We start from the raw sequence: 57,671 nt of genomic DNA on the forward strand, positions 1-57,671 counted from the left end.
GAGAACGACCTCGAGCCGGTCGAGGCCGTGCAGGAACGTCGAGGCGCTGCGTACCGGCTCCGCGCGCAGCTCGATCCGGTCCACCTTGGCGAGCAGCACCTGCAACAGCACGCGCACCTCCATTCGGCCGACCGACGCCCCGACGCAGTAGTGCGGTCCCGCGCCGAGGCTGAGGTGCCGGTTCGGCCGCCGGTCGATCCGGAAGGCGTCCGGTGCGGCGAAGACCGACTCGTCGCGGTTGCAGGACGGGATCCACAGCACGACGCGGTCGCCGGCGCCGATGCGGGCACCACCCAGTTCCACCTCGCGCGTCGCCGTGCGCATGAGGTGCATCGGTGGTGACGCCCAGCGGAGCACCTCCTCGACGGCCGACGGGAGGAGCGAGGCGTCCCGCCGCAGCCGCAGCCACTGGTCGGGATGCCGGGCGAAGGCCAGCAGGGTGCCGGAGACGGCGTGTCGGGACGTGCCCAGCCCGCCGTTGACCAGACCGTCGCAGCTGAGCAGGATCTCTTCGTCGGTGAGCCGCCGCTCCGGGTCCGGTTCGTGCGCCAGCGCGCTGACCACGTCCGCGCGCGGATCCGCCCGCCGGCTCTCCAGCAGGTCGGCGAAGTAGCCGAAGACGTGTGCGCTGGCGGCGCGGCGCGAGGTGCGCTCCGCCGGGTCGGTCTCCTCGGCGAAGGCCGTGCGGACGAGGGCGGCGAGCCGGGCGGTGTCCGCGTCGTCGGTGCCGAGCATCCGCCCCACCACCCAGGTGGGCACCGCGCTGGCGAGGCGCTGCACGATTTCCACCGGTTCGCCCGTCACCATCGGTTCCAGCTCGGTCTCGAGCCGCCGGCGCAGCGCGTCCCGCATCGCCGCCACCTCGTTCGACCGGAACCAGGGCGCGTGCGCCGCGCGCAGCCGGGCGTGCTCCGCGCCGTCGGCGACGACGAGCATCCGGCCGGCCGCGGCCCCCACCGCGGCCTCGTCCGCGCCCAGTCGCATCCCGCGCGTCGAGGTGAACCGGACGGGATCCTCCAGCACCTGACAGGCCAGGTCGTGGGTGGTCACCGACCAGAACGGGCCGTACCGGGGCGAGGCGAGTCTGGCGATCGGACGGTGGCGGCGGACCGCCCGCCAAAGCGCCAGGTAGTCGGTCCGGCGGTAGGTCGCCGGGTCGGTGAGATCGGGCTCCGCGAGCTCCCGGTCAGTGGGTTCGGGCGTCACGGCCGCTCAGCCCGCTGCCGTTTGGTCCCGGCCGGTCCGCCGAGGTCGAGGATCATCGCGTCCAGCGCCGCGGTGAAGTCAGCGATCACCCGGTCGACGGTCGTCTCGTCGAAGAGCGTCGTGTCGTACTCCAGGAATCCCGTCATCGCACCGGGCTCGTCCTGCAGGACGAGCGCGAGGTCGAAACGCACGGCGTCGGAGGCGACCGGCACCTCGGTGACGTCGAGGCCGGGCAGCGTCGCCGGCCGGCGCGGCGTGTTGTTCAACACCAGCTTCACCTGGAAGAGGGGGGTGCGCCGGCCGGACCGGCGCGGCCTCAGCGCCTGCACGACCCGTTCGAACGGCACCTGGTGGTGACGCAGTCCGTCCAGCACGGTGGTGCGGGCCCGGTCGAGCAGCTGCCGCCAGGTGGGGTCGCCCCCGGTGTCCATCCGCAGCACGATCTGGTTGACGAAGAAGCCGAGCATGGTCTCGGTCTCCGGCATCGACCGGTTGGCCACGTCCGTGCCGACGGCGACGTCGTCCTGACCGGTGAGGTCGTGCAGGGTCGCCGCCAGCGCGGCCAGCAGCACCATGAAGGGCGTGGCACCGGTCGCCTGACCGAGGCTCCGCACGCCGCGGCTGACCGACGGCGACAGCCGAACCGGCACGCTGCGCCCGGCGGGCCGCGCGTCGGGCGGATCCGGTCGCTCCGCCGGGCGCGGGAACAGCTCGCGGACGCCGGTGAGTCGTCGGGTCCAGAAGTCCAGCTGGGCGGCGAGGTGCCCGTCGCCATACGACCGCCGCTGCCAGACGGCGTAGTCGGCGTACTGCGGGGTCGGCGGCGTCGGATCGGGTGGGCGCCCCGCCACCAGGCCGGCGTAGGTCTCCGCCAGCTCGGCCGTGAGCAGCCCGAAGGACCAGCCGTCGTGGACGATGTGGTGCATCGACAACAGCCACGCGTGGTCCTCGTCGCCAAGCCGGACCACCTGTGCCCGCAGCACCGGGCCGGTCTCGAGGTCGAACGGACGGTGGTACTCCCGGTCGACCAGCCGCCGCAGTTCGGCCTCGCGGTGCCCGGCCGGCAGCGCGGTCAGGTCGACCAGTGGCATCGGCACCGGCGCGGCGGGCAGGATCCGCTGCCGAGGCACGCCGTCGTCGTCGGCCACGATGACGGTACGGAGCACCTCGTGCCGGGCGACCACCGCGTCCACGGTCCCGGCGAGGGCCCGAACGTCCAGCGGGCCCGCGATCCGGTCGAACACCGGGACGTTGTACTGGTGGTCGCCGGGACGCAGCTGCGCCATGAACCACAGGCGCTCCTGGGCGAAGGACGCGGGCAGCGGGTCGCGCCGATCGACCGCGACCAACGCCGGGAGGTCGTCTCCGGCGGCGGACAGGCCATCGAGGTAGCTCGCCAGGTCGGCCAGGGTCCGGTGGTCGAACGGCGCCCGTACCGGCACGTCCACGCCGAGCAGCCCGCGCAGCTTGAACACCACCTGCAGGGTGAGCAGGGAGTGGCCGCCGAGCCCGAAGAAGTCGTCCTCCGGCCCGACGTCGTCGCAGCCCAGCAGCGCGCGCCAGATGTCGGCGACGACCCGCTCGGTTTCGGTCAGCGGTCGTGCGGGGGCCGCCCAGACGTTCTCCAGCACCGCCGGGTTCGCCGCCATCCGGCGCAGCTGGGCGCGGTCGACCTTCCCGTTCGAGTTCAGCGGCAGCTCGGTGACGGGCAGGTAGCGCGCCGGCAGCGCGGGTTCGGGCAGCCGCTCGCGCGCGTACCCGGCGAGTTCCGGTATCGCCGCCGCGCAGGCCCGGCTCCAGAGCGGATCGTTGGCGTACGGCCGGGCATCCCAGGACTCCTCCGGCGGGCGGTGGACGGGCCGGCCGGGCGCCCCGATCGGCCCGCGACGGCGCAGGACGACGTCGTACGCGCCCTCGGCGTGTCCGGCCGCCCAGCTCAACTCGACGTCGACGGATCCGTCGCCGGCCAGCTCCCACCAGTCCTCCGGGGCGGTCCCCTCCGCCGGCAGACCGGTGGCGCAGGCCACGAGTTCACCGGCGGAGGAGGCGGGATCCCGCTGGTCCATTGACCGCTTGAGGCGGCGGGCCCAGGACAGGCGCGCGTTCGGGACGGCGGCCAGGCGCACGGCGTCGAGCCGCTCGGCGTCGAGCAGCCGGAGCAGGTCGGCGGGGGTACGGCGGTCGGGTCCCCAGTCGTGGGTCGGGGGGTCCTCCGCGGCGACGGGCGTACCGACGGTGAGAATGACGTCGTACCGGAAGGTGACCAGTTCGTTGTCCTGACGGCCGCGCTTGGGCAGCACCCGGACCCGCGCGATCCTCGGCCACCGCGCGCCGATCTCCCGGAACAGTGCGGGATCCAGGCACAGCTCCGGCTCGTGGGCGACGGCGCGCCGGACCCGCTGGCGCAGCTCGCCCAGGCGCAGCCCGACCGGGGCCTTGTGCACCTCCACCGACGTGTGGAACAGCTCCGACAACGGCAGGCTGCGCAGGTCACCGAGGAAGACGTGGCCGCCGTCGGGCAGCACGTCGACGGCCTGGCGCAGCACCCGCAGCAGGTACTCGACGGACGGAAAGTACTGCACCACCGAGTTCATGACGACGGTGTCCGGCGGTGCGCTCGCCGCGTCGGCCCGAAGACTCTCGTGGGCCGGCGCGGCCCGGGTCTCGACCCGGTCGGACCACGCGCCGCCCACGTCGCGCAGGGCACGCCGGACGTATTCCACGGCGGCGGGCGAGTTGTCCGTCGCCTGGTAGGACTCGCATGTCGGGGCCACCCGGCCGAGGATCATGCCGGTGCCACAGCCGATCTCGAGCACCCGACTCGGGCGCAGCCCCCGGATGCGCCCGGCGGCGTCGTCCAGCCAGGCCCGCATCTCGGCGGGGTCGAGGGGCCGCCCGGAGTAGCTGCTCAGCCAGCCGGCGAGGTTGAAGAAGGGGTCCTGGTCGCCGTCGAGGTCGCGGTAGGTGTCCTCGTAGAGCTCCCGCCACTCCCGGACGCGGTCACGGTCCCACCCGCCGTCCCGCGTCTGCTGGCCCTCCAGGCAGACGAAGGCCACGATCTGCTCGTCACCGGTGTCGCGGCGGACCAGTTCCGCGGCGCTGGAGCGCACCGCGGGGTGACTGTCCAGGACGGCCTCGATCTCCCCGCACTCGATCCGGTGGCCGCGCACCTTGACCTGCTCGTCGCGGCGGCCCAGATATTCGAGACAGCCGTCGGGCAGGTACCGCGCGACGTCGCCGGTGCGGTAGAGCCGGCCGCCCGGCTCGGGGCCGAACGGGTCCGGTACGAAGGCCGCCGCGGTGAGCGCGCCCCGGTGCCAGTAGCCCAGACCGACCCCGGCACCACCGACGTACAGCTCGCCGGGCACGCCGATCGGGGTAGGGCGCAGGGCGGCGTCCAGAACGTAGACGCGCGCGTTGCTGATCGGCGTGCCGATCGGCACCCGGCCGTACGGCGTGACCTGGTCACCGTCGTACGCGGTGCAGGCCACGGCCGTCTCGGTCGGGCCGTACTCATTGACCAGCCGGACCTCGGGCTGACCACGACGCAGCTCGGCCACCGCCTCCCCGCGCAGCCCCTCGCCGCCGAGGATGACCGTGCGGCACGGCAGGGCCGGTGCGTCGTCCGCCGCGGACTCGACCAGGAGACGTAGATGGGACGGGGTCAGTTTGACGAAGCTCAGATCGTCGGCCTCGTCGAGCAGGGCCCGCAGTTCCGCTCCGGGCACCTCGCGCTCGGCAGCGGCGAGGAGCAGTTGCTGGCCGGCGAGCAGCGGCGCGAACAGGCTGGTCACCGCCAGGTCGAAGGCCAGCGGCGAGTGCACCGCCACCCCGGTCCCCGCTGAGACGGTGTAGTACCGGGCGGCCCACCGCAGGTAGTTCACCACGTTGCGGTGGGTGAGCAGGGCGGCCTTGGGTCGGCCGGTCGAGCCGGAGGTGTACATCAGGTAGAGCAGGTGGTCGGCCGACACCGGTACCGGGAGGGGCTCCGCCGGCCGCGCCGCGATCGACGCGCGTTCGGCGTCCAGTCTCACCACCCGCAGGGCGGAACGGTCCACACCCTCCGGCACGCCGTCGGGCACGACGAGCAGGGCGCTGCCGCTGTCGGCGAGCATCGCGCCGGTCCGCAGTGGCGGCTGCCGCGGATCGAGCGGGAGGTATGCCGCGCCGGTCTTCATGATCGCCAGCAGCACGGCTACCGTGTCCGGCGCGTGCGACAACAGCACCGCCACCGTGCCGCCGGGCCGGGCGCCGGCGTCCCACAGGTGGTGGGCGAGCCGGTTCGCCCACCGCACCAGTTCGCGGTAGGTGAGCACGCTCCCGGCGCAGCACACCGCGGGCGCGTCCGGGCTCCGTTCGGCCTGCCGCTCCACCAGCTCGTGCAGTGGCGCGTCGACGCCCGGCGCGGCGGTGTCGTTCCACTCGGACAGGATCCGGTGCAGCTCCTCCCCCGACATGACCGGCAACCCGGCCAGGCGCCGACCCGGATCGGCGGTGGCCGCCGCCAACAGCTCGCGGAACGAGGTGGCCAGCCGGGCGACGGTGGCTTCGTCAAACAGGTCGGTGGAGTAGTCGATCAGGCATTCCAGCCCCTGGTCGGACTCCCAGACGTTGACGTCCAGGTCGAAGCGGGCCGACTCGGTGCCCGTCTCCAGCAGCGTCACCGTGAGGTCGGAGAGCGACGCGGCCAGCGGCGGCGTGTTGTGCAGCGTGAAGTTGACCTGGTAGAGCGGGTTACGGCCGAGGTCACGCTCGGGGAACAGCCGCTGGGCGATGAGGTCGACGGAGACGTCCTGGTGGGCGTACGCCGCCAGGCACGTGTCGCGTACGTGGCGCAGGAGTTCGTCGAAGGTCTGCCCGCCACGGGGGCGGATCCGGAACAGGACGGAGTTGGCGAAGAAGCCGATCAGGTCGTGCAGTTCCGGGTGCCGGCGGTTCGCCACCGCGCCACCGATGACGATGTCGTCCTGGCCGCTCCACCGGTGCAGGACGGCACCGAGGGCGGCCAGCAGGGTCATGTGGGCGGTGCCACCGCGGCGGCGGCTCAGCTCGGCCACCGCCCGCGTGAGGTCGGCGCCGAGCGCGAACCGGTGGGTCGCGCCGCGATGGCTCTGCACGGCCGGGCGTGGCCGGTCGGTGTACAGCGTCAGGGCCTCGGGCGCGCCGCTGAGCTGAGCCTGCCAGAAGGCGAGCTGTTCCCGCGCCTCCGCGCTGTTCTCCCAGTCCGCCTGCCACCGGCTGTACCCGGCGTACTGCACCGTGAGCGGGCTCAGCGGGCTGGGTCGCCCGGCGGCGAAGGCGCGGTAGAGCTGGTCCAGCTCACGCCCGAGCACGCTGAGCGACCAGCCGTCGACCGCGACGTGGTGGAACGTGACGAGCAGGACCGACTCGTGCTCCGCGAGGAGGACGAGGCTGGTCCGCATCGGGGGATCGACGCTCAGGTCGAACGGACGGCGCCGCTCGATCGACGCGAGCCGGTCGCTCTCCCGCTGCGCGACGTCCGGCTTCAGGCCCCGCAGGTCGATCACGGGCAGCGCCGGTTCGAGGGTCGGCCGGACCCGCTGGTAGGCCACCCCGTCCACGACGGGAAAGGTCGTCCGCAGGATCTCGTGCCGGGACACGATCTCGAGCAGGCAGCGCCGCAGCACACCGACCCGCAGCGGTCCGGCCAGGTGGAACGGGTTGACACTGGTGTAGAACGCGCTGTCCGGCCGCAGCCGGTGCAGGAAGAGGATGCGGCGCTGCGCCGACGACACCGGGGCGTCGCCCTCGGCGGCTCCGCCGTACAGGGCCAGCGGGCCGACCATTCCCCGGTCGCGCAGCCGCTTGGTCAACGCACCACGTTGCTCGGGCGTGAGGCTCTGGATCCGCTGGGTCAGCTCCCGCACGGTCGCTCCCCTCTTCCGGTCCACGCCGTGCCGTCAGCCCGCGTCGGCCCGCAACTCGGCGGGCACCTCGAAGCGGAGCTCGGACTCGCAGAACGTCCGCCACCGCGGGGTGTCCGCGTCCCACAGCACGCTCTCGTCGTCCTGCACCGGGTGCAGCACGACGGACAGGTCCTGGCGTACGTAGACCACCGTCTCGTCGGTCAGGCCAATTCCTTCCGGCTCGACCCAGCCGGGGAAGCGGCGCAGCTCGGCCAGCAGGTGCCCGCAGTAGTACGGGATCATCGCGCGGCCTCCCGCCCGGACCGGCGCCGCAGGCCGGGTGCCGGCGTCCCGCCGGAATCCATGTCCACCATCGTTTCCCCTCTCCCGCACCGGATGATCGGCCCCCTACGAACGCGCGCCCTCCAGGACTCTCTCGGCCGCCGGCGTCGCCCCGGCGCGCCCGATGCTGCTGAACGCCCCGGACAGCGCGATGGCGACCATGGCCGTACCCACCGCGAGGAGCACCGGGGTGACGCCGACCCCGGCGGCGACGGCGGTGATCGCGCCCGCGCCGAGCGGTCCCAGCGCGGAGTGGATCGTCCAGAAGGCGGCGGTCACCCGCCCCAGCAGGTGACCCGGAGTGATCTCCTGGCGCAACGACATCGAGCAGATGCCCGCCACCCCGGTGCCCAGCAGCATGACCGCCATCAGCACCGCGAGCGCGGGCACGCTGCGTGCCAGCCCCATTCCGGCGACGGCGAGGCCGGCCAGGCTGAAGGCGCCGATCCAGCTGGGGCCGAAGCCCAGCCGCCCGCGGACCCGGGCCACCACGAACGACGCCACGAAGGTGCCCACCGTCCCGGCGGTCAGGACGTAGCCGACCACCGTGTCCGGTTGCCCGAGTTCGTCCTTCAACCGGAAGATGACGGCGTCGGTGAGCCCGTAGGTCAGGAACGTCAGCAGCGACAGCAGCAGCGTGAGCTGACGCAACAGCGGATGGTTCCAGAGGAAGCGCGCACCCGCCAGGAACTCGTTGCGGACGTTGCCCGCGCCCGCGACGGCCGGCCGGGCGGCGTCCGGCCGCCCCGCCGCGAGCCTGATGAACAGCACGCCGACGGCGGCGACGGCGAAGGTGACGGCGTCGAGGCCGATGGCGGCAGCGGGACCGAAGGCGGCGGCCACCATGCCGGCGAGCGCCGGGCCGGCGACGCTCGCGACCGCGTACGTGGCGTAGAGGTGGCCGTTGGCCCTGGTGATCTGGTCCGCCGCGACGATGGCGGGCACCACGGCCACGTAGGTGACCTGGAAGATCATCGAGAAGACGCCGGCCAGGGGCACGACGAGGTAGATCAGCCAGGACGGCTCGGCGACGAGGAAGACGACCGCGACGGCTCCGTAGAGCACGCAGCGGGCTCCGTCGCAGATCATCAGGAGGGTCCTGCGGTCGAAGCGGTCGACGACCACCCCGGCGAAGAGCCCCGTGGTGATGGAGGCGACGCCGGTCAGCCCGGTGACGATTCCCATCTGGACCAGCGAGCCGGTGACCTGCAGGACGAGCAGCGGTATGGCCACGTAGGAGAACGAGTCACCGACGGCGGAGAGCGTCTGTATCCCCAGGAAGGTGCGATAGTTCGGATTGCGCCACAGTGAGGTGCCGGGAGCCACGGCACCGGCCGGGCGGCCGTTCGGCGAGGCTGCATCTCCTTCGACTCGGGCAGCCGCATCCGAAGCGGTTACTGGATCATCATTAGACACAAGCGGCCCCCCAAACCGGACTCGAATAGTCCATCATGACATCTCCACGTCGGTCAAGGTCGGCGCCAAATCGGTAGACGCAAGATCATTATGTTGACATCCATGAATGGCTGACATACAGTCGCAAGGCTCGCTCATACGGTAACGCGGGCTTGGCATGGCTCAACGGGGGCATTTATCTCGGCCATGGATATCTGTCGCCGCAGCGGTAATCGCTGAAACCATCATGGAATGTCCATCATCCTGACGGGCGGAAATGCGGGTATCATTCGTTCACACACCAATGTCCACCGTGCCGGTGCCGCAACGGAAGTTGTTCTGGCGGAATTTCGACGTCCAATACCACTCGGTGCACCCGGGCCTACGCCACATGAAACGCAACATGTGGGAACTGCCGCACTGGATGCTCTGGCTCGGCGGAGTGCTGGACGCGCACGGCTACTCCGACATGGGAGTCCTCGACCTCTACACCGATCCGGGCACCTTCATCGAGCCGGGTCGCCTGGCGAAGGACGCCATCGAGGAGGCGGCCCGCAGCAGTCCAGCCGACGTCTACCTCTTCTCCCCGATGACGGTGAACCTCTGCTACGCGTACGAGATCTCCACCGTCATCAAGCAGATCCACCCCAGGTCCATCATCGTCTACGGCGGGGTGGCCGCGACCCCACTGGCCGACGAGGTCGCCGCCCACCCGAGCGTGGACTACGTCGTGGTCGACCGTGGGGAACGCGCCCTGCCCGCACTGCTCGACGCACTGCTCGACGGGCAGGAGCCGACGCCCGTGGGCAACCTGGTCTACCAGCGCGAAGACGGCACCATCCGGCGGACCGCAACCCGCTACCCCGACGTCGCCCCCGCCGACCTGCCATTTCCGAAGATCGACCTGTTCCCCCGCAGGAGCGGCGAGGACATCCGTTACCTGCGCCAGGTCTACGCGCTCGGCTGCCCGTACCAGTGCACATTCTGCACCATCCAGACCATCGGCCGCCGCCCCGGATACTTCCCGATCGAGCGGGTGCTGCGGGAGATCCGGGCGTACCGCGCCCATTACGGCGCCCACCACAGCATCTACTGGGGCGACGAGACGTTCACCCTGCACCCGGAACGGACGCTCGAACTGCTCGACGCGCTCGCCCGGGAGGGCGACATCCAATACGACTGCCAGACGCGGCTCAACTGCCTCACCGACGAGCGCGTCCTGCGCAAACTAAAGAGCAGCGGCTGCCAGTGGATTGAGATCGGGCTCGAGACCGGGTCGCAGGACACGCATCACACGCACAAACACCACATGAACCTGAACGCGACCACCGAGACGTTGAAACGAGTCCGGGACGCGGGGCTGGCAACGTGCGCGTTCACGGTCAACGGCTTTCCCGACCAGACTCCGGACGACATGGCCCGCAGCATCGACTGGATCAGCGGACTGATCCACGAGGATCTGCTGCAGGCGACCTACCTGTTCGGCCTCGTACCCTATCCCGGAAGCACCATGTTCCAACATCCCGAGCGCTTCGGAATGAAAATCCTGCATCGTGACTTCAGCCTTTACCACGAGGACCTACCGCCGGTCTATGCCACCGACAAGGCCACTCCGGACCAGATCTACCAGGTATTCCTGGACGGGCTGGAAACATTCGCCGAGGCCATGGGCAAACGGCCGTACTTCAATGACGCGTCGCCGGTCGGCGACCTGTCGAAGTATGGCGGGTTCTGGGCGGATGCCCATGTGTAGCGTCTCGCGGCCCTACCGGACGGGAGCATGATGACACCTTCCCCCTGGCGCCTGCTGGCCGACGGCAGCGCGGGCGTGATCCTCACCGTCGCGTTCGAGGCGCGACGCGGCGACCCCGGCTTCGCGGAGCTCGCCCCGCACCTGACCGGGTACCGGGTGCTCGAGGCGGTACCGCCGGCGACGACCGTCACCGAGGTGACGGAGCCCGGCGCCTACATCGAGCCGTGGTTGGCCGGCGCCCTCGCGGACGGGCCGCCCGTCGTCGGTGTCCTGGGGCACTGCTCCGCCGCACCGCTCGCCGCCCAACTCGCGGCCGCGATCCGCGGATCCCGTGCGGCCGACCCGAGCCTCGTCACGGTGAACCCGGTCCTCGTGGACAGCCGGATCGCCCGCGGCGAGTACCGGCAGGCGGTCGACTCCCTCGCCACCCACCTCGGGCCGGAGGAGTTGGCGACGGCCCTCGCCCCCGTCGCGGCCCGCGACACGGAGCCCGCGACAACGGGCCACGCGCTGCTGCCGGTCCTGACCGGCCTGGAAGACGCCTACCGTACGACGCTCGCCGCCGCCTGCCGCACGATGCCCGTGCCCGCCGCCATGCAACGGCAACTCGCCGACCGGTTCGCCGCCTACCTCGCGTTCCTCGCCGCGTCGTCGCTGTCGGCCGTCCAGCCGCCGGCCGCGGCGCCGCTCGGGTCCGTGGTGCTCTCCGGTACGCAGGACGCCGAATACCCGACCGATCTCCTGGTCGGCGCGACCACGTTTCCGGTCGACCGCAGCCGCCTGCTGGCGGACGCCGACGTCGCTGCGTTCGTCCTGAAGGTCCTCGGCCGGTGACCGGTGCAGAGGAGCGCATCCGCCGGCAGCGGGCGGAACGCATCGCGCGCGACCTCTCCGAGCACGAGCGGGGATGGCGCTGGTACCCGGGCGACGGCCTGGACCCCGGCACCGTCTCTCCCGCGGCGATGCGGCGCGAGTTGGACCGGGAGCGACAGCTGATCGCCCGACTGGGCACCGCGAGCGGGCCGGAGGCGGAACGGCAGGGGCACCGCCTCAAGCACTTCCCAGTCCTGTTCGTCAGCGCCCCCCACATCGAGGAAAACGCCACCGGCGCCTTTCCCGGAATGCCGACCCCCCTGCTGTACGCCACCTGCCTGCTCGACCGCATGCTGCGCATCGACGAGTTTCCCCGCGACCGGGTGCCGGAGGTCGTCGGTGTGCTCAACCCGCCGGCCTACAGCGACGCGTTCGAGAAGGCGCTCGTCGAGTGCGTGGCCGAGCACCTTCCCGTGGTCGTCGGCATCAGCAACCTGTCGGAGGGCCACCACTTCGCGATCCGCATCGCCGAGTTGGTGAAAACGGTCTCCCCGAACAGCATCGTGCTGCTCGGGGGACAACACGAGGACGCCGTGAACCCGGATGCCTACCGGTCCACCTCCGAGCGGGTCCGGGCGATGAGCGAACGGCAGCGCGGCGTCCACGGGTCGTACTCGTTGACGTCCCCGCAGCTGGCCCGGCTGGCGGCCCTGCAGACCTTCGCCCAGGAGCGGGAACGCGCCATCGTGGACCTGGTCTTCGCCGGGGACGCGGTCTTCGCCCTGCCCGAGGTGCTCATGGTGATCGCCGAGGACCTGCCCACCGATGCCCGTGCGCTGCGCAAGAGACTGCTGGCCAGTCCCGAACGCTTCGCCGCCCTTCCCGGGGTCGGGCAGCTCATCCTCGTCGACGACGACACCGGGCGGATCACGCCGATACCGCTGAGCGGCACGCCGATCGACGGCAACAAGTTGCCGTTCATCGACGTCACCAGGCTCACCCACGAGAACCTCTTCCCCGTCTTCGACAACCGGCGGACCGCTCAGGTCATGGCCGCTCTCGGCTGCAAGTACTCCTGCTCGTTCTGCCACGAGTCGGCGGACGCGTTCCTCTACAACCAGCCGAAGATCCGGCAACGTACGCCCGCGCACGTGCTGCGGGAGATCCGCCTCCGCAGCGACCAGGGATTCGAGGCGGTGTTCTTCGACGACAGCACGTTCACGCAGAACCGCCGTTGGCTGTCGGACCTGCTCGCGATGCTCGAGACGGACCAGGCGGCCGGCCGGCAGGTCGAGTGGGGCTGCCAGACCACCATCAACGACGTGGACGAGAAGCTGTTGCACCGGATGGGCCGGACCGGATGCAGCTACATCTACTTCGGCGTGGAGTCGGCCCAGCCGGACGCCGAACGGGTGCAGAAGGTGCAGCGACTACGGTTGCTCGCGGAGCCGACGGACTGGACGGAGCAGTTCCGGCGGGTGGCCCGCTGGTGTCGTGCCGCCGGTGTCCGGGTCGGCACCTCGCTGCAGTTCGGCCTGGGCGAGACCGACGAGCAGCGGGTACGGACGCTTCAGCTCATCGCCGACCTGCACCGCGAGGGCTGCATCCCGGACGGGTGTGTGGCGCTGAACATCAACAGTCCCTATCCCGGCACCCGCCAGTGGCTGGACCTGATGAGGTCGGACGCGCCGTTGCCCGACTACCGCGACAAGCTGGAGCGGCACCCGGCATTCGAGACCGCGCACCAGTTCTCCGCCATCACCGGGGAGGCCGCTTCCGACCTGTACCGCCTCGCCGCGGACATCCTCGGCTCCGCGCTGCACCAGCAGGTCGTCCCGACCCAGCAGTGAAGCGGCGTCGCCTCGGCGGGTTCACCGGCGGTCTGATCGGCAAGGGCACCAAGGGAAAGCGCGCCCGCGTGGTACCGCTGATCGAAGAGGTGCGACCGATCGTCGCTCGCCGCCTGGACTCGGTCGCCGAGCCGCACTCCCGACTGTTCACCGGGCCGCATGGTGGACGGATCAGCACTGCCGTACTGCGGGGCGCAACGCACTGGGACGAGGTGTGACGAAGCTGGGCCACGAACATCTGCGCCGACACGACCTGCGGCACACCGGGCTGACCTGGATGGCCGATGCGGAGGTTCCGGTGCACGTGCTGCGGAAGATCGCCGGGCATGGGTCGCTCAGCACGACACAGCGGTACCTGCACCCTGACCGGCAGTCGATCACCGATGCGGGAACGGCGCTCAGCACCCACTTGAAGGCTCGCCGGTCCCCAGGTGGTCCCCAGCTACGCGCCGTCTAGATCAGGAAATCCCCACTGCCCCAGTACGAGTTAGAGGCCGTTGGCCAGGGCATATGCCCCGGTCGACGGCCTCTTTTCGTGCTGTCGGGACGGCCGGATTCGAACCGACGACCCCTTGACCCCCAGTTCCACAACGATTCTGTCACGCCATGCTGCAACAGCTCGATATATCCGCGTATCCGGACAGAACGACAGTACGCATCACGCCTCAATGCCATCCCATGCCGGCCATTCCTCCCCTGGCGGGCCGTCGCCGTTACCGGATCCGTTACGGCGGACGGTCAAAGACCCCACCCTGCCGCCCTGTCAGGCTGCACTGTTAAGGAGAAACACTGCTTGCAGCGCGTCCTAGGATAGAGCTGTTCAGGTCAGCCGGGCGCTCTTTGCGATCAGCATGCTCTCAGTAGCTGGGGCCGAGTTGGCCTTGGTGTTGCCGCCCGACGAGCCCTGGCGTGCCAGCCGCGGCGCTGCCGCCAGCTTCCTGGGCGACGCGGGTTCCTCGTCGTCGTCGTCCTGCGCGGGGCGGGCCAGTGCCACGGCCGCCACAGTCCGGTCCGCACGGCAGTTAGGGGCTACGAGCATCAACTGCGCCAGCGACTCCTCGTCGTGACCAACCGATCCGCTGCCACCGCCGCATCCAGCCGAGCTGTCGTATCCCCTCCCCCCGCAGGGCCAGTTTCCGGTACAGCGTCGGTGATGAGCGCGAACAGCGCCGCCTCGGCGACTCAATCCTCGACGCCGAAGTCGAGGTCCACCACCACGAACCTCGCGCCGGGCCGAGGTCGACCCACGGCTCGTCCTTGACGTAGTGCAGGATGCCGAGGCACACCCATGGATTCACCAGCCGATACCAGTACCTCGGCGTCATACGGGCATCCGACTACTGTGGGTCCGCATGACGTCATGGACCCACTAAGCGCTTTTCATTGAGCGCTTTTTATCGTGGGTTTTGGCTGGTCGGGCCGTGATGCAGGGCGAGGATGGCCTTGATGATCGCGGTGGCGCGTCGGGGGCAGCAGCGGAGCTTGGCCAGGATCTTCCAGCCCTTGAGGGTGGCGACGGCGCGCTCGCCGACGGCGCGGGTCTTGGCGTGGTGCCGGTTGGCGGTCTTCTGCCGGCGGGACAGCCGCGGCCGGTGACGGCGGCGCTTGAAGGGCGTGCGGATGCTGCCGCCAGCGCCTTGGTACGCCTTGTCGGCGAAGGTCATCACGTTGTCGCTGCTCAGGGCGTTGATCAGGCCGTGGGTGCGGGCGGCGGTCAGGTCGTGCACGGCGCCGGGCAGGGCGGGCGAGGCCCAGATGAGGCGTCCCTTGCAGTCCGCGATGACCTGCACGTTGACTCCGTGGCGCTTGTGCTTCCCGGAGTAGTACGGCTTCTGGTCCGCGACTCGGTCGATGGGGATCAGGGTGCCGTCGAGGATCGCGTACGCGAGCCGGGCGATGCGCCGTATGGCCGCGTTCAGGTCCTCGGCGTGCGCGGCGAGCAGGTTGGTGGCTTCTCGGACGTACCGCCAGGCTGTGGTGACGCTGACCGCGAAGCCGCAGGCCAGACGGGCGATGGTGTCCCCGTTACGCAGATGGGCCAGGGCGAGCAGGGATTGCCGGCCGGCATCAAGACGTCGCCACCGGCCACGGCGGCTGGTGCGTTCGGCACGGATGAGGTCGGCCAGGTGGTTCAGGGTGCGGCTGGACAGCGCGACCGCGGACGGGTAAGACAGCAGCGAGGCTCCCGGTTGGGGCATCGGGTTTTGGTCGACTGCTGTCTTACCGGGATCCTCCTCCTATGTTGACAGACCCCTCCCCGACCCACAGTGACCAGGCCCATCACGATGGAAAGGGCTCACTGAACCCAAGGCGCAGCGACATACGGCTGCGCGATAACGCGAGTTATCACGCAGCCACAATTGAAGCATTACAGGGGGAAGTCGTTATTCCAAGGCGCGTCCAACATCTCAGGATCAACGCCAGCTTCCCGTACCGCCGCATCGATACCGTCGAGTTCATTTACGATTCTCAGGTAGGGCGTCCTCATATCCTCTTCCGCGAAGCAGATGTCCTCGTCAACCAAATGCTTAGGTACCTCAATCGCGGCCACTCTGAATCGACCATCCGGAAGGGGCAGGACCCAGACCCACGAGTAACTGTCGCCGGAACCGCTCACCCTACGAGCAGACACATGCGCCTTGCTCATCACTAGGCGATTCTTTGCTTGAATCTTCACCTATCCGCCCCAGAATATCCGCACGATGGGACCTTCGAAGGTATGGACTTGAAGATGCGGCAGCGCACCGTCAGCGTTGTTTGCCCCATGGCCCACCACTCTCCCATCAGCCCCGAGCACGTCGTCCCAGTGATAGGTACCCACCTTCGACCCAAAATACTGTTTAGTCCCAACACCGTCGAAGCCAGTAGCGTTTCGATAACCCTGCCCCTGATATATGCGAAGGAACAACTCCTCGGCCTCCGCACGCGATCGAACGTTGATACTTGTGGCGCCGCTGTCGATTGACCTGGCAGCGCTACTGACACTTCCGTTCGACCATGGAATGCAACCGTTCGTATTATGTACCAGTACCGGGGCGTTGCCGGCGAGCACATAGTACGTGTTGATGCGGTCGACCGTCAGGTTGTAAGCCAGGCCCACAAATCCGAATGCTTTCGTGAGCCCTTGGGTCTGAACAGACCCCCCTGACGGAGTTAGGAGTAGTTCGCCTGGCTCGAGTTGGTCGGCACGTTTCCACTGTTGGTCCGTGATGCTCCAGTAAGGGTGATCTTCAGTCGTAGTAATGGACTCTTCACCCACAGACAGCAGGTGAAGAGAATCTTCATGCACCCAGACATTCGAAACGACCTCTCCGCGGACTTCGCCTGTCTCAGGGTCGCCGGCCGCGACCAGATCTCCCACCTTCAGCTCACCAATTGGCTTGGTGCTGCCGTCAGCGAGAAGCACAGGGGTTTCGCCGTCGAAGCTGCAGAGGCGACTTGGGGTCGTTCGGCCACTGCTTCGGAGAGAACTCAACCCCGCCCCGGTTCCGGCAGACGCTGCCAGCGCTGGAGCCGAGATAACTAGAGCCAAGCCGACAACGTTTGCGAAACCTCTAAGGACGCAAAGGACAGAGTTTGAACAGCGGATGTCCTCTTGAACTCTGTCGAGTTGGCTGCATTCTTGATAACTTTTGCATTCTCTCTGAGGTGCCCCCGCATCGCACTCTCCCTGGGTCAGGCAGGGGCCAGCCGGGAGGGAAGGAGGTTTAATCGTGGGAGTGGCTGCCAACGATGGCGAGTTCGGGTATTCACTGCAGCCAAAGTGGCATTTGAGTACCGGCGGATCCCACCCAGGGGAATTGTTTCCCGCTTCCTGCCAGTCATCGTCGCCGCACTTTCCCTGGCAACCGTCGTTGTGTCCCCCGTTGTCGATGTAGTCGCCGTACATGTTTTCGTAGTCAGCGCCGTTCTGACAGTTGTCGTCGGCGCAGGATGCAAGGCCGCTGGGGTCTGAGCGGGTAATCGGGCTGTTTTCGGCGTAAGAGTATCCGTGCCATTGCTGGGGGTTGGTGAGGTCTTGGAGTGGGTCGACGCTGATAAATCTGCCGAGGATGGGGTCGTATTCGCGGGCACCGAGGTGGGTGAGGCCGGTGGGGTCTTTGTCGCCACCGACGAAGCCGAGGGTGTTTGGCCAGGTGGGTGTGGTGCCGCGGGGTTGGCCGTAGGGGTCTTGGCGTCGGGTGGTGACGGCGTGGGTGCTGGCGTTGATGGTGGTGTGTTGGGTGCCTTGGTGGTCGGTGTAGGTCCAGGTGAGGCCGGTGGCGGTGTTGCGGCTGGCGATGAGTTTGTCACCGAAGGTGTAGTAGCGGGTGCCGCTGAGGGCGGTGGTGTCGTCGCGGCGGATTTCCTGGCCGGGGAGGTAGAGGGTGGTGCCGGTGGCGTCGCGGCGTAGGAGGCGGTTGCCGTCGGCGTCGTAGATGTTGCTGCCGGCGGTTGGAGCGTTGCCGGAGATGGTGGTGAGGCGCCCTTCGGGGCCCCAGGCGAGGTGTTGGGCTTGGGCGTCGGGTGGGCAGGTGTTGGCGGCGGTGCCGGCGGGGCGGCAGGTGGTGTTGCCGGCGTTGTCGTAGCTGTAGTTGGTGACGACGGCGGGGTTGGTGCCGATGGTGGTGGTGACCTTGGTGACGGCGTGGGGGCGCACTACGTTGGGCCCGCCGGCGGGGTAGGTGTAGACGCGTTCGGTGTTGCCGGTCACGGAGTGGGAGGTTTCTTTGGTGCGGTTACCGACGGCGTCGAAGGTCCAGTCGAGCCAGTAGGGTGCGGGGCCGCCGAGGTTCGCGGTGGTGGGATCGGTGGCGCAGGGAGTGCTGGTGTTAGGGGTCCAGGCTGAGGTGAGGCGGCGAAGGGCGTCGTAGCGGAAGCACTGGGTTTCGCTGGTGCCGGTTTCGGGGGTATCGGTGATGGTGGTGATGTTGCCGGAGTCGTCGAGGGTGTAGCGGCGGTCGGAGATTGGACCGGCGGCGGTCTGCGGCTGGATGGTGATGCGGTTGGCGCGTCGGGTGACGTCGTCGTAGTAGGTGGCGTCTTCGACGTAGAGGCCGTTCGTGGTTTGGCGCTTGGTGATGTTGGGTTCGCCGTACTCGGTGTAGGTCTGCAGGGAGACGTAGGTGCCGGCGAGGCTAGTAGACGTCAGCGATGCCGGTAGGCCGGTGGTGGCATTGAAGATGGTTTCGACTTGCTCGTTGGGCAGGCCACTGCTGACACTGCTACCAGTAGCCCCGCTCGGGTAGGAGATGCTGGTGGGGGTGCCGTCGTAGGGCGAGTAGCCGTAGCCGTAGCTCCACGTGCCGGCCAGGCCGGTGCCTTCGCTGGCGGGTACGACGTAGTTGGTGGTGCTGGGTTGGCCTCGCGGGTTGAAGTTGCCGACCTGCCACTTGTAGATGTTTGTGGATCCTGGCGGGTCGTAACGAAACGTCTCGGTGAGTTGTCCCTTGGCCCTAGCTGTCAATCCGCTGTAGAGCTGGTCGTACTTCCACTTCGCGCGCAGGGCTCCGGTCGCGGAGTCGTCGCGGAGTTCGGTCTTACGGCCGAGTGCGTCGTAGACGTACCAGAGGGCTTCGCCTCGACCATCGGTTGTCTTGACAAGCTCGTCGTACCCGTTGTACTCGTTGGTAGTCTCGCCCTTGTCCGGATCCGTCGTGACGGTTTGCCGGCCCTTGATGTCGAACGTGTAGGTCCACTTGTTGCCGACATGATCGGCGATCTCGATGAGCTGGTCCTTGCTGTTGTAGGTGTACCACGTCGACTGGTAAGGGCCGGTCACACCCAGATCGGTGGTGTGTTCCCTGAGCTCGACGGTGCGACCGTTGGCGTCAGTCAGGGTGGTGGTGGGTGTGCCGCCCTCGGGTGGGGTGACGGTGCTTAGGTCGCCTTCATAGGTGGTGGTGATGCGCCAATCCTCGACGAGGCTGTCGATGCCGTCGCCATTGAGGAGAATTTCTCCGGTGGGCCGATCGGCGTTGTCGTAGGTGGTACGGATGAGTGAGGGAACGGACCAGTCAGGCTTCCACCAGAAAGTCCCAGAAGGATTGCCTGCCTCGTGATGGGTGTTGTACTGGGTGTTGGCTCGGCCGAGTTTGTCGTACATAACGTCGTTGACGAGGGTGACGTTCGGCAGCGCGCCAGCGGTCTGGCTTTGGCGGGGCCGCAGCAGGCCGTCGAAGATCTGGTAGGTCGTCTTGTAACCGCCGGCGACGTTGAGGGCCTTCGAGGTGGTGTAGGGGTAGGCGTCGCGGTTAGGCGCGTAGTGGTAGGTGTGCTGGACGGACGGGCTTTCCTCGTGACTGGTTTTGGCCCATCCGTTGAGCCAGACGCGCCAGACTCGGCCGAGGCCGTCGTAGGCGACGTCGGTGACGAGTCCGTTGAGGTCGGTGACCTTGGTGGTGGAGCCCCAGTACGGGTTGAGGGTGGTGGAGCTGGTCCAGTTGTAGGGGGCCGGGCGGGTGGTGGTGACCCGGGTGACCGGTCCGCCGGTGGCGGGGGTGTAGGTGGTGTTGACGACGTTGCCCTTGACGTCGGTGGCGGAGGTGAGTCGTCCGAACGCGTCGAAGGTGCTCTGGCTCGTCGTCTGCCAGGTCGTGCCGCTGCCAGCGGTCCAGTCCTTGAGTTGTTCGACCCTGGTGACCGCTCCGGTGGTGGGTGCGGTGTCGGGGCTGGTAGCGCCGTCGTAGTAGTTGCGCGTGTCGGAGATGACGTGCGCGGTGGTGGTGGGTGCGGTGGCACACGGCAGCGCGGTGACGGTGGACTGTTTGAGCCTGTTGAGCAGGTGCGCGGTGAGGTTGCGGTTGTAGGTGCGGGTCTCGCACTTCTCGTCACCGGTCGCGGCGTCGTCGCCGTTGTCCTGGACCTTGTCGGCGGTGCCGTAGGTGTCGGAGAACCAGCTCTGGCTGCTGGTGACGCGCCACCCTCGGGCGCCGTCCACGCCCAGTGCTGTCGCCTTGTAGGTCTTCTGCTCGCGGACGAAGCGGGCGGTGACCGTATCGCCGTTGATGGTCCGTGAGGCGGTCGCTACGGATCGCCAGGGCACATTAACGGTCTTGGCGACGGGTTTGGTGTCGGTGCCGTTGTAAACGATTCGTTCGCGTACTATGCCGGCGAACTGGTCCTCGTCATACACCGTCTCGGAGCCGAGGGAGGCGGGAACGGTGACGCTGCGCGTGGTGGTGGAGGTCAGCCGGTCACCGTGCATGCCCCGCAGGTAGCGGGTTTCGGTGAGGCTCTGGGCGCCGGGGACGTCACCGACGCGGGTGCGGACAGTGGCGTAGCCACGGAACTGGTTCCACGTCTTGCGCTTGGGCTCGATCAGGCCGTCGTCGTCGGCGTAGTGCCAGGCGGGTGCACCGACGTACTCGTAGTAGGTGTACTTCGGCGGTGCCGCGCCGTTGGACAGTGGCACGTCGGATTCGGAGATGTTCTTGACCAGGTATTTGTGCCACCACTCGGTGGTCAGTGCTTCGCCTGCTGGGTCGTCGGGGTCGTTGATGCGGGCCGGGTAGCAGCGCATCGTGTTGTTCGCCGCTGAGGTAGGCAGGTTGGAGGCTGTGCACTCGGGCAGCGAATATTCGACGTCGATCTTGGCGCCGGCTTCGGTGACGATGTAGTCGATGCGTTGCCAGTTGTTGCTGGTGTTGTTCGAGGTGAGGACGCGGTTGGCCATCGACACGGGAGCGAAGGTGACCGGCGGCATCGTCACAGTGGTGCCGACGAGCCCCTGGTGGACAATCTTGTCGAGCCACAGGCCGGCGTGGTCGCTGCCGTCGCCGGCTGGGGGGAACGTGTGGGTGAAGGTCCAGGAGTCGACGTTCTGCCAGTCGGCGGTGGCCTTCGTGGTGTCCCACACCCGAGTGGTGATGTTCGACAGGCGCTTCGTGGACCAGAACGTGGGTGAGTAGAGGCCCGGGCAGGACGTGTCGTCGCATTCCTGGTCCTTGGGGGTGTCGGGCCAGTTCGCGTCGACGGTGCAGGAGGTAAGGCACCGGTCGCCGGTGTTGAACAGCACCTGGGCGGTCGGCGTGACCGACCTGTCGCCGGCACCGCGGTCCCACGTGCCGTAGTCGGCGCGCACGAGGGTGCCGCCACGGGTGTAGGAGGCATCGTCGGTGTCGTCGATGTTGCGGGCGTACTTGTTGGTTTCCTTGTCATACCAGTACGACAGGGTGTTGCCGCGGGGGTCGATGACGTAGTCGAGGTTCCATCGCCATGCCTGGTCGCAGAACGAATCGTCGAACGAGGTTTGGCGGCAGGGCTCACCGGAGTGATTGCCGGCGACGGGCACGGTCCAGGTGGAATCGGTGGTGTCGCTCTCCCCGGGAAGGTTGTGCTGGCCGAAGAAGTACTGGACGCCGTCCGGGGTTGTGATCTTCCAGTACTCGCCGTTGTCGTCGCCGTTGCTGGCTCCGGTGAGCTTCTGGACGCGGGAGCCGTCCTCCTCGCGCGGGTGCCATCCCTTGCCCATTTCGTAGACGAGTTCGACGCCCTGGCCGTTGAGCAACAAGGTGGCGTTGTCGGAGCGCCAGCACAGGTCACCCGTCTTGACGGTGTTACTGGCCCCATTCTCCATGTCATCCAGGCACGGGACGTAGCGGCGCTCGATGTAGCCGGGCCAGTAGTTGAACCCTTCACCGATCCAGGAGGGCTGGTTGTTGGTCACCGAGGATCGTCCGTCGACGCTCGCCGAGGAGTAGGCGACACTGATCGACGGGGCGAGACCGCTGATTGCCGGTGGCACCCGGATCGGCTGGGACCAGGAGAAGTTGCCGGACGACCCGCCTGCGGTCCACGTCGATGACGACTGCAACGGGGTGGCGCCGAAATCTCCCGACGGTCCCGACGGACCAGCCGACAGGGCGATCAAGGTGCCCGCGCTTGGTTCAGTGACGTTGGCGGCAACGGCCTGCCCGGGGCTGGCGGGTGTTACGGGCACCTCGGCGGTCACCGTGCCGGCGACCGTGTCATTCGACGAGGGCAACGCCGTGACACTGCAGCCGGCCCGGGAACTTTCAATGATCGCGCAGGCCGGGACCTGCCACAGCTTGAGTCGCGACGCCCAGTCGCCGCCGTAGGCGTTGCGGAAGCCGGTGTAGTCCACCGACAGGGTCGTCTTTCCGGGCTTGTCGCCGGCAGCGCCAGCAACCCGTAGGAGTACGCCGTCGCGCATGGTCGCCGGCGCGGCGCTCCGGTCGAGGACCTGCACCGTCACGGACGACATCGTCGGACTCGTCGCGTCGGAAGCTTGTCCCACCTGTACAGGCAAAGAGCCCACGCGCATCAGCCCAGCGCTGCGGGAGCCTGCAGCGGGCAGGGTGGCGTTTGCGGTGGCGGGTGCCGGCCATGACGGCGCGGGCAACGCCTCGCGCTTCTGGCTGGTGTGCGGCCACGCCTTGCCCTTGGCGTGGCCGCCGTGGTTGTTCGTTTTGCTGGTCTGGGCGGGAAGGTGCGGGCCAGGCTTGGCCTGGACCGGTTCACTCACGACCATGGAGCCGCCGAGTAGTGAGATCGCGACCGCACCGGACAGCAGGACGCGGAGTCGTGTGATGCGGGTGCGGCGCCGGGCGGCCGGTCCCGAACTCATCACCGTTGACGTGAGGTCAAGCATTGTGGTCTCCACTGTCCTACGAAACGCGAGTGGTCGGAGCTGAGGCAGAGCTGCTGGTGGGGCGGGGACGGGCCTGCCCCACCAGCCGGGTTCAGATGGGGCTACGGCTCCAGCGAAGCAACGGCCTGCGTCTGATAGAGGTCGTTGATTTTGGCGGGCGTGAGTACTCCCTGGAAAACGGAGAGATCGTCGACGCCACCGTGGAACCAGCTGGTTGCCGCGCTATTGGCGGTGGACCGGCCGACGGTCAGTGGGCCCGTGGCCTGCCATGGAGTCCATGCCGCTTTCACTGTCATCGTCGTTGCTAGGGCGCCGTCGACGTACAGGCGTAGCTGGCGATTCTGCGTGTCGAGGACTGCGGCGAGGTGGTGCCAGGATGTATCGGGGTCGGGTGCCGCGGCGGTGATGCTCGTGGTGTCGGCGGGATTCGTCGCCCCCGGGTTCGCCGGGAGGCTGAACTCCCACGAGCCGGTGGCGCCGCTGGTGGCGCCCGGAACGTATTGGAGCAGAAACCCACTGTTGGTGGCGCCGTCTTGCGCGACGATGGTCTGTGTGGCGTCGGTCCGGGCAACCCGCGCCCAAGTGGAGACGGTGAAGGACTGATCGGTCCGCAGCACCGGCGTGTTCGCCCAGACGTTGTAGCTGTTGCCGTCCTCGTCTGTCGTCTGACCCGTGATGAAGGCCGAACGACCGTACTCCTGTGTGACCTCGCTGTTCTCCCCCTCCTCAGGGAAGTACCGGTTGTCGAGGTGCAGGCCGGCGCCGCGGTTTCCTTCAGCGACACCACTGCCGCGGCTGAGCGCTAGATAGCGGGCGAACGGGGCTGTGTCATTGGCGTCGCACAAGTCGGTGCGGTCGGTGATAGGGCAAGGATGCGCGTGGTCGAAAGCCCACCGTCCGACCTCGGTGGGGGCGAGAATGCCAGGCTGGTTCGTGCCCCCGGAATTGGGGTCGGAGGCGAGCTGGCCGGTGAAGTCATGCTCGACCAGAACGCGGTTGTAGACGTGGACGTCGGCGATCTGCCCCGCACCGCTGTTGCTCTGCCCGGCACCCCACTTGGCGTAGCCGACGTGGAAGGGACCGGTGGCGTTCCACGTCGAAGTGTGGTTGGTGGTACCAGCCAGCTTGCCGTTGACGTAGAGGCGCATCTGCCTCTGGCTGGCGTCGTACACGCCCGACACGTGGGTCCACGTGTTGGTCGCCGCCGGAGCGAGCACGAAGCCACCCTGCGTGCTGGTGCCGTCCGTGTTGTACATCGAGAACGCCCACTGCTTCGGGTTGGGCGTGTAATACAGGTTGAAACCGTTGGTCACCGCGCCGTCCTGAGACACGATGGTCTTGCAGCACGTGGTGTCAGTGTCGGTTACCCGCACCCACGCGGCGACGCTGAACGACTTGGTGGTGTCCACGACGGGCCCAGCCGTCTGCGCCCGCCGACCCGCCCCCACGAACCCTGCGGTTTGTCCCCCGACCATGCGGGCATCGCTGTCCCACGTCACGTTGGTAGCCGTCAGTGGTGTGTCCGCCGCGAGTGGCCCGGAACCGTCGGTGTCGCCCAGCAACACCTGCTCGTCCTCCAGGGCAGCGGCCTGGCTGCGCTGAGGATGGGTTTCCAGGTGCCACCGTGCGACCGGTGGGGACGGCTCGGCAATCGTGAATTCTTTGGAGGCGCTGTTTCCGAGATTTCCGGTGGCGTCGATGCTGCGGGCCCAGAAGATGTTCTTCCCGTACTTGTATGCCAGCACAGTGACCGTGGCGGTCTTCACGTAAGGGTTCGTGGGACTGACGACCGCAGGCACTTCGCCGAAGCTGGGCGGCGCGGCGACGGCAGCGAGGATGTCCGGCTTCGCGTCGCCAGTGAAATCACTGACGGTGAACACACCCGCGCCTGGCGGAATGGTGCCCTTGGTAATGCCGGTGGCGTCGAGCCATCCGCCGGTGCCGTTGCCGCGGTGCAGCCGTACCTCACCGGTGGAGTTCAGGCGCACGAGGACATCGGTCTTTGCGTCGCCGGAGAAGTCGCCGCGCCCGAACAGCGCTGCACCACCCCAGCCCGCGCCGATGGCCTCCGAGGTGCCCGTGATCCAGCCACCGGTGCCGTTACCGCGAATCATCGACAGGGTGCCGTCGGTCTTGCGCCATAGCACGTCGGGCTTACCGTCGCCGCTGAAGTCACCCGGGGAGAAGATCCAGTTAGCAGTCGAGAAGCCCGTACCGATCTGCACCGAGGTTGCCTGCAGTCCCCCACCGACCGCACCAGGCCGCATCCACAGGTTCTGCGTGGCGGCGTCACGGTAGAGCAGGTCCGGCGCCCCGTCCCCGGTGAAATCGCCAGGAGAGAACAGGAACTGAGCCGTCGACCAGTTCGCCCCATCCAAGAACTCAGGCGCACCGAGGAAACCGCCCGATCCGTTGCCCTTCGCCATCTCAAGCCGGGAAGTTTCTGGCCTGCGAAGGACGACGTCGGGCTTGCTGTCACCGGAAAGGTCCCCGGGACTGAAAACCGTACCGTCGGTGTACCAGGCCGACGCCGCCTCCGTGAACGTCGCGGAAAACCCGCCAAGGCCATCGCCGGCGTAGGAACGCAGGCCGTACAGGACAGCCGGCGGGCCCGTGAAGCTGTACCGGAACTTCGCTACGTCAGGAACGGTCGTGGCCCCAGCGGTGGGCGTGGAGATGGTGAAGCTGATCGGCTCCCCCGGGCCGGGCCCCTCGTCCGGAGGCGTGAAAGTGGGAGGCGTGATGACCGGCGCGTCCGGCACAGACGTATCGACAGCGAACTCGCACCACTCGGCGGACCACCCGCTCCACTGCCAGTAAGGAGCCGGATCCCTGGCTGTCACACGAAACGCGTAGCTCTTGCCCGAAACCACGGTCACCGCGGCGGTCGTGCCCCGGCCGTTCGCCGGTGCGGGTGCCGTCGCGGGCGGCGGCTTGCGTGTCGGGTACGTATCGGTCACCGCCTGCATCCCGGCAGCCGGCACCTCGATCCACTCGTACGTCCCCGTCAACGTCTGCCCCGAGTCCGCATCCGGGTAGACGGCAGACAAGGTCGGGGTCGTGGTGCCGATACTCACTCCATCGCTGAAGCAGTCCACCCCAGCCACCTGCAGCTTGATCGGCTTACCCGGCCTCGAATCGTAGTCCACGACCAGCTTCGCGCTCGCGGGCCGGAACTTCTTCCACCGCTCCTGCTCCGACTCGTACTGCCCGGCGTCGTTGCAGGCACAGAAACCGACCGTGATCGTGTTCCACTTGCCCGTCGCCGCCGTCTGCACCTGCGAGGTGACCGTCGCGCCAGTGAAGTTCATGTCCATGTCGGCCTGCGGCGAGTCCGAGCACCCGCCGGCCTTGTTGGCGTGCCCATCCGCGCCGTCGAGCCACGTCTTCAACGCCATGCCCGTCCAGGACGCCTTCATCGTCGCGTTGATCGCAGGCGTCAAGTACATGTGCGCCGGCGAGTCGCCGCACGAATAGGAGTGGTACAGCTTCATCTGCACGTACGCCGACTCAATGTGCTTACCGCTCAACGACACCGTGCCGTTGGTCATCGGGAACGTGAAGAAGGAACGGAACTTCGCCCCGACACACGGACCCTCCGGGCTGTAACCCACCCGCGCCATCGTGTAGTCGGTGTTGGTGCAGTTGTTGCTGGTCGCGTACGCCCACTTTGCTTTCGCTACCGACCACGCCGGGTCGATGAAGATCGGGAACGTCACCTCGTCGGAGGTAAGCAGGGTCGAGTCGGGAATGATCTCCAGATCGCCGGTCTCCGTCACCGCGGTGACCACTTCCCCGCTCAGTGCTCCGTCGCCTGCGACAAGCGTCGAGGACCGCGCGGCAGATGAGCCCGAGCTCGCGGAACCGCTTGAGTCCCACATCCGTGCCGGATCGGTGCGAGCAACCACCGTCGCTCCGGCAGTGGCCTGAAGTGACCCATCCGGCTGAGCTGCCAGCTCGATGTCACCACCAACCGGGAACGTGATCTTTCGGATCGCGGGGTTGGCCGCCGCCTGGGCGGACTTCACCACCAAGACGTGCGTGAAGCCCGTGTGGGTGGCATGCACCACGAGGTCCACGTCCGGGAACACACCTGGATAGGTGGCCCCGTCCCCAGACAGAACCGGAACCGGAAGCGCGCCCGGCCACGACAACTGCAACACCTTGCCGGACCGCCGCAAGGTCACCAACGGACCCGTTCCGCCACCGGAGAACGCCACGTCCGCCACCGAGACCGCCGGCGCGACCAAACCATCCGCGCCGGCCTGCAGCGTCAAATCGACATCCGCCCACGAGCCGTCATCCTGACGCGCACGCTGCGGCACCACCGCCGACTCGAACGACAACCGACCATCCGGCTGCGCCACCACCTGCGTGTACTCCGAACGAGAAGCCTCCACCGCAACAGGTGCGCCACACGCCGCCGCCGAGGCAAGCGCCTGTGCCTCGGTCGCCGCAGACTCACCACACGGCGGAGAAGCCGCGACGGCAGGCGACGTCGACACACTTGGCACCACCACTGCGGCAGCAAGCAGGAGCGACCACGTCGCCGCTAACGCCATCCACCGACGGCACCAGGACAACCTCCCGTCAGCACTACCAAGGCATGTCCCGCCCTCATCGACTTCGACGGGTGTCAGGCCACCTACACGGTCCAGCACGGCGCCTCCTAGACACCCACACGATCAAGCGAAGCGGGACTGTATCGGAACCCGTAACCGGCGGCTGTCCCCTCGTACACCGCCACCTAGCCGAGGAGCGGCGCAGCTAGACGACCGGTGAGCAGGCACCTTCACGGGGCAGCCATATTGAACTGCTTTGATCACAAGGAGCAACGGTCCGAGGAAGCAGCGAAATAACCCAGAGTAATTTCGCAGTGGCGAGTAGCTATTGCGGTTGTGATCATTGCAACAGCGCCCGCCTGGCTGCAGGCACCTTCGTCAGCCAGTGCTGGCCGTCAGGCGGCATGCGCAGGCCAGCATCGAACGTCTGCTCCGCGCGCTGCGGTACCGCCCACTCTGGCGCCGTCCAGGGCCATTCGTACCGCCGCACGCTGCGGAGTCCACCACCCCGCAGCAGGCCCGCCTGTGCTGAACATGCCAGACTCGTGACGGCGCCACGGATGCGGGAAGACTGCGGATGGCTGATGGCCCGCCGACGCCGATCCACCTGACGAAGGTGCTGGACGGTCTCTCCGAGAACGCGGCCCTGCCGGCCGAGTTGGTCCGCCGGATGGTGATCTACCGGCTCGCTTTCGGCCACGTCGCCAGACGCGCCGAGCTGGCCCGGACGTGATCGAGGAAATCCTCGCCTCGGGCCATCACTGGCAGCTGCACTCGATCGCACTCAACCGCCAACTGCCGCACGCCGTCCGGATGCGGCTGGCCGCCCACACCGATCCCGCCATCCGCACTGCCCTGGTGGTGGACGCCCGCGATTCGCCCCGCGAGTTTGTACGAGCGACTCATCGACGATCCGGACACACAGGCGCGCGAACACCTCGCCGAACGCGAATACGTGCCGGCCGATCTGCTCGCCCGGGACCCTGACCCAACGGTCCGGGCCACGCTCGCGCGCTGGTGGACGCCGGCCCCCGAGGCTTTTCGGCGGATCCTGCTCACCAACCCCGTAGACGAGGTCCGTGCGACGGCCTGCTCGACCTACTACCCGGCTGCCGCACCCGGTGCCGCCGCCCGACCCCATGGAGGGACTGCTCGCCGATCCGGCCTCCCGCGCCGGAGCCGCTGGCTCACCAGCTTGGGGTGCATCACGAGGCCTTGCGGAACTGGATCCGCCAGGACGAGGCCGACCGCGGTCAGCGTGACTACCGGCCCACGACCTTGGAGGTGGAGGAGTTGCGTCGGCTGCGGCGGAAGAACGCCGAGATGAAGCGGGCCAACGAGATCCTGAAGGCCGCGTCGGCTTTGCTGCATGGCCCGCCGATTCTGGCCCAAGCCGACACCGCGCTCATCGAACTACTCAGAAGGTAGTCCCGAGCCAGGCCGACGTCGACCTCTCCACCGAAGCGATGACAGATCGCTCCACTGACCACCGACCGAACTCGTAAAGACCAGGACCGGCGAGCGCCGGCGATCCTGCCTCGCATTCAGGATCGTCGAAATTCCCGACGTCTTGACAGCTGGCAGCATCTGCAGCGCTTGACGCGGAATCAAGAGACCACAATGCCGCTTCATCCGGCATACGGATGAAGCGGCAGGCCAGAGCGTTGTACAGCGCGCAGGCCGGACGGCCAACCGTCCACGCGGTTACCGCCAATAAAGATCATCCGTTACCGGATGATACCGCCGTTACCGGAGAAGATCTTCATCTTCCCAGGTCAACCGGTCGGGACGGCCGGATTCGAACCGACGCCCCCTTGACCCCCAGGACGCTTCGCCACACGTCCAGGCACGTCACGCACGCTATGCCCATGATCAAGCTGTGCGGCAGACAGCACACCGTCCATCAGCGCGGACAACGTGTGGTCCCCGCGTGGTCCCCAGCCCGGCTCATCGGTAAGCCTGCTGTCGTGACACGAACCAACGCGCCCGCCACCGAGCCAGCCGCTCGCTCCGCAGACCCAGCCACCGGGGCCGCGGATGAAGCCAGCCGGCTGATCCGGACCCTCAGTCAGCTGCAGTCTTTCGACGCCAGGCAGCCTGGGCGGCCATGGCCACCAGCTCGGACTGAGAGCGTTGCAGTACGGCTACGGCCGCACCTGAGAGACCGGCCTCCGCACATCGAGCAAGAATGGCTTCCACGGCACTCAGCCAGGAAGCAACGACTTGCGCCAGCGGCACCTCTCCCACCCACTCGCTTACCGGCTCGCCAGTTCCGTCACAATTTGCCTCGATATACAAGCTCGGGGCCGAGGCAGGCAAAAGCCGGTAGTAGACGTAATACGGCCCATCGAAGAAGTAGGCGAACCCCTCACCCTCTCCACTTAACGTCTTGCGTAGAGCCGTAACCGTTGAACTGACTACGGAAGCGATGAAGTCGGACCATGCATCACCAGGAAAGGACCGGTCAGGGAAGCGGATCCATAGCCGTCCGACAAGGGGAGCGTCGTCACCCGTCAACACTTCGATGTCCCGCAGGTCCACCCGGACGTCATACATCTACACCTACCGTAGAGGTGCGGGCGCAACGACAGCGCGAGGGTACAGGATGTTCAAGCCGCTGCCGCAGAGGTAGCAGGAGGTCAATTCGCTTCAACGGTCTCCGGTGGAGCTGCCAAACAGGGCTAAGCACCGCTCGGCCTTGCTTGACCGACGGTCAAGATACGCTACCGGCTCGGCGCACTTGACCGACGTGGTCCCCAGGAAGCCAGAAGGGCCGACCCGATGCGTCGGACCAGCCCGCTGACCTGCTGTTTCACCTTGTCGGGACGGCCGGATTCGAACCGACGACCCCTTGACCCCCAGTCAAGTGCGCTACCAAGCTGCGCCACGTCCCGATGCTCTCGCGCGGATCTCCCCGCGACAGCCGGTACAGCTTAGCGCAGGATCTTCGCGCCGTCCGCACTGCCCCCTCCCGTGCCGGAACGCGTCGTCCCGCGCACATCCCGCAGGGCGTCCTAGGAGGATAGGGAAGTTGATGGCAGCGGAAAAGCCGGGTGGGAGCGTGCTCCCACCCGGCTTTCCGACCGGTCGGGTCAGCCGTGCGCCTTGCCCCGGCCGCCGGGGCCGAGCTTCTTGCGGGGGCGTACGGAGATCTCGATCGGGCTGCCCTCGTAGCCGAACTCCTCGCGCAGCTTGCGCTCGACGAACCGCTGGTAGCCGGCGTCCAGCGGGGCCGTGGTGAACAGCACGAAGCGCGGCGGCGCCACGCCCGCCTGGGTGGCGAAGAGGATCTTCGGCGCCCGACCGCCCCGCACCGGGTGCGGGGTCGCCTGTACCAGCGCGGTCAGCCACGAGTTGAGCTGCGCGGTCGGCACGCGGGTCTCCCAGCTGGCCAGGGCCTTGCGCAGCGCCGGCGCGAGCTTGTCGACCGCCCGGCCGGTCTGCGCCGACAGGTTGAGCCGGATCGCCCACGGGATGCGGCGCAGCTCGCGCTCGATCTCCTTGTCCAGGTAGTACCGGCGGTCGGCGTCGACCAGGTCCCACTTGTTGAAGGCGATCACCAGCGCCCGGCCGGCCTCGGTGACCATGGACAGGATCCGCTGGTCCTGCTCGCTGATGGGCTCGCTGGAGTCCAGCAGCACCACGGCGACCTCGGCGGCCTCGATCGCCCCGGCGGTCCGCAGGCTGGCGTAGTACTCGGTGCCGCTGGCCTTGCCGACCCGCTTGCGCAGGCCCGCCGTGTCGACGAGCTGCCAGGTCTCCCCGCCGATCTCGACCAGGCTGTCGACCGGGTCCACGGTGGTGCCGGCGACCGAGTCGACGACCGCCCGCTCCTCGCCCGAGAAGCGGTTGAGCAGGCTGGACTTGCCGACGTTCGGCCGACCGACGAGGGCCACCCGGCGCGGGCCGCGCGGGCGGTTTTCGACGATCTTCGGGGCCTCCGGCAGCGCGGCCATGATGGCGTCGAGCAGGTCGCCGGAGCCACGTCCGTGCAGCGCCGACACCGGGTACGGCTCCCCCAGGCCCAGCGACCACAGCGAGGTGGCCTCCATCTCGATGGCGGTGTTGTCGGCCTTGTTCGCGACCAGGATCACCGGCTTGGCGCTGCGGCGCAGCATCCGTACGGCCGCCTCGTCCACGTCCGTCGAGCCGACCATCGCGTCGACCACGAACAGCACCACGTCGGCGGTGACGACCGCGGTCTCGGCCTGCGCCGCGATCGCGGCGGCCCGGTCCTTGGCGTCGGGCTCCCAGCCGCCGGTGTCCACCACGGTGAACTGCCGGCCGGCCCACTGCGCGTCGTACGGCACCCGGTCCCGGGTGACCCCGGGGACGTCCTCGACGACCGCCTGACGGCGGCCGATGATCCGGTTGACCAGGGTCGACTTGCCCACGTTGGGGCGGCCGACCACGGCCACTACCGGCTGTGGGCCGGTCGGCTCCTCGGTGTCGACGTCCGGTTCCCGCAGCTCGATCCACCCGTCGGTGTCGGTCATGCCACCCCCCGATCGGTCAGCAGGTCGCGCAGGCGCCCGACGACCTCGTCGATGCCCAACTCGGTGGTGTCCAGCACCACGGCGTCGGCCGCCTGGGTCAGCGGATCGGCCTTGCGCGTCGAGTCGAGCCGGTCCCGCCGGGCCAGGTCGGCAGCCGTCGCCGCCACGTCGGTGGCGTCCTCGGCGCTGCGTCGGGCGGCCCGGGCCGCCTCGGAGGCGGTGAGGTAGACCTTCAGGTCGGCGTCCGGGGCCACCACGGACCCGATGTCGCGGCCCTCGACCACGATCCGGCCGGCATTGGTGATCATCTCCTGCTGCCGGGTGACCAGCAGCGCGCGCACCGCCGGCACGGCGGCCACGGCGGAGACCGCCCCGGTCACCTCCGGCCCGCGGATCTCGGCGTCGACGTTCACGCCGTCGGCGGTCACGCCGTACCCCTGCGGGTCGGTGCCGATGCGCAGGTCCACCTCGCCGGCGACCTTGGCCACCGACTCGGCGTCGGTCAGGTCGACCCCCGAGCGCAGCACCGCCCAGGTGATGGCGCGGTACATGGCGCCGGTGTCGAGATAGCGGGCACCGAGGCCGACGGCGAGCCGCCGGGAGACGGTGGACTTACCCGAACCGGACGGTCCGTCCACAGCGACCACGCATCGCCCGGCCCGTTCGTTTTCCTCCACCGTCGTCCTCCTCAGCCCGTACCTCACGAAACACCGGATGTGTCGCGAGCGGTTGTCCAAACGTTCTCAATGATGCCCGGCGTCGCGCCGCCCGGTGGGCGCCGCCCGCGCCGGGCCGCCAGGGAGCCTACCGGCAGCCGTACCCCGAACTCGGGGGTCAGTCACCCACGGCCTTGAACAGGGCGGCGACCTCCGCGTTAGTCAGCCGCCGCGTCCGCCCGGCGCGCAGGTCGCCCAGCCGGATCGGCCCGATCGCGGTACGCACCAGCCGGCTCACCGGGTGGCCCACCTCGCCGAGCAGGCGGCGGACGATGTGCTTGCGTCCCTCGTGCAGGCTCAGCTCGACCTGGGCGCTTCGTCCCAGCGTGTCCACCACGCGGAAGGAGTCGACCTTCGCCGGGCCGTCCTCGAGTTCCACGCCGGCCATCAGCTTCTTGCCGAGGTTGCGCGGGATCGGCCCGGACACCTCGCACAGGTACGTCTTCTGCACCCCGTACGACGGGTGCATCAGCTTGTGCGCGAGGGTGCCGTCGTTGGTGAGCAGCAGCAGGCCCTCGCTGTCGGCGTCGAGCCGCCCGACGTGGTAGACCCGCTGCTCCACCCGGTTGCCGAGGAAGTCGGCGAGCGCCGTGCGGCCCTTCTCGTCGGCCATCGTGGAGACAACCCCGCGGGGCTTGTTCATGGCCAGGTAGACCAGTCGGGTGTCGGCGACGAGGCGCTCGCCGTCGACGTGGATCACGGCGGTGGCGGGGTCGACCTTGTCGCCGAGCTGGGCGACCCTGCCGTCGACGGTGACCCGGCGACGGAAGATCAGGTCCTCGCAGGCGCGCCGGGAACCCACGCCGGCGGCGGCCAGCACCTTCTGCAGGCGCTCGGCCCCCTCGAAGGCGGGCGCGTCGGGGCGGGGCGTGCGGTCATCGCGTGGCATCGGCAAGCTCTTCTACGTCGTCGGGAAGGAACGGGGCCAGCGGCGGGAGGTCGTCGACGCTGTTCAGCCCGAGCTTCTCCAGGAACATCGTGGTGGTCCGGTAGAGGAACGCCCCGCTGTCCGGTTCGGTGCCGCACTCCTCGACCAACCCGCGGGAGACCAGGGTACGGATCACCCCGTCGCAGTTGACACCCCGGATGGCGGAGATCCGCGACCGGGTCACGGGCTGCTTGTAGGCGACCACGGCCAGTGTCTCCAGCGCGGCCTGGGTCAGCCGCACGGACTGCCCGTCCAGTACGAACCGTTCCACGTAGGTGGCGTATTCCGGGCGGGTGTAGAGACGCCAACCACCCGCGGCCCGGCGCAGCTCGAAGCCGTGTCCGGCGGCCGTGTAGCCCGCGGCGATCTCGTCCAGCACCGGCCCGATCCGCTCGGCGGGCTGCTCCAGCACCTGGGCGAGGACCAGCTCGCTGACCGGCTCGTCCACCACCAGCAGGATCGCCTCCAGCGCCCCGCGCAGCTCCGCGTCGTCGAGTTCCGGCGCCGGCTCGGGCACCGCCCGCCGCCGCCCCGCCGGCCCCTTCGCGGGTACGCCGCCCGTCGGCCCCCTCCCCGTCGACCCGGCCGCGGCCCCGCTCTCCCCCGCCGCTCCACTTCCCGCCGGCCCGACCGCGGCCCCGCTCTCCCGCGTCGGTCCCGCCGCCCCGCTATCCCCCGCCGACCCGACCGCCGATGCCGGCTCCTCAGGCCCTGTCGCCGATGCCGGCTCCTCACGCGCAGCCGCCGGTACCGGCGCTTCAGGCCCAGCCGCCGCTACCGGCTCCTCAGGCCCTGCCGGCGCCCTGGGCTGATCCCCGTTCGCGGTCGCCGCACCCGAGCCCACCTCCGCTCCGGGCGCGGCGTCGGAATCCTCGAAGCCCGCATCCGCACCCGCCTCCCGCGCGGCGTCGGAGTCCCCGGAGATCTTGGTAACTTCGGGCCCCTCCGGGGGCGCGGCACTACCAAGATCTCCGGTTTCGGGGGCCGCGGCGGGGGCCGTGGGGCGCTGCCAGGGCGGCACCCAGGCGGCGGCCTGGTCGGCCAGGGAGTCCCGACGCTCGTCGCTGCTCATCCCGCTCGCTCCTCCGGCGTCGCCGCCCCGCTCCCGTCCGCCGCCACACCCGGCGACGTCCCGCTCTCCACCACCGCCGCACCCGACGCCACTCCGCTGTCAGCCTCCGCCGAACCGGCGTCCGCCGCCGATGCGGTGTCGGTCGCCAGCGCACCTGAGACCGTGCCTGGACCGCTCGCGTCCGCCGTGCCGTCCGACACCGGCCGCCGCTCGATCGACGCCGCCGGGAACGGACCGGAGCCCGCCGACTCGGGCGACGTCAGGGCCGGCTCGGGCGGGGTGCCGGCGTACTCGTCGACGTGCAGGTCCGGGCCGCCGTCGGCGGGACCCGTCCAGCGTACGGTCAGCTCCTCCAGGGCCTGCTCCTGGACGAAGGCGACCAGGCCCTCCCGGTAGAGCTCCAGCAGGGCCAGGAACCGGGCCACCACCTCCAGGGTGGCCTCGCAGTCGGCGCAGAGCAGCGAGAAGGTGGCCGTGCCGACCCGGCGCAGCCGCTCGGTGAGGATGCCCGCGTGCTCCCGGACACTGACCCGGACCATGTGCACGTGGGCGATGGAGACCTCGGGCACCGGCTTCGGCGTCATCGCCCTGATCGCCAGCTTCAGCAGCCGCTCCGGGCCGATGCCGAGCACCAGGTCGGGCAGCGCGTCGGCGTACCGGGCCTCCAGGGTGACCGCGCGGGGGTAGCGTCGGCCGCCGACCTCCTCGAGCGCGGCGATGTGCGCCGCCGCCTCCTTGTACGCCTTGTACTGCAACAGCCGGGCGAAGAGCAGGTCCCGCGCCTCCAGCAGGGCGAGGTCCTCCTCGTCCTCGACCTCGGCGGCGGGCAGCAGCCGGGCCGCCTTCAGGTCGAGCAGCGTCGCGGCGATGAGCAGGAACTCGCTGGCCTCGTCCAGGTCCCACTGGTCGCCCATCGCGCGGATGTAGGCGATGAACTCGTCGGTGACCCGGTGCAGCGCCACCTCGGTCACGTCGAGCTTGTGCTTGCCGATCAACTGGAGCAGCAGGTCGAACGGGCCGGTGAAGTTCGCCAGCCGGACGGTGAACCCGCCGCTCTCCACCGCCGCCTCGGGCACGCCGGCCGGATCCGTCGGTACCTCGGCGACGGCCTCGGCGGCCCGTACGGGCGGCTGCTCCGGCGTCGTCGGAGGGTCGAGGGGTGGCGCGGTCACCGGAAGACCGTAGTCCACGCCCCGGCCGGCTCGGCGCGAAGGTGCACGCCGGCCTACCGCTCGGCCTGGGCGGCGATCACCTCGCGGGCCAGTTGACGGTAGTTGCGGGCGCCGGACGAAGCCGGGTCGAGCGTGGTGATCGGGGCACCGGCGACAGTGGACTCGGGGAACTTGACGGTCTTGGTAATCACCGTCTGGTAGACCTTGTCGCCGAAGGCCTCCACCACCCGCTGGAGCACCTGCCGGCAGTGGGTGGTGCGGCTGTCGTACATGGTGGCGAGGATGCCCTCGAGCTCCAGGTCGAAGTTGAGCCGCTCGCGCACCTTGTCGATGGTGTCCAGCAGCAGGGCCACCCCGCGCAGGCTGAAGAACTCGCACTCCAGCGGGATGAGCACGCCGTGCGCCACGGTCAGCGCGTTGATCGCCAGCAGGCCCAGCGAGGGCTGGCAGTCGATCAGGATGTAGTCGTACTCCTTGCGGACCGACCGGAGCACGCGGGCCAGGGCCATCTCCCGGGCGACCTCGTTGACCAGCTGGATCTCGGCCGCGGAGAGGTCGATGTTGGCGGGCAGCAGGTGCAGCCCCGCCACGTCGGTCTTGATCAGGACGTCTTCGGCAGTGACGTCGTCCTGCATGAGCAGGTTGTAGACCGACAGGTCGAGGTTGTGCGGGTTGACCCCCAGCCCGACCGAGAGGGCGCCCTGCGGGTCGAAGTCGACGAGCAGCACCTTGCGGCCGTACTCGGCCAGTGCGGCGCCCAGGTTGATGGTCGTGGTGGTCTTGCCCACACCACCCTTCTGGTTGGCCATCGCGATGATCCGGGCCGGGCCGTGCCGGTCGGTCGGCATCGGCTCGGGAATCGGCTTACGCATCGTGTATGCCGCCGGATCCGCCGGACCGAGATCCGCCCCGAGCGTGGCCTGCTGCTCGCGGAGCTCCGACGTCCAGGTCTCGGCACGGTCACCGTTGCCAGCCATGTGCTCGTTGCCCCCTCCCGACGACCACCCGGCGTCGGAGCCGTCCGACGTCCTTCGCGGCGCCGCTGCGCACCCCGGTCTGCATCACCATCGCCCCAGGAGGTCCGCGCCGATGCCGACTGTACGCCACCGCCCGGCGGCCCGGTCGCACCCGCTCGGCGTGTCGCCGCCCCGCCGACCAGGCCAGCCACCGGCGCCGTGCTGCGCGCGCCGCCCCGGACACCGTCGCGCCGCCCCTGCCGGCCGGCGGCGCTCACCCCTGGCGGGCTGCCCGGCGGTCGGTCCCGCGCCTGGGCCGGGGCCGAGCGGCCGCCGGAGCGGGGCAGAGGGCCGAGGGCCGAAGCCGGGCGAGGCCGGGGTCGGGGCCGGGCGAGGCCGGGGTCGGGGCCGGGCGAGGCCGGGGTCGGGGCCGGGCGAGGCCGGGGTCGGGGCCGGGCGAGGCCGGGCTCGGGGCCAGAGCCGGGCGGGGTCAGCCCCGCGCCCGGGGATGGGCCGTGGCGTACACCTCGCGCAGCCGCTCGACCGTGACCAGGGTGTAGACCTGGGTGGTGGTCACCGAGGCGTGGCCGAGCAGCTCCTGCACCACCCGTACGTCCGCGCCGCCGTCGAGCAGGTGGGTGGCGTAGGAGTGGCGCAGGGTGTGCGGGGAGACCGCCTCGGGGCCGTCCACCGGCAGCCCGGCCCGCTGGGCGGCGCGACGCAGGATGGTCCACGCGCCCTGCCGGGTCAACGCGCCGCCGCGGGCGTTGAGGAAGACCGCCGGGGTGCCCCGGCCGGCGGCGGCGAGCCCGGGGCGGGCCCGCACCAGCCAGGCCCGCACCGCCTCGACGGCGTACCCCCCGACCGGGACGAGCCGGGTGCGGCCGCCCTTGCCGCGCAGCAGCGCGGTGCCCTCGTCCACGTCCAGGTCGTCCACGGCGGCGCCGACCGCCTCGGAGATCCGCGCCCCGGTGCCGTACAGGAACTCCAGCAGCGCCCGGTCGCGCAGCGCGAGCGGCGCCTGGTCGCCGGCGGCGGTCAGCGACCCGGCGGTCTCCAGCAGCCGCACCACGGCGTCGGCCGGCAGCGCGCGGGGCAGCCGGCGCGGCGGCGTGGGCGGGCGGACGTCCCGGCTCGGGTCGGCGCCGGCCAGCCCCTCGCGCAGCGCGAACCGGTGCAGGCCGCGTACCGCGCTGGCCGCCCGCGCGGCGGAGGCGACCGCGAGCGGCGGATGCTCCCCGTCGCCGGCGCGCAGCCGGGCCAGGTGCGCCTCGACCTGGCCGGGGCCGACGGCGGCCAGGTCCGGCACGCCGGCCGCCGCCAGGGTGGCCAGGTAGCGCTCCAGGTCCCGCCGGTACGACGCGAGCGTGTTCGCCGACAGTCCCCGTTCGACGGTGAGGTGGTCGAGGTAGCCGCGGACGGCACGACGCAGGGCCGGCGCGGGCTCCACGCCCGCGCCGGCCCCGTCCAATGTGCCGGTCAGCCCGCCACCTCTCAGGCCAGCGCGTCGGCCAGCGCGAGGGGCGCCATGCCGTGCGCCTCGGCGACCGGGCCGTAGGTGACCTGCCCGTCGTGGGTGTTCAGGCCCAGCGCCAGCGCCGGGTCGCGACGCAGCGCCTCGCGCCAGCCGTGGTTGGCCAGCTCCAGCGCGTACGGCAGGGTGACGTTGGTCAGCGCGTAGGTGCTGGTGTGCGGCACCGCGCCCGGCATGTTCGCCACGCAGTAGAAGATCGAGTCGTGCACCTGGTAGGTCGGCTCGGCGTGCGTGGTGGGACGCGAGTCCTCGAAGCAGCCGCCCTGGTCGATGGAGATGTCGACGAGCACGCTGCCCGGCTTCATCCGGGAGACCAGCTCGTTGGAGATCAGGGTCGGGGCCTTCGCGCCGGGCACCAGCACCGCGCCGATGACCAGGTCCGCGTCCAGCACGGCCCGCTCGATCTCGTACGCGTTGGAGGCGACCGTCTGCAGGTGGCCCCGGTAGATGGCGTCGGCCTGGCGCAGCCGGGCGACGTTCTTGTCCAGCAGCAGCACCTCGGCCTGCAGGCCGAGCGCGATCGCGGCGGCGTTCATGCCGGAGACGCCGGCGCCGATGACCACGGTCTTCGCGGCGTACACGCCGGAGACGCCGCCCATCAGGATGCCGCGCCCGCCGCCCTGCCGCTGGAGGTGGTAGGCGCCCACCTGCGGGGCAAGGCGACCGGCCACCTCGGACATCGGGGCGAGCAGCGGCAGCGACCGGTCGGGCAGCTCGACGGTCTCGTACGCGATGCCGGTGACCTTGCGGTCGACCAGCGCGTCGGTGCAGGCCTTCGAGGCGGCCAGGTGCAGGTAGGTGAAGAGCACCTGCCCCTCGCGCATCCGGTGGTACTCCTCGGCGATCGGCTCCTTGACCTTGAGCACCAGCTCGGCGGTCTCCCACACCTCGTCGGCGGTGGCCAGGATCTTGGCACCGGCGGCGGCGAACTCGTCGTCGCCGATGCTGGACCCGACGCCGGCGCCGGACTCGACGAAGACCTGGTGGCCGCTGCGGACGAACTCGTTGACGCCCGCCGGCGTGATCGCCACGCGGTACTCGTGGTTCTTGACCTCGCGGGGGATTCCGACCTTCACGATGCAGACACCTCTCTTCGGGGCTGCGCTCCCCCGACTGCGCGGTGCCACGACGGCCCCTTTGCCGCCGCGGTCCACCGGTCCCGCCGGCGGCAGTCTAGGCGCGTCGCCACCCCCGATGAGGCAGCACAGTGACATCCGGTGCCCGCACCCGCTGACGATGTGTCAGGCGTGAACCGGGCCGGCGGTGGGACCCGCACCTCAGCCGTCAGGACAGTGTTCATCCATTATCGTCCCACTCTTCGGGTACCGCTGCGGACAGGAGACCAGTGGATCACTAGGGTGTCGCCTCATGACCACACCTCCTTACCAGCCCGGCTACCCCAACCAGCCCGGGTACCCGTCGGGTGTCTCCGACAAGAGCAAGGTCGTCGCGGGCGTCCTGCAGATCGTGCTCGGCACCTTCGGCGTCGGCCGCTTCTACATGGGCGACACCAAGACCGGCGTCATCCAGCTCATCGTGTCCCTTGTGACGTGCGGCATCGGCGGCATCTGGGGCCTCGTCGACGGCGTCCTGATCCTGATCAACGGTGGCGTCGACGGGCAGGGCCGGCCGCTGCGCGACTGACGACCCGGAACGACGAAAGGGGCCGTGCGGACGTACCGCACGGCCCCTTCACGTTCTTCCCGCCTCAGCCCGGCACTGGCGCGTCGGCCCGGCGCAGCGCCGACCAGCCGGTGTCGCGGGCCCGCGCGGCGGCGAGCAGCCCGGCCACGCAGGAGGCGTTGGTGATCTCGCCCGCGAGGACCATGCCGACCGCCTCGTCCAGGTCGATGCGGACGACCTGGAGGTCGGCCTCCTCCTCGCGACGCTCGTGCCGCTGCTCCGCCGGCACGTCGGCCAGGTCCCGGGCCAGGAAGACCCGGACCAGCTCGTTGGTGAAGCCCGGCGAGCTGTGCAGGTCCACCAGGACGTCGATCCGCCCGGCGGTGAGGTCGACCTCCTCGGCCAACTCCCGGACCGCGGCGGCGGCCAGGTCCTCGCCGGAGACGTCGGTCAGCCCGGCCGGCAGCTCCCACAGGTGCCGCCCCACCGGGTGCCGGTACTGGCGGATCAGCACCACCTGGCCGGCGGAGTCGAGCGCCACCACGGCGACCGCGCCGACGTGCCGGACGAAGTCGCGGACCCCCGTCCCGCCGCCCGGCATGGTCACCTCCTCGCTGACCACGTCGAAGATCCGACCCCGGTAGCGCTCGGTGCGCGAGCGCACCTCGTAGCGGTGCTCGACGGCGCGCACGCCGCTGTCGTGCCCGGTGCCCCGCTCGCTCACGAGGCCGACGTCGCCTTCGCGGCGGCGCCACCGTTGCGGGCGGCGTTCTGCGCCGCCGCGCTCTCGGCGGCCTCCAGGTCGACCGGGAGCTGGTCGGCCTCCGAGTAGGCCACCGCCGCCTTCACGAAGGAGGCGAACAGCGGGTGCGGCCGGGTCGGCCGGCTCTTCAGCTCCGGGTGCGCCTGGGTGGCCACGAAGAATGGGTGCAGGTCCCGGTCCAGCTCGATGAACTCGACCAGCCGCCCGTCGGGCGAGGTGCCGGAGATGTGCAGACCGGCCCTGGTCAACGCGTCGCGGTAGGCGTTGTTCACCTCGTACCGGTGCCGGTGCCGCTCGCTGACCTCGGTGCTGCCGTACGCCTCGGCGACCAGCGAGCCCTCGGCGAGCGCCGCCGGGTACGCGCCCAGCCGCATGGTGCCGCCCAGGTCGCCCCTGCCGGCCACGATGTCCTCCTGGTCGGCCATGGTGGCGATGACCGGGTGCGCGGCCTCCTCGTCGAACTCCAGCGAGTTGGCGCCCTCCAGGCCGGCCAGGTGCCGGGCCACGTCGATGGTCATGCACTGCAGGCCGAGGCAGAGGCCGAGCAGCGGGATGCCGTTCTCCCGGGCGTACCGGGCGGTGCCGATCTTGCCCTCGATGCCGCGCACCCCGAAGCCGCCGGGGATGACGATGCCGTCGACGCCGGCCAGGGCGGCCGCCGCGCCGGACGGGGTGACGCACTCGTCGCTGGGCACCCAGCGCAGCTGCACCCGGGACCGGTGGCCGAAGCCGGCGGCCCGGATCGCCTCGCTGACCGACAGGTACGCGTCGGGCAGGTCGACGTACTTGCCGACCACGGCGACGGTGACGGTGTGCCGGGGCTGGTGGACCCGGTCCAGCAGGTCGTCCCAGCCGGCCCAGTCGACGTCGCGGAAGGAGAGGCCGAGCCGGCGCACCACGTACGCGTCGAGGCCCTCGCGATGCAGCACCTTCGGGATGTCGTAGATGCTCGGCGCGTCCGGGGCGGCCGTGACGGCCTCGCGGTCGACGTCGCAGTAGAGCGACAGCTTCTGCTTGACCTTGTCGGGGATCTCCCGGTCGCAGCGCAGCACCAGCGCGTCGGGCTGGATGCCGATGCTGCGCAGCTGGGCCACCGAGTGCTGGGTCGGCTTCGTCTTCAGCTCGCCCGACGGCGCCAGGTACGGCACCAGCGAGACGTGCAGGTAGAAACAGTTGTCCCGGCCCAGGTCGTGGCGGACCTGGCGGATCGACTCCAGGAACGGCAGCGACTCGATGTCGCCGACGGTGCCGCCGACCTCGGTGATCACCACGTCCGGCACCTGGCCGTCGTCGTCCGGGTCGGCCATCGCCAGGATCCGCGACTTGATCTCGTTGGTGATGTGCGGGATGACCTGGACGGTGTCGCCCAGGTACTCGCCACGCCGCTCCTTGGCGATCACCTCGGAGTAGATCTGGCCGGTGGTGACGTTCGCCTTGCCGGAGAGCGCCCGGTCCAGGAACCGCTCGTAGTGCCCGACGTCGAGGTCCGTCTCGGCGCCGTCCTCGGTGACGAAGACCTCGCCGTGCTGGAACGGGTTCATCGTCCCCGGGTCGACGTTGAGGTAGGGGTCGAGCTTCTGCATGACCACGCGCAGGCCGCGCGCGGTGAGCAGGTTGCCGAGGCTGGAGGCGGTGAGGCCCTTACCCAGCGAGGAGGCGACTCCCCCGGTGACGAAAATGTGCCTGGTCGTCCGTGCTGAAGGGGCCAAGGCCTGCTCCCGTGTCGTCCGTCGCGGTCGTGCAGACCGCCGTGCCGATCAGCCAAGTGATCACGCGATCCACGGGATTCCACGGTAACACCTCTCCCGGCCCACCCGCCGGGCGCACCCGGAGCGGGCTGCGGGACGTCCCGCCCACGCCTCAGCCGGCGGTGACCTCGGTCGATGTCAGGCCGGCCGGCGCGCGCTCCCCCACGCCGTTTCCGACCGTCGGCCCGGCCGCCCCGGTCGCCGGGCCCGGGGCCCGCGGAGCCGGGGGCGCCGCCGCCGTGGCCGGTCCCGCACCCGGATCCGGGGTACGGGCGGCGCCCGGCCCCGCGCCCGTCGGTGCCGGCCGGTCCGGGCCGGCGCCGTCCGGCCCCCCGCCGGTGTCCCCGCCCGAGCCGTCGCCCGTGCCGCCGGGCCCCTCGTCGTGCGGGCGGCCCGCGTCGGGCAGCGTGCGGTCGGTGGAGTGGTCGAGCACCCGCAGCGCGGCCAGCGCCGCCATCGGCACCACCAGGGCGGCGGCCGCGCCGGCCACGTCCAGGGCGTCGCCGCCCAGCACCCCGCCGATCACCGCGGCGACGGCGGTGCCGGCCATCGCCGCCCGTATCGCCGGGTAGATGCCGAACAGTCGCATCAGCCCGCCCCACGGCTGGAGCAGGGCGAACCAGACCAGCAGGGCGCCGGCCAGGGCCAGCACCGTCAGCGGGCTGTTGACCAGGGTCTCGAAGTTGGCCGTGCTGGAGCGGTGCACGGTGAGCCCGGCGGTACCGTCACCGACGGCGGCCAGGAACCGACCGAGGCTGCCCCGCTCGGCGGCGGGCCGGCGCAGGTCGAGCACCGCGAAGCCGATCGTCAGCGCGAGCCCGGCCATGGCGGCCCAGGCCAGCCTGCTGATCGTCAGCCAGCCGCCGGCGCTGATCGCCGCGGCGACGCTCAGCCCGGCCGTCAGCGCGATCGCGCCGATCGGGTCGGCCCCCAGGTACGGGCTGCCGACGACCAGCACGGCGGCGCCGCCGACGGCCACCATCACGGGCGGCCGCCAGGACCGGCGGACCCGCTGGGCCAGCCACCCCGCGCTCAGCAGGGAGCCGGCCAGGAACACCCCGAGCCCGACGGTGCCGAGCCCGGCGTACCGGCCGCCCTCCAGGGCGGAGTAGCCGACCACCCCGTTGAGCTGGAGGCGGGCGCCGGTGAGCACGTCCAGCCCCACGGCCAGCGTGGTCAGGCCGGCCACCGCACCGAGCGGACCGAGCGTGCTCGCGTGCCCGGGGGCGAGCCGCACCACGGCGGTCGCGGCGACCAGCAGCAGCACGGTCACCCCGGCGAAGTAGACGCCCGCGTGGTCCCCGCGCCACCAGGGCACGGCGTCGGCCAGCAGCGCGGCCGGGACGGCGAGGGCCGCCGCGACCAGTAGCAGCTCCACGACCGCCACGACCCGCCGCGAGACCGGCTCCGGGCCGTACGGGCCGGCGTGGCGGCGGGCCCGGCGCAGCAGCGGCAGCACCGCCACGGCCAGCAGCACCTGGGCGCCGGCCAGCAGCGTGAAGAACCAGTCGGCCACCCGGCGCTGGGCGGCCGCCTCCCGGTCGGCGTCCGCCGGCGCGGCGATCGCGGCGGCGAGGTCCGCCGGCCGCCCGCCGACCGACTCGGCGGGTCGGCCGAGGAAGAGCCGTTCGGGGATCGGCCGGCCCAGCGCGGTGAGCGCGGTCGGCGCGAGGTCGACCAGTTGCAGGTAGCCCTCGCGGCCGGTGCTGGCCGAGGTGAGCCACCCGCCCTCCCAGCCCGGCCCGTCGGCGACGGCGACGTGCAGCCGGGACGGGGCGTCGGTGTCGGAGACCCCGGCGACGAGCACCAGCGAGCGGGGCGGCCGGGCGGCCAGCACCCGGGCCAGGCGGGCGTCCGCCTCCCTCGCGACCGCGGCCCGGGCCGTCGGGTCCTCGCCGGTGACCGTGCCGAGGTCGACGATGCTCAGCACGCAGGAGCCGAGCAGGCCCGCCGGGTCCGCCGGGAGCGCCGGCGCGTACCGGTCGACGCGGCCGAACGGTCGGGCGGCGGCCACGGCCGCACCGGGCCCGACCGCCACCGAGCAGCGCACCGACTCCGCCAGCGCGCCGGGCACCGTGCCCCAGGGCAGCCGCTCCTGGTTGTGCAGGACGACGCTCTCCTGGTCGGGCAGGTTCGCGCCGATGCCGTCGGGCTGCTCGACCGTCACCTGGGCCGGTGGACAGCCCCCGGCCTGACGGCTGCCGTTCCAGGCGGCGTAGCTGCCGGCGCCCAGGGTCAGCCAACCGTCCACCGGGCAGGTCGGGCGGTGCGCGGAACGGACCGACAGGGAGCCGATCGAGCCGTCCTGGGCCATCCGCCACAGCGTCGGCGTGGTCTGCGGGTCGACGTCCTCCCAGCGCAGCCCGGCGACCCCGACCAGCACCACGAAGTCCGCGGTACGCCCGGGCGACGCCGCCCGTTCGGGGCGGGCGGTCAGCGCGGTGATGCCCAGCGCCACCACGACCAGGGTCAGCAGGATCGGGGCGATTCTGCGCCGCATCACCGGCGTCCCGTCGACGGGGCGTCGGCGCCGGGAGCGGCCGGTCCGGCGCCGTGCGGGGCCAGCTCGGCGTAGAGCGCCGCCAGCTGGGCCAGGGTGTCCGCCTCGGTGGGCCAGGAGGCGGCCCGGGCGGCGCCGCGCCGCCCCAGCTCCGCCCGCCCGGCCTCGTCGTCGAGCAGGGCGCGCACGGCCGCGTCGACGGCGTCCACGTCCGCCGGCGGCACCAGCACCGCGGCGTCACCGACCAGCTCCGGCAGGCCGCCGACCGCCGTCGCCACCAGTGGTACGCCGGCCCGCATCGCCTCCTGCGCGAAGAGCTGACGGGCCTCCCAGTCGCTGGTCACCAGCGCCAGGTCGGCCCCGGCCAGCAGGTCGGCCACGTCGGTGCGGTGCCCGAGCAGGGTCACCGGGGCCCGGGCGGCGGAGATCCGGGCGGCCAGCGGCAGGTAGGCGGGGCCGCTGCCGGCGATCACCACGACCGGCGCCGGTGTCCGGGTACGCCACCTGGCGGCGGCGTCGATCAGCACGTCGTACCGCTTCTGCGGGTGCAGCCGGCCCACGGAGAGGATCAGCGGCCGGTCCTGGCCGACCCCGAACTCGGCGCGGACAGCGGCCCGGCGGCGGCGCGGCGCGGGCAGTGCCGGCGCGGCGACCGGGGCGAGCCGGGCATCCGCCGCGCCCAGCGCGGCGGCCCGCTCGACCAGGTCGGTGGAGGCGCCGAGCGCCACCCGGGCGCCCCGGGCGACGACCCGCTCGACGAGGCGCGACACGCCGCCGCGCAGGCCGCCGGCGAGCACCGCGTTGTGCCAGGTGACCACGAGCGGGGCGGCGGGCCGGGCGAGCACGGCGACGAGCCCGGCGCGCAGGCCGTGGGCGTGCAGCACGTCGACCGGTTCGGCGGCGAGGGCCCGGCGCAGCGCGGTGACCGCGCGGGCGTCGGCCGGGGTCGGGCTGGCCGGGATCTCCACCGGCAGGAACCGGGCGTCGACGCCCGTGAAGTCGAACTGCTCCTGCGTCGCGGCGGGGCCGCAGACCAGCACGGAAGCGCCCGCTGCGGTCAGCCCCTCGGCCAGCGACCGGACGTGCTGCCCGACGCCGCCGGTGCTGGAGGCGAGCAGCAGGGCCACCGTGCCGCGCCAGCCGCGAAACGGTGCCGGCTGCGTCACCGCGACCACCCCCGTTCGTCGGTAGTCGTCGGTTGGTCACCCGTCCTGCACCCGCTCACCGGGACACCGTCTCCTTCCCGCCACCCCGTTCCGGGGGGATGTCGCCCTCGCCCGTCCCATCGGCGGGGGCCGCCGGCCCACGCCGGCCCGCCCTGCCCAGCCGCCGGAGCACCCCGGCGAGCAGCGGCGTCACGTCCCGCCGGTCGACCAGCCAGACGACGGCGAGGAACACGACGCCGACCAGGGCTCCGGACAGCATGCCCTGCACGAGTGCGCCCGGTGTCGTCGGGGTGCCGCCGGCGGCCGCGTCGAGCCAGCGGGCGAGGGCCGTGCCGGCGAGCGCGGCCAGGGCGCCGGCGAGCAGTCCGGCGGCGCCGGCCCGGCCCGCTCCGGCGAGCGCGGGGCGCCCGGCCGAGCGCCACACCGCGACGAGCAGCAGCCCGCCGAGCAGCACCATTCCGGCCGAGTTGGCCAGGGCGACCGCGAGCACCCGGTCCGTCACCGGCAGGAGGACCGCCAGCGGCACCGCCGCCACCGGCACGGCCAGCCAGCCGGCGGTGATCGCGAAGGTCGCCGGGCGGGTGTCGCCCCGTGCGTAGAGGGCGCGGGAGAGCACCGCGAAGAGGCCGTAGCCGAGCAGCCCGGGAGCGAAGCCGACGATGGCCGCGGCGGTGGAAGCCGGGTCGCCCGGGTAGAAGAACGCGGCGACCGGCGCGGCCGTGCCGACCAGTGCCGCCGCGCCGAGGCAGCTGAACAGCAGCACCCCACGCACCGTCGAGGAGAGCGTGCGCTGGTACTCCCCGTCCCGCCCCGCCGCGGCGGCGGTCGCCAGCGCCGGGTACGCCGCCACCGCGAGGGGGACCGCCAGCACCGCCCAGGGCAGCAGGTACATGGTCTGGGCCAGGTTGAACACCTGCGGCGAACCGGTCGGGCCGCCGGAGACGCGGTTGAGCAGCACCAGTAGCGCGAGCTGCTGCGCGGTGACGGTGACCGCCCCGGCCATCGCCAGCCCGCCCACCCGCGCCCGAGCGTCGGGCGGGAACGCGTACCCGGGGCGTGGCCGTAGACGCAACCGGCGCAGCGGGATCAGCAGGGACAGTGACAGCACCACGACGCCGAGCGTGGTGCCGGCCGACAGGAGCAGCTCGCCTCCACCGCTCACCTGCGCCACGCCGACGCTTCGTCCCTCGGTCCCGGCGAAGGCGAGGTACACCACGATCACGGTGAGGCTGGACAGCAGCGGCGCGATCACCGGCCAGGCGAAGCGGCGGTGCGCCTGGAGCACCCCGGTGAGCACGATGCCGACGCCGTAGAGCGGCAGCTGCGGGGCGAAGACCCGCAGCATGCGCGCACCGGCGGCCAGCTCGGCCTCGGAGCGTCCCTCGCTGAGCAGCGACACGATCGGGCCGGCCGCCACCGCGACCAGGACGGCCAGCGGCACCAGCAGGGTGACCGTCCAGGTGAGCAGGGCCCCGGTGGTGGCGGACACCGCGCGCCGGTCACCGGCCGCGACCGGCCCGGCCAGCAGCGGTACGACCAGGCTCGCCAACGCGCCACCGGCCACGATCTCGAAGATGATGTTCGGCGCGGTGTTGGCGATGACGTACATGCCACCGAGGTCGCTCTTCTGCACGACCCAGGTGAAGACGGCGGTACGGCCGAAGCCGGCGAGCCGGCTGAGGACGGTGAGTACGGCGATGAGCGCGGCCGCTCCGGCGACACGGCCGGCGCCGGCGAGGGGTGCCGGGGTCGTCACGTCAGTCGGCGCGCCGGCCCAGTGCGTCGAGCTCGCGCAGCCCGGGGGTGCGCTGGATGACCTGGGTGAAGCTGACCTTCTCGCTGGCCGCGGTGAGGCCGGCGAGCACGGCGAGCAGCCCGGCCCGCCCGGCGGGCCCGGTACGCGCGGCCAGCGCCACGCCGAGCAGCGCGCCGAGCGCGTTCGCGCCGCTGTCGCCGAGCATCACGTCCTCGCCGAGGTCGGCGGGGAGCAGCCCGGCGGCGGCGCCGACGGCACCGGCGGCGATCCCGCCGTGCGGGCCACCCGCCAGCGGGGCGCCGAGCAGGAGGCCGGACTTGAGCGCCCGGCCGGGACGCAGGTCCAGCAGGTTGAGCAGGTTCGCGGTGCCGGCGATGACACCGGCGCCGAGCAGCACGTCGACGCCCCGGCCCAGCGCGCCCTGCCGCTGGCGACGCCGGTGCCCGGCGACCCGGGGGTCGGCGGCGAGCAGCGCGGCGGCGCCGAGGCCCGCGGCCCCCACCCCGACGACCTTGACCAGCCCGGCGGTGACCCGGCCCTCGCGCAGCGCGGCCAGGTGCCCGGCGAACCCCTTGGCCGCCTTCTGCTCCGGCCGGGTGCCGACCACGTCGTCGTAGAGCCCGACCGCCCCGGCGCCCACCCCGGCGACCAGGGCCGCGGCTCCCGACGGGCCGCTGGAGGCGCCGAACGCGCCCGTCGCGGCGGCGCCGGCCGCCAGGGCGGGGCCGGCAGCCAGGGTCACCGTGCGACCGCGGAAGTTGGTCCGGTCGAGCGCGGGCCCGGCCGGTGAGGTGCGCACCTCGCGCAGCGCGTAGCGGGCGGCGGCGGCGCCCGCGCCGGCGATCAGCAGTCGACCGAGCAGGCTCATGCCGCCCCCTCCCGCCGCACGTTGGAGAACCTGGATCCGGACACCGGGGTACGCCGTTGCATCACTTGGGCAGTGTAGGCAACAGGGTGGCGTTGTCGGCGACGCCGTACTGCCCGGCCTTCTTCTCGGTGACCTGTTGCACCAACGCGAGGGCCGTGACGAGCTGGCCCTGGACGGTGTTGGCGTTGTCGACGGTGGAGATGGTCTGCACCAGCACCGGGTCGCTCCGGACGGCGGCCACCAGGTTGCCCCCGGCCGAGCCGTTGCCGCCCACGACGAGCGTTCCGGCCCGGTCGAACTGCTCGGCGACCATCAGCACCGACTCGTCCTTCTTCGCCGAGTCCTTGTCCACGTACGGCTGCCCGCTGACCAGGACGACGGCCTCGGCCGACGTGGTGACCGGCTTCGCGGTGGTCAGGTAGTTGGCGTTGATGTAGGCGGCGAGCACCGCCCGCCGGTCGGCCTCGCTGACCGGGGTGGCGCCGGGTGCCCGGTCGAGCAGCACGCTGGCCAGCAGCGCGCTGGACGTCTCCACCCCGTTGCCGTTGCCCGGCAGGTCGGTGGTCGGCGCGCCGGTGGGGCGCGCGGCGGTGACCGCCAACTCCAGCAGGTTGTTGTTGTTGTCCGGTTCGATGAACTTGTCCTGGAGGTCGACGCGGCTCACCTGGGCCCCGGCGAGCTGAAGCATCTTGACCACGCCCTCGGTGTGGTCGCGCCCGGCGGGCAGGCTGACCACCACCACCCGCTTGCCGGTCAGCTTGCCGGGCAACAACAACTCCGCGGTCTGGGCCGCGAACTCCTCCTCGAGCTCCAGTTCCTTCTGCATGCTCTGGACAGCCTGGCGCATCTGCTGGTTGTCCTTGCGCAGCCCGTTGACGGTCTCCTTGAGCGAGTCGGCCACCGGGCCGTTCAGGGCGGCGGTGCCGACCACCAGACCGATCGCCAACGCGAGGAAGACCGCGGTCAGGGACACCACGTGGTACCGGAAGTTGATCACACCTGTCGCCTCTTGGTCGGTGGGACGCTAGAAAAGCTGTTCGAGCTGGAACACGAAATTGTTCCACCACTCGGAGACCACGCCCAAGTACGCCTTGCCGACGGTGGAGACCGCCACCGCCGACGCCATCGCCGCGATCGCGGAGAGCACCAGCAGCAGCAGCGACGATCCGGAGATGCTCTGCCGGTAGAGCCGGCTCACCCCCTTGGCGTCGACCAGCTTGCCGCCGACCTTGAGCCGGGTCAGGAACGTGGAGGCCATCCCGCCGCGACCCTTGTCGAGGAACTCGACGAGCGTGGCGTGGGTGCCGACCGCGACCAGCAGCGAGGCGCCCTTCTCGTCGGCCAGCAGCATGGCCAGGTCCTCGCTGGTCGCCGCCGCCGGGAAGGTCACCGCCGGCACGCCGAGGCCGTTGACCCGGGCCAGGCCGGGCGCCCGACCGTCCGGATAGGCGTGCACGATCACCTCGGCGCCGCAGCGCAGCACGTCGTCGGTGACCGAGTCCATGTCGCCGATGATCATGTCCGGCGTGTAGCCGGCCTCCACCAGCGCGTCGGCGCCGCCGTCGACACCGATCAGCACCGGCTTGAACTCGCGGATGTAGGGGCGCAGCACGTCCAGGTCGGCCTTGTAGTCGTAGCCGCGCACCACGATCAGGCAGTGCCGCCCCTGCATCTCCGTCTGGATCTCCGGCACGCCGACGCCGTCGAGGAGCAGGTCGCGCTCCTGGCGGAGGTAGTCCATCGTGTTGGCGGCGAACGCCTCCAACTGGACCGAGAGCCCCTCCCGGGCGTCGGCCATCGACTTGGCCACCGACTCGGCGTCCTGGAGGCTGCCGTGTGCCACCGGCTCGTCGCCGAGGAAGACGGTGTTGCCCTCGATCCGGACGGTGTCGCCCTCGCGGATCCGCTCGAAGACCCCCTCCCCCAGGTCGTCCAGGAGCGGAATGCCGGCGGCGACCAGCACCTCGGGCCCCAGGTTGGGGTAGCGGCCGGAGACCGACGGCTTCGCGTTGAGCACGGCGCCGACACCGACGGCGACGAGCGAGTCGGCGGCGACACGGTCGAGATCGACGTGGTCGATGACCGCGATGTCACCGGGGCGGAGCCGGCCGACCAGGCGTTTTGTCCGGCGGTCGAGGCGTGCGGTGCCGAGGATCCTGCCCGGTTCCGCGTTCCGGGTCCGGCGCAACGTGGGTAGACGCATCGTGACCATCCTGGCATGTGAGGCAGGCAATTCTGTCGCGACATGCCTGAGCAGGGCCGCCTACCCAGGGAAGCACACTAACGCGCAGGCCGGTGTGCCTGTGCTCACAATCGCCGACCTCACGGGCGCCTTTCCCGGGCCGCCACGGCGAGAAGCTCCTCGGCGTGCGCGATACCCAGGTCCGAGTCCGGCAAACCCGCGAGCATCCGGGCCAGCTCCCGGGCGCGCTCGGTGTCCTCCACCACCCGCACCCCGCTGGTGGTCACCGCCCCGCCCGTGTCCTTCGCCACCACCAGGTGCCGGTCGGCGAACGCGGCCACCTGCGGCAGGTGGGTGACGACCAGCACCTGGTGGCTACGGGCCAGCCGGGCCAGCCGCCGGCCGATCTCGACCGCGGCCTGGCCGCCGACGCCGGCGTCGACCTCGTCGAAGACCAGCGTGGGCGGCCCGCCCGAGCCGGCGAAGACCACCTCGATGGCGAGCATCACCCGGGACAGCTCACCGCCGGAGGCGCCGCGCTGCAACGGCAGCGAGGGCGCGCCCGGGTGGGCCAGCAGGCGCAGCTCGACCTCGTCGCCGCCGTCCGGGCCGACGCCGACCTCGGTGCCGTTGACCGGCAGGGTCGGCTCGGCGCGGCCGGCCGCGCGGGGCAGCACCGCCACCTCGATCCGGGCGTGCGGCATGGCCAGCCCGGCCAACTCGACGGTGACCTGCTCGGCGAAGCGGGTCGCCGCCTCCTGCCGCGACGTCGACACCCGGCCGGCCAGGTCGGCCACCTCGCCGGCCAGCCGGGAGGCCTCCCGGTCCAGCTCGTCCAGGAGGTCGTCGGAGGTGTCCAGGTCGGCCAGCCGGGTGCGGGCACGCTCGGCCCAGGCGATCACCCCGTCGACGTCGTCGGCGTACTTGCGGGTGAGCGCACGCAGCGCCGCCCGCCGCTCGTAGACGGTCTGCAACCGGGCCGGGTCGGCGTCCAGCGCGGCGAGGTAGGCCGACAGCTCGGCGGAGACGTCCGTGACGAGGGTCGCCGCCTCCTCCAGCCGCCCCGCCAGCTCACCCAGCGCCGGGTCCGTGCCGGCCTGCGCCTCCAGGGTGCGGCGGGCGGTGCCGAGCAACGCCGCCGCGTCCGGCGTCTCGTCGGTCGCCTCCACGCCGCCGGCCACGCACTGGTGGGCCACCTGCGCCGCGGTACGCAGCCCCTCGGCGTGCTCCAGCCGCTGCGCCTCCGCCTTCAGCTCGTCGTCCTCGCCGGGCTGCGGGTCGACCCGGGTGATCTCGTCGAGGCCGAGCCGCAGCAGGTCCGCCTCCTGGTTGCGCTCGCGGGCGTTGCGCCGCCGGTCGGACAGGTCGTCGACCACCGCGCGCCAGCGGGCGTACGCCTCGCGCAGCGCGTCGAGCAGCTTCTCGTGCTCCGGGCCGGCGAAGCGGTCCAGCGCGGCCCGCTGCTCGGCCGGCCGCAGCAGCCGCAGCTGGTCGGACTGGCCGTGCACCGCCACCGCCTGCTCGCCCACCTCGCCGAGCATCGACACCGGCATGCTCCGCCCGCCCAGGTGCGCCCGGGAGCGGCCCTCCACGGTGACGGTGCGACTCAGCAGCACCGAGCCGTCCTCGTCGGGCTCGCCGCCCGCGTCGGTGATCCGCGCGTGCACGGTGGCGGCGGCGCGGCCCGCGAGCCGCAGCCGGCCCTCGACCACCGCCCGGCCCGGCTGGGCACGCACCCGCCCGGCGTCGGCCCGCCCGCCGAAGAGCAGGCCGAGGCCGGTGACCACCATGGTCTTGCCCGCCCCGGTCTCGCCGGTGATGACGTTCATGCCGCCGGTCAGCGGCAGCGTGGTGTCCTCGATGACGCCCAGTCCGGTGATGCGCAGCTCTTCCAGCACAGCAACCGACAGTAGACGCGGCCCCCGACACTTGACCAGCCGGCGTGCGCGCGCCGGTGCGTCCGCCCGCCGACACCCCACCGGGGCGGCCCGTGTGCGTCGGCCGGACCCCGGGTCAGCGGCGGTTGCCCCGCCAGCCGTGCACGGGCAGGTCGAACTTCGCCACCAGCCGGTCGGTGAACGGGCGGTCCCGCAGCCGCACCACGCGCACCGGCAGCGCACCGCGCCGCACGGTGACCCGCGCCCCGGGCGGCAGGTCGTAGACGCGTCGGCCGTCGCAGGACATCACGGCGAGGGTGGTGAACGGGTCGACGGTGATGACGAACGTGGAGGTGGGCGCGGTGACCAGCGGCCGGCTGAACAGCGCGTGCGCGCTGATCGGCACCAGCAGCAGGGCCTCCACCTCCGGCCAGACCACCGGCCCGCCGCCGGAGAACGCGTACGCCGTCGAGCCGGTGGGGGTCGCGCAGACCACGCCGTCGCAGCCGTACCGCGACAGCGGGCGGCCGTCCACGTCGACCATCAGCTCCAGCATCTGGGCGCGCTCGCCCTTCTCGACGCTGATCTCGTTGAGCGCCCAGGACTCGATGGTCGGGCCGCCGTCGAACTCGGCGGTCACGTCGAGGGTGAGCCGCTCGTCGACGGTGTAGTTGCGCTCGACCACGTCGCGTACCGCGCTGTCCAGGTCGTCGATCTCGGCCTCGGCGAGGAAGCCGACCTTGCCGAGGTTGATGCCGATCAGCGGCACCTTCTCCGGGCGGGCCAGCTCCGCCGCGCGCAGGAAGGTGCCGTCCCCGCCGAGCGCGAAGACGATCTCCGCGCCCTCGGCCGCCTCGAGGCCGGTCACCGGGACCACTCCGGGCAGGTCGAGGTCGTCGGCCTCCTCGGCCACGACCCGCACCTCGAAGCCGGCCGAGATCAGGTCGGCGGCGACGGCGCGGGCGTGCTCGGTGCTGCGCCGGCGACCGGTGTGCGTCACCAGCAGCGCCGTGCGGCTCACCGGGACGGCCGTCCCGTCGCGCCCACGCGGCATCCTCGCGGCACGCCCGCGACCGCGGGGCTCGCCAGTCCACTCACCCGGCCACCTCCTCCGTCGCCGCGTCCGGCTGGTCGCCGGACGGCACCGGGCCACCCGGCCCGGCGGTCACCACCGCGCGCACCCGCTCCGGGTCCGCCGGCGGTGCGTCCCGGCGTAACCATACGAAGAACTCGACGTTGCCGCTCGGCCCGGGCAGCGGACTCGCGGCCACGTCGGCCAGGCCGAGGTCGAGCCGGGCCGCCGCGGCGGCCACGTCGAGCACGGCCTCCGCGCGCAACGACGGGTCCCGGACCACCCCGCCGGCGCCCACCCGCTCCTTGCCGACCTCGAACTGCGGCTTCACCATCAGCGCCAGGTCACCGTCGGGCCGGGTGCAGCCGGCCAGCGCCGGCAGCACCAGCCGCAGGGAGATGAACGACAGGTCGGCGACCGTGAGGTCGACCGGGCCGTCGATGACCTCCGGCGTCAGGGTACGGACGTTCGTGCGCTCGAGGACCCGCACCCGGGGATCGTTGCGCAGCGGCCAGGCGAGCTGCCCGTAGCCGACGTCGACCGCGACCACCTCCGCCGCGTCGGCGCGCAGCAGCACGTCGGTGAAGCCGCCGGTGGAGGCGCCCGCGTCCAGGCACCGCCGGCCGGCCACCGTCAGCCCGGCCGGGGCGAAGGCGGCCAGCGCGCCGGCCAGCTTGTGCCCGCCCCGGGAGACGTACTCCGAGCCGGGGTCCTCGCCGGTGACCAGGAGCGGATCGGCGGGGTCGACCATCGCGGCGGGCTTGCGGGCCGGCACCCCGCGCAGCTGGACCCGGCCGGCCTCCACCAGCGCGGCGGCCTGTTCCCGGGACCGGGCCAGCCCGCGGCGGACGAGTTCGGCGTCCAGCCGGTTACGACGTGCCATGCGTGGTTCTTCTCCGGTCGGTCAGGTCTGGTCGATGGTGGCGAGGGTCTCCCGCAGCGTCTCGTACGCCGCCTCGTACTGCGCGATCTGGTCGGCCGGGGCGAGCGTCGCGGCGTTGGCCATGGCCCGTACGGCGGCGTCCACGGCGGGATGCCGGTCGTCGCCGAGGTCCTCGGCGGACTCCTGCGACGACGGCGGAGCGGGGCGCGGGCCCGGCCGGGCGGCGGGCGGCGGACCGGGGCGGAACGGGCCGGTCGCCGAGCCGTGGCCGGCACCCGGTGGGCCGGGGCGGGCGCCGGGCGGCGGGCCGGGCCGGAAGGGGCCGTTCACGATCCGCTCCCCGCCGGGGCCGGGCGCGTCACGCCTCGTCCTCCGGCGACCGCTTGCGGGCCGGTGCCTTCTTCGCCGGCCGGACCGGCTCCGCGGCGTCCTCGGTCGGGGCGAGGGCCGACGGCGTCCGCTTGGCCACCGTCTTCTTCGCCACGGATTTCTTGGCCACTGCCTTCTTCGCGACGGCCGGCCTCGCCACCGGGGTGGGGGCCGCCGACGTCGGTACGGCCGGTTCGGCCGCGCCCGGGGCAGGCGACGGCCCGGCGCCGGCGGGCACCGGGTGCGCCGACGCCTGGGTGCCGGCGGGCACCGGCGCACCCGGGCCGGTCGGCACCGGCGGGGCGCCGAGGGTCGCCTTGGCGTCCCGGAGCTGACGCTCGAGCTCGTGCACCCGTCGGGTCAGCTCGGCGACCTCGTCGGCGGTGGCGAGCCCCACCGCGCCGAGGGCCCGGTCCACTTCGAACCGCACCAGCTTGGTCAGCGACTCCCGGTTGGCCGCGCCCGTGGAGACCAGCTCCTCGGCGAGGGTCTGCAACTGGGCGGCGGTCGCCCCGCCCGAGCCGACGACCCGGCGAACCGCGTCCTGGGCCTTCTTCCGGGGCGCCTCCGTCAGGCCCATGGCCAGCTCGAGGTAGGCGCGCCACGCGTCCTGCATGCCTGTTTCCTTCCGCGGGGCGGGGGTGTGCAGGTGCCACGCTACCGGGCACCCCGTGACGCCCTGTGCGGTACGGTGCCGGGGACGGCGTGGCGAGCGGTGAGGGGGCGATGGTGGCCAGCGTGGACGAATGCCGGCAGGCGTTGCGGGATCTGGCGGCCCGGCTGGACCGCAACGCGGAGACGGTGCGGGAGAAGGTCGACTTCGACCGGACGCTGGCCTGCCGGATCACCGACCTGGAGACCGCCTTCCACGGCCGGCTCTCCGGCGGCCGCCTGGTCGACCTGGCCGACGGCGACGACCCGAAGGCCAAGATCGCGCTGAGCACCGGCAGCGACGACCTGCTCGCACTGGTCCGCGGCGAGCTCGACATCACCCGGGCGGTCACGTCCCGGCGGGTGTCGATCAAGGCCAACCCGCTCGACCTGATGAAGCTGCGCAAGCTGCTCTGAGCCAACCCGCGCGGGGCCTGACCCGGAAACGCGGGCGTCCGTCAGCGGGACGGAGTTCGTCGGCGGCCGTCAGCGGGATGGAGTTCGGCGTCGGCAGCCGTCAGCGGGATGCAGTTCGGCGTCGGCAGCCGTCAGCGGGATGCAGTTCGGCGTCGGCGGGCGTCAGGCGGACAGGCCGAGTTCGGCCAGTGCTTTCTCCGCCTCGGCCGAGCCGGGACGGATCCGCGCCGGCCGCGCCGACCAGGCGGTCGCGCAGAGCGCCGCCAGGGCGTCCAGCGCGCGCCCCGACCCGGCCAGCTCCAGCGCGTCGTCCCGCGCGGCCACCGACCAACCGCCGGCGTCCGCCGGGCCCGGGACCCGCACCACGGCCGCCGGGTCGAAGAGCCCCGCCAGGTCCATCGAGACGTACGTCGGCCTGCGGTGCGGCGGTGCGGCGAGCAGCTCGGCCGCGTCGCTCACGCCGGTGAGCACCAGCAGGCTGTCCAGCCCGGCCCGCCGGGCGCCCTCGATGTCGGTGTCCAGCCGGTCGCCGACCAGCAGCGTCCGGCCCTCGCCGGCGCGTCGGGCCGCCGTGGTGAACAGGGCCGGCTCGGGCTTGCCGACGACCACGTCGGGATCCCGGCGCAGCGCGGTGCGCAGCACGGCGACCAGGGCACCGTTGCCCGGCAGTGGTCCGCGATCGCTGGGCAGGGCCGGGTCGGTGTTGGTGGCGACCCAGGTCGCGCCGCCGCGTACGGCCACCGACGCCTCGGCCAGGTCCGCCCAGCAGACCTGCGGGCCGAACCCCTGCACCACCGCGACCGGCGACTCGTCGGCCCGGGACACCGGGGTCAGCCCGACCGCGCGCAGCTCGGCCCGCAGAGCCTCGGTGCCGACGACCAGCACCGCGGCGCCGGCGGGAAGCTTGTCGCGAAGCAACTCCGCGGCGGCCGCCGCCGAGGTGAGCACCTCCTCGGGCCGGGCGGGCACGCCCATCCCGGTGAGCAGGTCGGCCACCTCGCTGGAGCGGCGCGAGGCGTTGTTGGTCGCGTACGCCACCGAGCGGCCCTCGGCGTGCAGCCGGCCGACCGCCTCGACCGCGCCGGGGACCGGCCGGTCGATCAGGTAGATCACACCGTCCAGGTCGAAGACGACCAGGGCGTACCCGTCGACCAGCCGTCCCCCGGCGCCCGTCGTCATCGCTGGGCGGTGTCCGACTCGCCGGAGGCGGTGGGCTCGCCACCGCCGGTGGCGGCCCCGCTGTCGTCGCCGCGCGTACCGGCCGCGACGTTGTCCGCCTCGTCGTCGGTCAGCTCGTCGTCGGTCAGGTCGTCCGACGGCACCGCCGCGACCGCGGCCTGCTCGTCGTCTTCGCCTTCGTGCTCGTCCTGCTCGTCGTCCTCGTCGGCGTCGGCGTCGATCGGCTCCGTGTCGCCGGCGAGGTCGGCGTCCGGCCGGGCCGGTACCGCACCCGGGGCGCCGGGGCCGGAGGCGATCGCCTCGGCGGACTCCTCGTCCTCCTCGTCGCCCTCGATCACCACACCGTCGAGCTCCAGCAGCCGC

39 protein-coding genes, 1 tRNA gene and 1 pseudogene (2 of these 41 only partly in view) are annotated in these 57,671 nt (G+C 71.3%); 8 read left to right on the forward strand and 33 right to left on the reverse strand.

All coding sequences use genetic code 11. The features are described from left to right. The 4 genes from EV374_RS11420 to EV374_RS11435 all read right to left on the reverse strand — a co-directional run. On the reverse strand, positions 1-1,206 hold the 5' portion of the coding sequence (locus EV374_RS11420) for a cytochrome P450 (protein WP_132234381.1). It extends 39 nt beyond the left edge of the window; 1,206 of the gene's 1,245 nt are visible here — the first part of the coding sequence; its start codon is at positions 1,204-1,206; its stop codon lies off the left edge, out of view. Next, positions 1,203-7,094, reverse strand: a complete 5,892-nt coding sequence (locus EV374_RS11425) for a non-ribosomal peptide synthetase (RefSeq protein WP_207914067.1) — start codon at positions 7,092-7,094, stop codon at positions 1,203-1,205. Before EV374_RS11425 ends, EV374_RS11420 begins: the two co-directional genes overlap by 4 nt. 33 nt (positions 7,095-7,127) lie before the next feature. Next, positions 7,128-7,376, reverse strand: a complete 249-nt coding sequence (locus EV374_RS11430; protein ID WP_132234383.1) for a hypothetical protein — start codon at positions 7,374-7,376, stop codon at positions 7,128-7,130. Between the two features lie 105 nt (positions 7,377-7,481). Then, on the reverse strand, positions 7,482-8,741 hold the full coding sequence (locus tag EV374_RS11435; RefSeq protein ID WP_132234385.1) for an MFS transporter: 1,260 nt from the start codon (positions 8,739-8,741) through the stop codon (positions 7,482-7,484). A 373-nt stretch (positions 8,742-9,114) separates the two neighbouring features. Between EV374_RS11435 and EV374_RS11440 the strand changes: the two genes are divergently transcribed. From EV374_RS11440 to EV374_RS11450, 4 genes and pseudogenes are all read left to right on the forward strand, one after another. Then, positions 9,115-10,563, forward strand: coding sequence for a B12-binding domain-containing radical SAM protein (locus tag EV374_RS11440; RefSeq protein WP_132234396.1), 1,449 nt, complete (start codon positions 9,115-9,117; stop codon positions 10,561-10,563). 27 nt (positions 10,564-10,590) lie between these two features. Then, a complete protein-coding gene (locus EV374_RS32490) occupies positions 10,591-11,397 on the forward strand; it encodes a hypothetical protein (protein ID WP_165947740.1) in 807 nt (268 codons plus the stop codon). Further along, entirely contained in the window at positions 11,394-13,226 is a 1,833-nt protein-coding gene (locus EV374_RS11445; RefSeq protein ID WP_207914070.1) for a B12-binding domain-containing radical SAM protein, read from the forward strand. Before EV374_RS32490 ends, EV374_RS11445 begins: the two co-directional genes overlap by 4 nt. Positions 13,227-13,249: 23 nt before the next feature. After that, a pseudogene (locus tag EV374_RS11450) lies at positions 13,250-13,683 on the forward strand (site-specific integrase); the annotation flags it as partial. Between the two features lie 363 nt (positions 13,684-14,046). Here EV374_RS11450 and EV374_RS32495 read toward each other — a convergent pair. The 4 genes from EV374_RS32495 to EV374_RS11465 all read right to left on the reverse strand — a co-directional run bounded on the left by EV374_RS32495 (position 14,047) and on the right by EV374_RS11465 (position 27,380). Next, positions 14,047-14,220 carry a hypothetical protein gene (locus tag EV374_RS32495; protein WP_165947760.1) on the reverse strand — a complete coding sequence of 58 codons (174 nt, stop codon included), beginning with the start codon at positions 14,218-14,220 and terminating at the stop codon, positions 14,047-14,049. A 400-nt stretch (positions 14,221-14,620) separates the two neighbouring features. Continuing rightward, on the reverse strand, positions 14,621-15,403 hold the full coding sequence (locus tag EV374_RS11455; protein ID WP_132234475.1) for a transposase family protein: 783 nt from the start codon (positions 15,401-15,403) through the stop codon (positions 14,621-14,623). Positions 15,404-15,903: 500 nt separating this feature from the next. Further along, positions 15,904-22,818, reverse strand: coding sequence for an RHS repeat-associated core domain-containing protein (locus EV374_RS11460; protein ID WP_132234398.1), 6,915 nt, complete (start codon positions 22,816-22,818; stop codon positions 15,904-15,906). Between the two features lie 101 nt (positions 22,819-22,919). Further along, complete coding sequence (locus EV374_RS11465) at positions 22,920-27,380, reverse strand: LamG-like jellyroll fold domain-containing protein (protein WP_132234400.1); 4,461 nt, start codon at positions 27,378-27,380, stop codon at positions 22,920-22,922. Positions 27,381-27,957: 577 nt separating this feature from the next. On the opposite strand from EV374_RS11465, the gene EV374_RS33345 reads away from it, so the two are divergent. Together EV374_RS33345 and EV374_RS11475 are read left to right on the forward strand one after the other, a co-directional pair. Further along, positions 27,958-28,113 (forward strand): hypothetical protein, encoded by a 156-nt coding sequence (locus EV374_RS33345; protein WP_486485702.1) that lies wholly within the window; start codon positions 27,958-27,960, stop codon positions 28,111-28,113. A gap of 467 nt (positions 28,114-28,580) precedes the next feature. Continuing rightward, the gene (locus tag EV374_RS11475; protein ID WP_486485703.1) at positions 28,581-28,808 is read left to right on the forward strand and encodes a hypothetical protein; all 228 of its coding nucleotides are present in this window, start codon (positions 28,581-28,583) and stop codon (positions 28,806-28,808) included. 636 nt (positions 28,809-29,444) lie between these two features. Here EV374_RS11475 and EV374_RS11480 read toward each other — a convergent pair. From EV374_RS11480 to ald, 10 genes are all read right to left on the reverse strand, one after another. Further along, positions 29,445-29,936, reverse strand: a complete 492-nt coding sequence (locus tag EV374_RS11480; protein ID WP_132234402.1) for a hypothetical protein — start codon at positions 29,934-29,936, stop codon at positions 29,445-29,447. 264 nt (positions 29,937-30,200) lie between these two features. Then, a tRNA-Pro gene (locus EV374_RS11485) sits at positions 30,201-30,274 on the reverse strand. A 198-nt stretch (positions 30,275-30,472) separates the two neighbouring features. After that, positions 30,473-31,876, reverse strand: coding sequence for a ribosome biogenesis GTPase Der (der, locus tag EV374_RS11490; protein ID WP_132234404.1), 1,404 nt, complete (start codon positions 31,874-31,876; stop codon positions 30,473-30,475). Further along, positions 31,873-32,553 carry a (d)CMP kinase gene (cmk, locus tag EV374_RS11495; RefSeq protein ID WP_132234406.1) on the reverse strand — a complete coding sequence of 227 codons (681 nt, stop codon included), beginning with the start codon at positions 32,551-32,553 and terminating at the stop codon, positions 31,873-31,875. Before cmk ends, der begins: the two co-directional genes overlap by 4 nt. Positions 32,554-32,710: 157 nt before the next feature. Then, positions 32,711-33,481, reverse strand: a complete 771-nt coding sequence (locus EV374_RS11500) for a pseudouridine synthase (RefSeq protein WP_132234408.1) — start codon at positions 33,479-33,481, stop codon at positions 32,711-32,713. After that, positions 33,468-34,037 carry an SMC-Scp complex subunit ScpB gene (gene scpB / locus EV374_RS33350; protein WP_486485704.1) on the reverse strand — a complete coding sequence of 190 codons (570 nt, stop codon included), beginning with the start codon at positions 34,035-34,037 and terminating at the stop codon, positions 33,468-33,470. The genes EV374_RS11500 and scpB overlap by 14 nt, the downstream gene beginning before the upstream one ends. A gap of 551 nt (positions 34,038-34,588) precedes the next feature. Then, a complete protein-coding gene (locus EV374_RS11510; RefSeq protein ID WP_132234412.1) occupies positions 34,589-35,764 on the reverse strand; it encodes a segregation and condensation protein A in 1,176 nt (391 codons plus the stop codon). Between the two features lie 53 nt (positions 35,765-35,817). After that, the gene (locus EV374_RS11515) at positions 35,818-36,741 is read right to left on the reverse strand and encodes a ParA family protein (protein ID WP_121397670.1); all 924 of its coding nucleotides are present in this window, start codon (positions 36,739-36,741) and stop codon (positions 35,818-35,820) included. A 469-nt stretch (positions 36,742-37,210) separates the two neighbouring features. After that, positions 37,211-38,203, reverse strand: a complete 993-nt coding sequence (locus EV374_RS11520) for a site-specific tyrosine recombinase XerD (protein ID WP_486485710.1) — start codon at positions 38,201-38,203, stop codon at positions 37,211-37,213. Positions 38,204-38,214: 11 nt separating this feature from the next. After that, positions 38,215-39,330, reverse strand: a complete 1,116-nt coding sequence (gene ald / locus EV374_RS11525; RefSeq protein ID WP_132234416.1) for an alanine dehydrogenase — start codon at positions 39,328-39,330, stop codon at positions 38,215-38,217. 226 nt (positions 39,331-39,556) lie between these two features. On the opposite strand from ald, the gene EV374_RS11530 reads away from it, so the two are divergent. After that, the gene (locus tag EV374_RS11530; RefSeq protein ID WP_486485711.1) at positions 39,557-39,898 is read left to right on the forward strand and encodes a TM2 domain-containing protein; all 342 of its coding nucleotides are present in this window, start codon (positions 39,557-39,559) and stop codon (positions 39,896-39,898) included. A gap of 64 nt (positions 39,899-39,962) precedes the next feature. Here the strand turns inward: EV374_RS11530 and EV374_RS11535 are convergent, their stop codons facing one another. From EV374_RS11535 to EV374_RS11595, 13 genes are all read right to left on the reverse strand, one after another. Further along, positions 39,963-40,568 (reverse strand): NUDIX hydrolase, encoded by a 606-nt coding sequence (locus tag EV374_RS11535; protein ID WP_132234477.1) that lies wholly within the window; start codon positions 40,566-40,568, stop codon positions 39,963-39,965. Between the two features lie 29 nt (positions 40,569-40,597). Continuing rightward, on the reverse strand, positions 40,598-42,349 hold the full coding sequence (gene pyrG / locus EV374_RS11540) for a CTP synthase (RefSeq protein ID WP_132234420.1): 1,752 nt from the start codon (positions 42,347-42,349) through the stop codon (positions 40,598-40,600). A gap of 151 nt (positions 42,350-42,500) precedes the next feature. Next, positions 42,501-44,888 (reverse strand): hypothetical protein, encoded by a 2,388-nt coding sequence (locus EV374_RS11545; RefSeq protein WP_486485705.1) that lies wholly within the window; start codon positions 44,886-44,888, stop codon positions 42,501-42,503. Continuing rightward, positions 44,888-46,054, reverse strand: a complete 1,167-nt coding sequence (locus EV374_RS11550; RefSeq protein ID WP_132234422.1) for a glycosyltransferase family 4 protein — start codon at positions 46,052-46,054, stop codon at positions 44,888-44,890. Before EV374_RS11550 ends, EV374_RS11545 begins: the two co-directional genes overlap by 1 nt. A 55-nt stretch (positions 46,055-46,109) precedes the next feature. Beyond that, positions 46,110-47,810: a lipid II flippase MurJ gene (gene murJ, locus EV374_RS11555; RefSeq protein WP_132234424.1), complete on the reverse strand. Its 1,701-nt coding sequence runs from the start codon at positions 47,808-47,810 to the stop codon at positions 46,110-46,112. A gap of 1 nt (position 47,811) precedes the next feature. Next, positions 47,812-48,678 carry a hypothetical protein gene (locus EV374_RS11560; protein WP_132234426.1) on the reverse strand — a complete coding sequence of 289 codons (867 nt, stop codon included), beginning with the start codon at positions 48,676-48,678 and terminating at the stop codon, positions 47,812-47,814. Positions 48,679-48,739: 61 nt separating this feature from the next. Beyond that, on the reverse strand, positions 48,740-49,675 hold the full coding sequence (locus tag EV374_RS11565; protein WP_132234428.1) for a copper transporter: 936 nt from the start codon (positions 49,673-49,675) through the stop codon (positions 48,740-48,742). A 27-nt stretch (positions 49,676-49,702) separates the two neighbouring features. Further along, complete coding sequence (gene steA, locus EV374_RS11570; protein ID WP_132234430.1) at positions 49,703-50,881, reverse strand: putative cytokinetic ring protein SteA; 1,179 nt, start codon at positions 50,879-50,881, stop codon at positions 49,703-49,705. Between the two features lie 119 nt (positions 50,882-51,000). Further along, positions 51,001-52,758: a DNA repair protein RecN gene (gene recN / locus EV374_RS11575; protein ID WP_132234432.1), complete on the reverse strand. Its 1,758-nt coding sequence runs from the start codon at positions 52,756-52,758 to the stop codon at positions 51,001-51,003. A 115-nt stretch (positions 52,759-52,873) separates the two neighbouring features. Then, positions 52,874-53,791 (reverse strand): NAD kinase, encoded by a 918-nt coding sequence (locus tag EV374_RS11580; protein ID WP_132234434.1) that lies wholly within the window; start codon positions 53,789-53,791, stop codon positions 52,874-52,876. 40 nt (positions 53,792-53,831) lie between these two features. Further along, positions 53,832-54,692: a TlyA family RNA methyltransferase gene (locus EV374_RS11585; protein WP_132234436.1), complete on the reverse strand. Its 861-nt coding sequence runs from the start codon at positions 54,690-54,692 to the stop codon at positions 53,832-53,834. A 21-nt stretch (positions 54,693-54,713) separates the two neighbouring features. Beyond that, the gene (locus EV374_RS11590) at positions 54,714-55,022 is read right to left on the reverse strand and encodes a hypothetical protein (protein ID WP_132234438.1); all 309 of its coding nucleotides are present in this window, start codon (positions 55,020-55,022) and stop codon (positions 54,714-54,716) included. Positions 55,023-55,050: 28 nt separating this feature from the next. Beyond that, on the reverse strand, positions 55,051-55,677 hold the full coding sequence (locus EV374_RS11595) for a hypothetical protein (protein ID WP_132234439.1): 627 nt from the start codon (positions 55,675-55,677) through the stop codon (positions 55,051-55,053). A 113-nt stretch (positions 55,678-55,790) separates the two neighbouring features. Between EV374_RS11595 and EV374_RS11600 the strand changes: the two genes are divergently transcribed. Further along, positions 55,791-56,129 (forward strand): SCP2 sterol-binding domain-containing protein, encoded by a 339-nt coding sequence (locus EV374_RS11600; RefSeq protein WP_132234479.1) that lies wholly within the window; start codon positions 55,791-55,793, stop codon positions 56,127-56,129. 162 nt (positions 56,130-56,291) lie between these two features. Here the strand turns inward: EV374_RS11600 and EV374_RS11605 are convergent, their stop codons facing one another. Together EV374_RS11605 and EV374_RS11610 are read right to left on the reverse strand one after the other, a co-directional pair. After that, positions 56,292-57,308, reverse strand: a complete 1,017-nt coding sequence (locus tag EV374_RS11605; protein ID WP_132234441.1) for an HAD-IIA family hydrolase — start codon at positions 57,306-57,308, stop codon at positions 56,292-56,294. Next, on the reverse strand, positions 57,305-57,671 hold the final stretch of the coding sequence (locus tag EV374_RS11610; RefSeq protein WP_486485712.1) for a tetratricopeptide repeat protein. It continues 512 nt past the right edge of the window; the window shows 367 of its 879 coding nt (coding positions 513-879); the start codon falls outside the window, past its right edge — the gene reads right to left on this strand; it ends in the stop codon at positions 57,305-57,307. The genes EV374_RS11605 and EV374_RS11610 overlap by 4 nt, the downstream gene beginning before the upstream one ends.

Source organism: Micromonospora sp. CNZ303 (assembly GCF_004345505.1).

What these genes read in the sequence shown, in the direction of transcription:
- EV374_RS11430 (WP_132234383.1), bottom strand. Translation starts at nt 7,376, where the DNA reads ATGATCCCGTACTACTGCGGGCACCTGCTGGCCGAGCTGCGCCGCTTC.
- EV374_RS11440 (WP_132234396.1), top strand. Translation starts at nt 9,115, where the DNA reads ATGTCCACCGTGCCGGTGCCGCAACGGAAGTTGTTCTGGCGGAATTTC.
- EV374_RS32490 (WP_165947740.1), top strand. Translation starts at nt 10,591, where the DNA reads ATGATGACACCTTCCCCCTGGCGCCTGCTGGCCGACGGCAGCGCGGGC.
- EV374_RS11460 (WP_132234398.1), bottom strand. Translation starts at nt 22,818, where the DNA reads ATGCTTGACCTCACGTCAACGGTGATGAGTTCGGGACCGGCCGCCCGG.
- EV374_RS11465 (WP_132234400.1), bottom strand. Translation starts at nt 27,380, where the DNA reads ATGGCGTTAGCGGCGACGTGGTCGCTCCTGCTTGCTGCCGCAGTGGTG.
- EV374_RS33345 (WP_486485702.1), top strand. Translation starts at nt 27,958, where the DNA reads ATGGCTGATGGCCCGCCGACGCCGATCCACCTGACGAAGGTGCTGGAC.
- EV374_RS11480 (WP_132234402.1), bottom strand. Translation starts at nt 29,936, where the DNA reads ATGTATGACGTCCGGGTGGACCTGCGGGACATCGAAGTGTTGACGGGT.
- der (WP_132234404.1), bottom strand. Translation starts at nt 31,876, where the DNA reads ATGACCGACACCGACGGGTGGATCGAGCTGCGGGAACCGGACGTCGAC.
- EV374_RS11500 (WP_132234408.1), bottom strand. Translation starts at nt 33,481, where the DNA reads ATGCCACGCGATGACCGCACGCCCCGCCCCGACGCGCCCGCCTTCGAG.
- EV374_RS11515 (WP_121397670.1), bottom strand. Translation starts at nt 36,741, where the DNA reads ATGGCTGGCAACGGTGACCGTGCCGAGACCTGGACGTCGGAGCTCCGC.
- EV374_RS11545 (WP_486485705.1), bottom strand. Translation starts at nt 44,888, where the DNA reads ATGCGGCGCAGAATCGCCCCGATCCTGCTGACCCTGGTCGTGGTGGCG.
- EV374_RS11560 (WP_132234426.1), bottom strand. Translation starts at nt 48,678, where the DNA reads ATGAGCCTGCTCGGTCGACTGCTGATCGCCGGCGCGGGCGCCGCCGCC.
- steA (WP_132234430.1), bottom strand. Translation starts at nt 50,881, where the DNA reads ATGCGTCTACCCACGTTGCGCCGGACCCGGAACGCGGAACCGGGCAGG.
- EV374_RS11580 (WP_132234434.1), bottom strand. Translation starts at nt 53,791, where the DNA reads ATGCCGCGTGGGCGCGACGGGACGGCCGTCCCGGTGAGCCGCACGGCG.
- EV374_RS11585 (WP_132234436.1), bottom strand. Translation starts at nt 54,692, where the DNA reads ATGGCACGTCGTAACCGGCTGGACGCCGAACTCGTCCGCCGCGGGCTG.
- EV374_RS11595 (WP_132234439.1), bottom strand. Translation starts at nt 55,677, where the DNA reads ATGCAGGACGCGTGGCGCGCCTACCTCGAGCTGGCCATGGGCCTGACG.
- EV374_RS11605 (WP_132234441.1), bottom strand. Translation starts at nt 57,308, where the DNA reads ATGACGACGGGCGCCGGGGGACGGCTGGTCGACGGGTACGCCCTGGTC.